The 57,671-nt window shown below is 72.4% G+C and carries 46 protein-coding genes (1 of these 46 running past the window's edge); 13 read left to right on the forward strand and 33 right to left on the reverse strand.

The annotated features are described in order from the left end of the window. Positions 1-164: 164 nt before the first annotated feature. The 6 genes from ACYVGN_RS05540 to recQ form a co-directional block, all read right to left on the reverse strand. A complete protein-coding gene (locus ACYVGN_RS05540; RefSeq protein WP_460789340.1) occupies positions 165-2,567 on the reverse strand; it encodes a transglutaminase-like domain-containing protein in 2,403 nt (800 codons plus the stop codon). Beyond that, entirely contained in the window at positions 2,564-3,871 is a 1,308-nt protein-coding gene (locus ACYVGN_RS05545) for a DUF58 domain-containing protein (RefSeq protein WP_460789342.1), read from the reverse strand. Before ACYVGN_RS05545 ends, ACYVGN_RS05540 begins: the two co-directional genes overlap by 4 nt. 29 nt (positions 3,872-3,900) lie before the next feature. Next, positions 3,901-4,875 (reverse strand): AAA family ATPase, encoded by a 975-nt coding sequence (locus ACYVGN_RS05550; protein WP_460789343.1) that lies wholly within the window; start codon positions 4,873-4,875, stop codon positions 3,901-3,903. 21 nt (positions 4,876-4,896) lie between these two features. Continuing rightward, entirely contained in the window at positions 4,897-11,052 is a 6,156-nt protein-coding gene (locus ACYVGN_RS05555; protein WP_460789345.1) for an Ig-like domain-containing protein, read from the reverse strand. Positions 11,053-11,193: 141 nt separating this feature from the next. Then, positions 11,194-13,284: an acyl-CoA dehydrogenase family protein gene (locus ACYVGN_RS05560; protein WP_460789347.1), complete on the reverse strand. Its 2,091-nt coding sequence runs from the start codon at positions 13,282-13,284 to the stop codon at positions 11,194-11,196. Positions 13,285-13,510: 226 nt separating this feature from the next. Continuing rightward, positions 13,511-15,487, reverse strand: coding sequence for a DNA helicase RecQ (gene recQ / locus ACYVGN_RS05565; protein WP_460789498.1), 1,977 nt, complete (start codon positions 15,485-15,487; stop codon positions 13,511-13,513). A gap of 240 nt (positions 15,488-15,727) precedes the next feature. Here recQ and ACYVGN_RS05570 point away from each other — a divergent pair, with 240 nt between their 5' ends. After that, the gene (locus ACYVGN_RS05570; RefSeq protein WP_460789348.1) at positions 15,728-16,075 is read left to right on the forward strand and encodes a GNAT family N-acetyltransferase; all 348 of its coding nucleotides are present in this window, start codon (positions 15,728-15,730) and stop codon (positions 16,073-16,075) included. After that, positions 16,072-17,061: a pirin family protein gene (locus ACYVGN_RS05575; protein WP_460789350.1), complete on the forward strand. Its 990-nt coding sequence runs from the start codon at positions 16,072-16,074 to the stop codon at positions 17,059-17,061. Before ACYVGN_RS05570 ends, ACYVGN_RS05575 begins: the two co-directional genes overlap by 4 nt. A 1-nt stretch (position 17,062) precedes the next feature. Here ACYVGN_RS05575 and ACYVGN_RS05580 read toward each other — a convergent pair whose 3' ends face one another. Then, positions 17,063-17,794, reverse strand: a complete 732-nt coding sequence (locus ACYVGN_RS05580) for a sensor domain-containing protein (protein ID WP_134745290.1) — start codon at positions 17,792-17,794, stop codon at positions 17,063-17,065. Between the two features lie 106 nt (positions 17,795-17,900). Here ACYVGN_RS05580 and ACYVGN_RS05585 point away from each other — a divergent pair, with 106 nt between their 5' ends. After that, a complete protein-coding gene (locus tag ACYVGN_RS05585) occupies positions 17,901-20,036 on the forward strand; it encodes an intein-containing Rv2578c family radical SAM protein (RefSeq protein ID WP_460789352.1) in 2,136 nt (711 codons plus the stop codon). Between the two features lie 4 nt (positions 20,037-20,040). Here ACYVGN_RS05585 and ACYVGN_RS05590 read toward each other — a convergent pair whose 3' ends face one another. Together ACYVGN_RS05590 and ACYVGN_RS05595 are read right to left on the reverse strand one after the other, a co-directional pair. Further along, positions 20,041-20,982 (reverse strand): M15 family metallopeptidase, encoded by a 942-nt coding sequence (locus ACYVGN_RS05590; RefSeq protein ID WP_460789353.1) that lies wholly within the window; start codon positions 20,980-20,982, stop codon positions 20,041-20,043. A gap of 32 nt (positions 20,983-21,014) precedes the next feature. After that, complete coding sequence (locus tag ACYVGN_RS05595; RefSeq protein ID WP_460789355.1) at positions 21,015-22,481, reverse strand: hypothetical protein; 1,467 nt, start codon at positions 22,479-22,481, stop codon at positions 21,015-21,017. A gap of 226 nt (positions 22,482-22,707) precedes the next feature. On the opposite strand from ACYVGN_RS05595, the gene ACYVGN_RS05600 reads away from it, so the two are divergent. Further along, complete coding sequence (locus tag ACYVGN_RS05600; protein WP_460789356.1) at positions 22,708-23,112, forward strand: hypothetical protein; 405 nt, start codon at positions 22,708-22,710, stop codon at positions 23,110-23,112. Positions 23,113-23,179: 67 nt separating this feature from the next. On the opposite strand, the gene ACYVGN_RS05605 is transcribed toward ACYVGN_RS05600, so the two are convergent. Continuing rightward, on the reverse strand, positions 23,180-24,106 hold the full coding sequence (locus tag ACYVGN_RS05605; RefSeq protein ID WP_230667576.1) for an aldose 1-epimerase family protein: 927 nt from the start codon (positions 24,104-24,106) through the stop codon (positions 23,180-23,182). A 79-nt stretch (positions 24,107-24,185) separates the two neighbouring features. On the opposite strand from ACYVGN_RS05605, the gene ACYVGN_RS05610 reads away from it, so the two are divergent. Beyond that, the gene (locus tag ACYVGN_RS05610) at positions 24,186-25,430 is read left to right on the forward strand and encodes a cytochrome P450 (RefSeq protein ID WP_460789358.1); all 1,245 of its coding nucleotides are present in this window, start codon (positions 24,186-24,188) and stop codon (positions 25,428-25,430) included. Between the two features lie 72 nt (positions 25,431-25,502). On the opposite strand, the gene ACYVGN_RS05615 is transcribed toward ACYVGN_RS05610, so the two are convergent. The 6 genes from ACYVGN_RS05615 to ACYVGN_RS05640 all read right to left on the reverse strand — a co-directional run bounded on the left by ACYVGN_RS05615 (position 25,503) and on the right by ACYVGN_RS05640 (position 33,673). Then, positions 25,503-27,596: a DEAD/DEAH box helicase gene (locus ACYVGN_RS05615; protein ID WP_460789359.1), complete on the reverse strand. Its 2,094-nt coding sequence runs from the start codon at positions 27,594-27,596 to the stop codon at positions 25,503-25,505. Positions 27,597-27,741: 145 nt separating this feature from the next. After that, positions 27,742-28,566 (reverse strand): glycosyltransferase family 2 protein, encoded by an 825-nt coding sequence (locus tag ACYVGN_RS05620; RefSeq protein ID WP_460789361.1) that lies wholly within the window; start codon positions 28,564-28,566, stop codon positions 27,742-27,744. A 44-nt stretch (positions 28,567-28,610) separates the two neighbouring features. Beyond that, positions 28,611-31,874 (reverse strand): efflux RND transporter permease subunit, encoded by a 3,264-nt coding sequence (locus ACYVGN_RS05625; RefSeq protein WP_460789363.1) that lies wholly within the window; start codon positions 31,872-31,874, stop codon positions 28,611-28,613. Positions 31,875-32,014: 140 nt separating this feature from the next. After that, complete coding sequence (locus ACYVGN_RS05630; RefSeq protein ID WP_230667587.1) at positions 32,015-32,386, reverse strand: fluoride efflux transporter FluC; 372 nt, start codon at positions 32,384-32,386, stop codon at positions 32,015-32,017. After that, positions 32,383-32,790: a fluoride efflux transporter FluC gene (locus ACYVGN_RS05635; RefSeq protein WP_460789365.1), complete on the reverse strand. Its 408-nt coding sequence runs from the start codon at positions 32,788-32,790 to the stop codon at positions 32,383-32,385. The genes ACYVGN_RS05630 and ACYVGN_RS05635 overlap by 4 nt, the downstream gene beginning before the upstream one ends. Before the next feature lie 64 nt (positions 32,791-32,854). After that, positions 32,855-33,673, reverse strand: coding sequence for a MerR family transcriptional regulator (locus tag ACYVGN_RS05640; RefSeq protein WP_460789366.1), 819 nt, complete (start codon positions 33,671-33,673; stop codon positions 32,855-32,857). Positions 33,674-33,843: 170 nt separating this feature from the next. Between ACYVGN_RS05640 and ACYVGN_RS05645 the strand changes: the two genes are divergently transcribed. After that, positions 33,844-34,695 (forward strand): DUF4097 family beta strand repeat-containing protein, encoded by an 852-nt coding sequence (locus ACYVGN_RS05645; protein WP_460789368.1) that lies wholly within the window; start codon positions 33,844-33,846, stop codon positions 34,693-34,695. Further along, positions 34,695-35,303 carry a PadR family transcriptional regulator gene (locus tag ACYVGN_RS05650; RefSeq protein ID WP_460789500.1) on the forward strand — a complete coding sequence of 203 codons (609 nt, stop codon included), beginning with the start codon at positions 34,695-34,697 and terminating at the stop codon, positions 35,301-35,303. The genes ACYVGN_RS05645 and ACYVGN_RS05650 overlap by 1 nt, the downstream gene beginning before the upstream one ends. A gap of 68 nt (positions 35,304-35,371) precedes the next feature. Here ACYVGN_RS05650 and ACYVGN_RS05655 read toward each other — a convergent pair whose 3' ends face one another. Then, positions 35,372-35,929, reverse strand: a complete 558-nt coding sequence (locus ACYVGN_RS05655) for a universal stress protein (protein ID WP_460789369.1) — start codon at positions 35,927-35,929, stop codon at positions 35,372-35,374. 146 nt (positions 35,930-36,075) lie between these two features. Between ACYVGN_RS05655 and ACYVGN_RS05660 the strand changes: the two genes are divergently transcribed. Continuing rightward, positions 36,076-36,264: a DUF3073 domain-containing protein gene (locus tag ACYVGN_RS05660; RefSeq protein WP_055988086.1), complete on the forward strand. Its 189-nt coding sequence runs from the start codon at positions 36,076-36,078 to the stop codon at positions 36,262-36,264. A gap of 82 nt (positions 36,265-36,346) precedes the next feature. Here ACYVGN_RS05660 and purF read toward each other — a convergent pair whose 3' ends face one another. Then, on the reverse strand, positions 36,347-37,819 hold the full coding sequence (gene purF / locus ACYVGN_RS05665) for an amidophosphoribosyltransferase (protein ID WP_460789371.1): 1,473 nt from the start codon (positions 37,817-37,819) through the stop codon (positions 36,347-36,349). Positions 37,820-37,846: 27 nt separating this feature from the next. Next, on the reverse strand, positions 37,847-38,893 hold the full coding sequence (gene purM / locus ACYVGN_RS05670) for a phosphoribosylformylglycinamidine cyclo-ligase (protein ID WP_460789502.1): 1,047 nt from the start codon (positions 38,891-38,893) through the stop codon (positions 37,847-37,849). A gap of 181 nt (positions 38,894-39,074) precedes the next feature. On the opposite strand from purM, the gene ACYVGN_RS05675 reads away from it, so the two are divergent. Beyond that, positions 39,075-39,644: a zinc-binding alcohol dehydrogenase gene (locus tag ACYVGN_RS05675; RefSeq protein WP_308067727.1), complete on the forward strand. Its 570-nt coding sequence runs from the start codon at positions 39,075-39,077 to the stop codon at positions 39,642-39,644. A 12-nt stretch (positions 39,645-39,656) separates the two neighbouring features. Here the strand turns inward: ACYVGN_RS05675 and ACYVGN_RS05680 are convergent, their stop codons facing one another. The 4 genes from ACYVGN_RS05680 to ACYVGN_RS05695 all read right to left on the reverse strand — a co-directional run bounded on the left by ACYVGN_RS05680 (position 39,657) and on the right by ACYVGN_RS05695 (position 41,942). Beyond that, positions 39,657-39,986: a hypothetical protein gene (locus ACYVGN_RS05680; protein ID WP_055988079.1), complete on the reverse strand. Its 330-nt coding sequence runs from the start codon at positions 39,984-39,986 to the stop codon at positions 39,657-39,659. A gap of 85 nt (positions 39,987-40,071) precedes the next feature. After that, complete coding sequence (locus tag ACYVGN_RS05685) at positions 40,072-40,443, reverse strand: sterol carrier family protein (RefSeq protein ID WP_460789373.1); 372 nt, start codon at positions 40,441-40,443, stop codon at positions 40,072-40,074. 9 nt (positions 40,444-40,452) lie between these two features. Continuing rightward, positions 40,453-41,451: a cation transporter gene (locus tag ACYVGN_RS05690; RefSeq protein WP_460789375.1), complete on the reverse strand. Its 999-nt coding sequence runs from the start codon at positions 41,449-41,451 to the stop codon at positions 40,453-40,455. Further along, a complete protein-coding gene (locus ACYVGN_RS05695; protein WP_460789377.1) occupies positions 41,448-41,942 on the reverse strand; it encodes a hypothetical protein in 495 nt (164 codons plus the stop codon). The genes ACYVGN_RS05690 and ACYVGN_RS05695 overlap by 4 nt, the downstream gene beginning before the upstream one ends. Before the next feature lie 99 nt (positions 41,943-42,041). Between ACYVGN_RS05695 and purD the strand changes: the two genes are divergently transcribed. After that, positions 42,042-43,310: a phosphoribosylamine--glycine ligase gene (purD, locus tag ACYVGN_RS05700; RefSeq protein WP_460789379.1), complete on the forward strand. Its 1,269-nt coding sequence runs from the start codon at positions 42,042-42,044 to the stop codon at positions 43,308-43,310. A gap of 20 nt (positions 43,311-43,330) precedes the next feature. Here purD and ACYVGN_RS05705 read toward each other — a convergent pair whose 3' ends face one another. Genes ACYVGN_RS05705 through ACYVGN_RS05715 form a run of 3 tightly spaced genes read right to left on the reverse strand, consistent with a single transcriptional unit; the run spans position 43,331 to position 46,419 of the window. Further along, a complete protein-coding gene (locus ACYVGN_RS05705) occupies positions 43,331-44,389 on the reverse strand; it encodes a DUF998 domain-containing protein (RefSeq protein ID WP_460789380.1) in 1,059 nt (352 codons plus the stop codon). Positions 44,390-44,441: 52 nt separating this feature from the next. After that, positions 44,442-45,140, reverse strand: a complete 699-nt coding sequence (locus ACYVGN_RS05710) for a response regulator (protein ID WP_055988070.1) — start codon at positions 45,138-45,140, stop codon at positions 44,442-44,444. Between the two features lie 31 nt (positions 45,141-45,171). Further along, complete coding sequence (locus tag ACYVGN_RS05715; protein ID WP_460789382.1) at positions 45,172-46,419, reverse strand: sensor histidine kinase; 1,248 nt, start codon at positions 46,417-46,419, stop codon at positions 45,172-45,174. Positions 46,420-46,697: 278 nt separating this feature from the next. Between ACYVGN_RS05715 and ACYVGN_RS05720 the strand changes: the two genes are divergently transcribed. After that, positions 46,698-47,396, forward strand: coding sequence for a DUF4352 domain-containing protein (locus tag ACYVGN_RS05720; RefSeq protein WP_460789384.1), 699 nt, complete (start codon positions 46,698-46,700; stop codon positions 47,394-47,396). Between the two features lie 128 nt (positions 47,397-47,524). Then, positions 47,525-48,400: a phosphoribosylaminoimidazolesuccinocarboxamide synthase gene (locus ACYVGN_RS05725; RefSeq protein WP_460789386.1), complete on the forward strand. Its 876-nt coding sequence runs from the start codon at positions 47,525-47,527 to the stop codon at positions 48,398-48,400. 69 nt (positions 48,401-48,469) lie between these two features. Here ACYVGN_RS05725 and ACYVGN_RS05730 read toward each other — a convergent pair whose 3' ends face one another. Both ACYVGN_RS05730 and ACYVGN_RS05735 read right to left on the reverse strand, forming a co-directional pair. Continuing rightward, a complete protein-coding gene (locus ACYVGN_RS05730) occupies positions 48,470-50,437 on the reverse strand; it encodes a BCCT family transporter (RefSeq protein ID WP_055988063.1) in 1,968 nt (655 codons plus the stop codon). A gap of 206 nt (positions 50,438-50,643) precedes the next feature. Then, positions 50,644-51,132, reverse strand: a complete 489-nt coding sequence (locus ACYVGN_RS05735; RefSeq protein WP_460789387.1) for a tannase/feruloyl esterase family alpha/beta hydrolase — start codon at positions 51,130-51,132, stop codon at positions 50,644-50,646. Between the two features lie 302 nt (positions 51,133-51,434). Between ACYVGN_RS05735 and ACYVGN_RS05740 the strand changes: the two genes are divergently transcribed. Beyond that, positions 51,435-52,757 carry a uracil-xanthine permease family protein gene (locus tag ACYVGN_RS05740; RefSeq protein WP_460789388.1) on the forward strand — a complete coding sequence of 441 codons (1,323 nt, stop codon included), beginning with the start codon at positions 51,435-51,437 and terminating at the stop codon, positions 52,755-52,757. A 126-nt stretch (positions 52,758-52,883) separates the two neighbouring features. On the opposite strand, the gene ACYVGN_RS05745 is transcribed toward ACYVGN_RS05740, so the two are convergent. The 5 genes in view from ACYVGN_RS05745 to ACYVGN_RS05765 are tightly spaced (at most 10 nt apart) and all read right to left on the reverse strand, a layout consistent with a single transcriptional unit that may run on beyond the window. Continuing rightward, positions 52,884-53,918 (reverse strand): LacI family DNA-binding transcriptional regulator, encoded by a 1,035-nt coding sequence (locus ACYVGN_RS05745; protein WP_460789390.1) that lies wholly within the window; start codon positions 53,916-53,918, stop codon positions 52,884-52,886. A gap of 10 nt (positions 53,919-53,928) precedes the next feature. Further along, positions 53,929-55,362: a GH1 family beta-glucosidase gene (locus ACYVGN_RS05750; RefSeq protein ID WP_460789392.1), complete on the reverse strand. Its 1,434-nt coding sequence runs from the start codon at positions 55,360-55,362 to the stop codon at positions 53,929-53,931. Between the two features lie 7 nt (positions 55,363-55,369). Then, entirely contained in the window at positions 55,370-56,281 is a 912-nt protein-coding gene (locus ACYVGN_RS05755; RefSeq protein WP_460789393.1) for a carbohydrate ABC transporter permease, read from the reverse strand. Further along, a complete protein-coding gene (locus ACYVGN_RS05760) occupies positions 56,278-57,375 on the reverse strand; it encodes a carbohydrate ABC transporter permease (protein ID WP_460789395.1) in 1,098 nt (365 codons plus the stop codon). Before ACYVGN_RS05760 ends, ACYVGN_RS05755 begins: the two co-directional genes overlap by 4 nt. Positions 57,376-57,379: 4 nt before the next feature. Further along, on the reverse strand, positions 57,380-57,671 hold the end of the coding sequence (locus ACYVGN_RS05765) for an ABC transporter substrate-binding protein (protein ID WP_460789396.1). 980 nt of this gene lie beyond the right edge of the window; 292 of the gene's 1,272 nt are visible here — the last part of the coding sequence; the start codon falls outside the window, past its right edge; the stop codon is at positions 57,380-57,382.

The raw sequence follows: 57,671 nt of genomic DNA on the forward strand, positions 1-57,671 counted from the left end.
CCGCACGCGCGGCGGGGTGCTGCGGCGCGGCGGGCCACGCCGGCTGCGGCCATCCGGACCCCGCGCCCTGCGGCGGCGCGGGCGGCGCCGGGTGCGACGGGTACGCCGGCGGGCCCGGCACAGAGCCGGGGGCGGGGGGTCCATACGGGTTGGGCGTGGTCATGTCAGCCTTCCTTCTGCCGAGCGGAGACCGTCTCGCGCAGAGACCGCACGCGCGTCGCGAGCGACGAGCCCTTGGCCAGCGACCGCACGTTCAGCCGCGCTTTCAGCCTCGTCCAGAACGAGGCCTTCCTGTTCATCCCCCCGACGACGTCGTCCACCTCGGCCCAGAACGCCTCGATCTCCGTCGGCGTGGGCTCCCCCGGGCCGAACACGCTCGCGTCCGCGCGGAGGGCGAGCGTCGTGACGCGCGGCTCCTCCAGCACGGGCGTGAGGTGCGCCGACTGCTCGTACCGCGTGGCGCCGACCGGCACCGTCCGCCCGAAGTCGGCGGCGCGGTCCGTGAGCTCCTCCCAGCCGCCGCTGATGCGGTCGGCGGGGACGGGCGCCTCGCGCCGCCTGCGGCGCCGCGCGGCCTTCAGCCCGCCGATGATGACGAACGGCGCGAGCAGGAGCGCGATGGTGCCGAGGCTGATGCCGCCGATCGCGAGGATCAGTCCGAGGTATCCCGGCAGCGGGTCGGCCTCGTCCTCGGACTCGCGGTCCTCGGGCACGAGCGGCGGCTCGTCCGCCTCCTCCTTGGGCGGGGGCGGCGGCTGCAGCGGCATCGGCTGCGGGTCGGTCTTCGGCTGGGTGGTCTGGTCCTTGGGCTCCTTGTCCTCGTCCGGGGTCGGATCGAACGCGACCCATCCGGACTCGGCGAAGGCCACCTCGACCCACGCGTGCAGGTTGTCGCCGTTCGCGACGAGCTCGCCGCGCGCGTCCTCGCCGGCGTGGAAGCCCATCACGACGCGCGCCGGGATCCCGACCTCGTTCGCCATCAGGGCCATCAGCGTCGCGTACTGCTCGTCGTCGCCCACCAGCTGATCGGCGCTGACCATGCTCGCCAGGCGCGCGGATCCGTGACCCGAGGGCGAGTACTCGCCCTCCTCGATGCCGTGGGTGAAGTACCCCGACTCGAACAGGAACGTCTCGAGGGCCTTGACCTTCTCGATCGGCGTGCGCGCCTCGGCCTCCGAGATCGCGTCGGATGCGAGCTCGCCGAGCTTCTCCGGCACGGCGTTCGGCCGCGGGATCTCGACGTCGGCGAAGCGGTCCTCGGCGAGCTCGGACTCGCTGGGCTCGTCCGGGATGACCGCCGTGACCGTGTACGCGTCGCCCTCGCTGAGCCCGGTCGTCACGATTCCGGTGCCGGTCGACGGGTTGAAGTAGGTCGCCCGGCGGAGGTCCTCGGCGTCGGCGCCCTCGAACCGCACCGCGTCGACGTGACCGGCGTCGGGCAGCCACACGTCCGAGTACGCGCCGATCTCGACCCGCAGCTCGGCCGTCCGCCCCTCGGCGTCCCCGGCCATGTTGGAGCGCAGCGGCGTGAACGCGCTCGACGATTCGGCGACGTTGTAGACCACGCCCGAGTAGGCGTCCATGGTGCCCAGGCGCACGCGCGCGCCGGCGGGCAGCCCCGTGACCGTGAACAGCGGCGTGTCGGCGAACTTGTCGACGTAGATGCGGAAGTCCTGCAGCGGGCTCGGGAACTGGCGGATGTCGAACGGCGGGATGATCACGTCGCGGATGACGTACCGCACCTCGTTCGGCGGGGCGAGCACCGTGGATGCGCCTCCCGCCGCGCACGCCACGGCGAGCACGCCCGCCGCGGCGCCCACGCGGCGCAGCACGTGGCGGCGGTCCTCCGTTCGCTCGTCCTCGGACGACAGCGAGATCGCACTGCGGGTCGGAGCCCACGCCTCGCGCAGAGCCAGCCACACGATCGCCACGACCGCGAGCGTCACGCCCTGGATGATCGGCGCGGCTGGCTCCGAGGTGCCGAGCGCGATCTGCAGGGCCAGGCACGCGCCCGCCGGCAGCAGCGCCCAGGCGGGCGGCCGGACCCGCAGGGCCAGGCTCGCGGCCAGGACGGTGAAGATCAGGATCAGAAGGAACGGCACGATGAGGTGGCCGTCCTCGTACGACACGGGCGCGACCGTGGTGAGCAGCGACTTCCAGGACGTCACGACGCCCACCGCCAGCAGGCGCAGGGTCTCCAGCGTCGGGATGACGCCGAGCAGCGCGGTGTGCGGCAGCGCGAACGCGGCTCCGAAGACGAAGTACGCGACCACGACGGCGGCGGCCAGCAGGAGCACGCCCCAGCGGCGCAGCGTGCCGACGACGGCGATCCCGAGGCCCAGGGCGAGGGCGCCGAGCCCGGCGAGCAGCACCACGGGGCCGCCGAACGTCGGCCAGAAGCCGATCACCGGCACGAGCAGCAGCAGCGCGACGGCCCCGAGATCGAGGGCCCACCGGCGGGCGGGGAGCCGGACCGGGGCGGTGCGCGCCGCGCGACGCGTCGACTGCGGAGGAGCCGGGGGCGCGGGCGGAGCCTCGGTCGGGGGCGGCAGCAGGGTCGACCTCACGCCAGCACCCTCCGCAGCGAGGGGGCGAGCTGGTCGAGGTCGCCGACAGTGATCACGTCGGCCTCGCCGATGCGACGCCGGCCCGGCTCCTGCCCGAGCGCCGCGACCACGGCCAGGACGCGCGAGCCGAGCGGCAGACGCGAGATCGCGGCCTGCAGCTCGGCGGCGGTGACGCGGCTGCCGCAGGCCAGCACGACCACGCTCGCCGCGGGGGCGGCGGCGGCGATGGATCCGGCGAGCGCGGTCGTGCCGCCCGCCTTCGGACGCGAGGGCTCGACTCCCGAGAGCGAATCGAGCAGGTGCTTCTGCGACTCGGTGCGCAGGCGCCCGGACTGGGTGCGCACATCCACCTTGTAGGAGTCCCGCAGCGCGCGCAGGCCCAGGGAGCCGGCCGCCGAGACGGCGAGCTCCAGTTCGTCCTCGTCCGCGTACTCGGCCGGGTTGGTCGACAGGCCGATCACGAAGTGCGAGCGCCGGGTCTGCTCGTAGGTGCGGACCATGATCGTGCCCGTGCGGGCGGTCGAGCGCCAGTGCACGTGCCGCAGATCGTCGCCCGGCTGGTACTCCGACAGGGCGTGGAAGGCGATGTCGTCGCGCGCCAGCTCCCGCGAGACCATGCCCTCGAGGTCGCGCACGAAGCCCAGCGACTGGCCCTCGAAACGCACCGTTCGCGGGTGGACGTAGAGGTCGACCGGCTCGTCGCGGCTGTCGACGCGCTCGAACAGGCCGAGCGGATCGCCGCGCACGATGCTGACGGGGCCGACGGGGAGCACGGCGCGCTTGACCGTGGGGATCGCGAAGAGCTCCTCGACCTCCTCGCCGGGGGCCAGGTGCTTGACCCCGAACACGCCGCGCCCGGCGCCGACCGGCAGCACCACGCGCGACGGCAGGATGGCCCGGCCGCCCGAGTTGGCCAGCGTCAGGGCGCCGACCGCGCGCTCCCCCACGACCACGCGGGTGCGCGTCAGGTCCAGCGTGACGTCGTAGGTCGTGCGCCCGATCAGGAACAGCAGGCACAGCCCGAGCACCACGGTCACCACCACGGCGGCGACCGTCACCTCGCGCCAGCCCATCCAGGGCCCCACGGTCCACAGCACGACTGCGACCGCGATCAGGACCCAGCCGATGGGCCGCACGACCCCGGCGGCTCGCCGCAGCGCGTGGCCGGCGCGCTCCAGCAGGTACAGCCCGACCTCGCGCCAGCTCGCCTGGGCGGGCTCCGCCGCCGTCGACGCGCGCTCGCCCGACGCCGCGCGGTCGTCCGGAGGGACGGGCGCGGTCGCGGGCTCGGCTGCGGTGGTCATCCGGTCGGGTTGGATCCGTCTCGGCGCGGTCAGACGCTCGCGGCGCGGGCCTGCGGCGCCGCCACCTTCTCGAGCACTCGGGCGATCACGGACTCGGGCGTGGTCCCCACGAACTCCGCCTCGGGGTCCATCACCAGGCGGTGGGCCCAGACGGGCTGGGCCAGCGACTTCACGTCGTCCGGGATCACGTAGTGGCGTCCCTGCGCGGCGGCCCACACCTTGGCCAGGCGCACGATCGCGATCGCGCCGCGCACCGAGACGCCCAGGCGCGTGTCCCTGTCCTCGCGCGTCGCCTCGGCGAGCTCCGCGGCGTAGCGCAGCACGGCGGGCTCGACGTGCGCGGTCGAGGCCAGGTCGGCCATGTCGGACACCGCGCTGGTCGTGATGATCGCGCTCAGGTGGGCCGACGGGTTGCGCTCGGCGGATCCCGCCAGGATGCGCTCGGTCACGTCGAGGGTGGGGTAGCCGATCGAGGTCTTGATCAGGAAGCGGTCGAGCTGCGCCTCGGGCAGCTTGTAGGTGCCCGCCTGCTCGATCGGGTTCTGCGTCGCGATCACCAGGAACGGGCGCCCCACCTCATGCGGGGTGCCGTCGACCGTGACGCGCGACTCCTCCATGACCTCGAGGAGCGCCGACTGCGTCTTGGGCGACGCGCGGTTGATCTCGTCGGCGAGCACGATCGAGGCGAACACGGGGCCGCGGTGGAACTCGAACGTGTGCGACTGCTGGTCGTAGATCGTCACGCCGGTCACGTCGCTCGGCAGCAGGTCGGGCGTGAACTGGATGCGGCTCGACGTGCCCTGCACGGTGGCGGCGAGCGCCTTGGCGAGGCTGGTCTTGCCCGTCCCGGGCGCGTCCTCGAGCAGCACGTGACCCTCGGCGAGCATCGCCGCAAGCACGAGGCCCACGACCTCGCGCTTGCCCATCAGCGCCTTGTCGACGTTGTCGACCAGGCGGCCGAACGTGCCCTGGAACCAGGCCGCCTGTTCGGGGGTCATCGTCATGTCGTCATCCTTCGTCGTCTGCTATCGCCACGTGATCGAGGGCGTCTTGGCGCTGTACGGGCCTTCCACCTTCAGGTGCACCTGGGTGCCCGTGAAGCCGTAGTAGCACCCCATGTTCTTGCTGCCCGTGCCGGACAGGTGGCCCCGCCATGTCGCGTAGTACTGGCCGCTGTTGCCGCTGTAGCACTGCACGGTGTAGTTGCCGGACGGGAGATTCTCGTATCCCAGCCACATCCACTCGCAGTTGCCCGAGTCGCAGTTCGGCTCGTCGCCCGCGTCACCCTGCTGGAAGACGCGCACGGACGGCTGCGGGCGCGGCGCCGTCGTCGCGGCGTCGAAGGAGATGTCGCTCCAGCCCCACACTGTCTGCACGCGTCCCTCGATCGTGTGGCGCTGGTCGTAGTCGTACTGCTCGAAGAAGGACCCGCTCAGCGGGCGGTCCTGCCAGCGCCCGCCGTCGATGCGGATCTGCAGCGCCGTGACCGAACGGCCGTTCGAGCTGCTCGGGCTGCTCCACTCGTACCAGATCCCGCGGCCGAGGTCTCCGCCGCGAGTGGCCTTGACGTGCGGGGCCGTCGGCTGGCCGTACGGCACGGCGGGGTCGGACTCCGGCGAGGGAGCCCCGGGCTCGGAGGTCGCGCCGTTGGCGACCGCGTAGGCGCGTACCGCGACGCGATAGGTCGAGCCGTTGTTCAGGCCGGTGATCGTCGCCGACGTCGCGGTGCCGGCAGGCTGCCATCCGCCGCCGTTGACGCTGTACTCGTAGTGGATCTCGTTCCCGCTGGCGCCCTCAGCGGTCGCGGGCGCCCACGACGCGTCGATCCGCCCGTCGCCCTCGCGCACGGTGGGCTTGCCCGGTGCGGTCGGCGACGTGAACTGGCGCAGCGGTGCGCTGTGCGCGCTCGTGCCGCCCCACCCGGCCTTGTTCTTGGCCCGCACCGTGAACGTGTAGTCCGAGTTGCTGGCGGGCAGGGAGAACACCGCACGGGTGCCGCCCACGGTCTGCGCCGAGCCGTACGGGCTGCCGCCCTGGTACGCCTGCACCTGGTACGCGTCGACGGCGTCGCCGCCCGCCTCCGGGCCCGTCACCGCGTTCCACGACACCTCGATGCCCCCAGGCGTCGGGCCGATGCTGCTCTGGCGCTGCGCGACCGGGGCGGGCGGAGCGGCCGGCGGCTTCGCGGGGATGTTCGTGGGCGACTGCGGACTCCACTCCGACGGGTCCGGCGCGCTGTTGTGCGCGCGCACCCGCACGGAGTACGCGGTGCCGTTCTGCAGGCCGTCCCACCAGAGCTGGGTGGTGCCGGCCGGCACGGTCTTGACGTTGATGCCGCTCGGCGGGGCAGGCGTGATCTCGAGCTCATACTTCGTGATGGGAGAGCCCTCGGTGCGGGGCGCCTTCCACGTCACGAGCAGTCCGCTGTCGCGGAACTCGGGGATCTGCGGCGCGAGCGGGCGCTCGGGGCGCACGTCCGGCCGCGCGTCCTGGCTGACGGGCGAGGCGTCGGACTCCCCCACGCTGTTGATCGCCGTCACCGTGAACGCGTACGTCACGTTGTTCGTGAGGCCCGTGAGCGTGCAGGTCGTCTCGGGGCAGTCGGCCTCGTACTCGCCGCCCTTGACCGCGGTCACCTTGTAGCCCGTGATGTTCGCGCCGTTGTCGGCGGGCGGCAGCCACGTCATGGTGACCTGACGGCTCTGGACGTTGGTCACGCGCGGCTTGCCGGGAGCGTCCGGCCGCCCCTGCACCGTCACGTTGACGCGCGCCTCGGCCGTGCGGTCGGGGTCGCCCGTGGCGTCCTGCACCGTGTAGCGGGCGACGAAACGCCCCTGGTAGTCCTCCGCGGGGGTGACCGTCACGCTGCTGCCGTCGAACTGGACCGTGCCCTCGCCCGTCTCGAGCGAAGCGTCGATCACCTCGAGCGGAGCCTCGCCCTCGAAGGGGTTGAAGTCGTTGGCGAGCACGTCGACCGAGCGCGTCTCGCCCTGGTTCCACGTGTCGAACGTGTCGTCGCTGGCCGTGGGCAGCTCGCGCGTGGACGCCGTGACGGTGACCTCGATCTCGGAGGTGACGGGCTCGGGGCTCGTCGGATTGTCCTGGCCGTCGTCGACGGTCACGGGGATCGACGCGACCGTGCCCTTCTGGTCGGCGTCGGCCCGGACCTCCAGCGTGGATCCTCCGGCGATGGTCGCCTGGAGACCGGCCGGCACCTCGCCCAGCGAGAACGACAGCGGGTCCTCGTCGACGTCGGTCGCGAGGCCGGAGAGCTCGAGCGTGCCGGGCTGCGAGTCGCCCGCGCCGACCGTGACGGCGCCGCCGAGCATCTCGGGCGGCAGGTTGTCGGGCGGCGTGACCGTGATCGGGATGGACAGCGTCGACACGCGCCCGTTCGGGTCGTCGGGTCCGTCGCCGTCCGTCACCTCGAACGTGATCGCGTCCTTGCCCGCGTACCGGTCGGCCGACCGGTAGGTGAGCGTCCGCTCGTCGATCACGAGCGACGAGCCGTCGCTGCGGCCGGCCGAGACCTTCTCGGCCTCCGTGATGCGCACATCCCCGCCGTCCGCCGAGCGGACGTACTCCGCGAGCGGGAGGTCGATGCGCTCGCCGCTCTTGACCTCCACAGGCTCGGTCGAGATCAGGCTCGGACGCAGATCCTCCTGGCCGGGGACGTGGATGAACGCGTGCGCGACCTGGTCGTCCTGGTCCGTGATCGTGTACTTGATCAGGCGGCGCCGCTCCTCGAGCCGGACGCTCACGATCCCGTCCGCGAGCAGCTGGGCCGAGTCGTCGGGCGCGAGCTGGATCCCGAGCGTCTCGGCGGTCGCCGTGCCGTCGGGGTCCTCGTCGTTCAGCAGCAGGTCGATCTGCGCGGTCTGCTCCTCGAGATCGATGTCCTCGAGCAGCACGCGGTCGTCGCGCGCGATCGGCGCCTGCAGCGGCACGTCCTCGTCGACCGTGACCTGCAGCACGCCCTTCGCCTGCGCGCCGTGCTCGTCCTCGATCGTGTACTGCAGCGAGGTCTCGAGCTCGTGGTCCGGCGCCGTCACGACCACGCGCTCGCCGACCGCCTCCGCCTCGACCTGCGGGTTCTCGCCGAGCACGAGCCCGTCCGTCCCCTGCACGATGCCGATGGTGTCGCCGTCGGGGTCGGAGTCGTTCTCCTTGACCGCGGCCGCCACCACGCGACCGGGCCGCATCGCGAGGCTGTCGCGCACCGCGAACGGAGCCTGGTTCTGCGCGGCGGCGGGCGCGACGCCCACCCGGATCGTGGCCGTCGACTCGGCGCCGAGGCTGTCGCGCACGCGGTACGTGAACGTGTCCACTCCGGTCGAGCCGCGCGAGGCCTCGTAGTCGAGGTAGTTCGCTCCCCTCTCGAGGATCGTGCCGAGCTTCGGGCCCGAGTCGATGCCGACCAGCTCGACCGAGTCGCCGTCGGGGTCGATGCCGTCGAGCGGGATCGTGATCCTCGTCGTGCTGCCGTCCAGCGCGCGCGACTCGACGTCCTCGGGCCGCGGGGCGTTGTTGTTCTCCTCGCCGAGCGGGAGCACCTGGATCGCGACCGGAGCGGTCGCCCGCTGTCCCGTGCTGTCCACGGCCGTGTAGGTCACGTACGCCGTGCCGGGCTCGTCGCCCGCGTGGAAGCGCACGTCGTCCTCGGCCGCGAAGGCCTCGCCGGCGCCCTCCGTGTCGAGCCGGACCGACTCCGGATCGAGGTGGAACTCGTCGTCGTTCGGGTGGTAGTCGTTGTCGAGCACCGGGATCGTCACGACGTCGCCGACGCGCACGACGGCGGTGTCCTCGTTGACGATCGGCGCACGCAGCTTGGCCGGCGCGGGCATGGCGATCACGACGACCTCGCCCTGGACCGACGGCGCGACGCCGTTCGAGATCGTGTAGCGGATGGTGACCTGACCGCCCTCGCCGGTCATGCCGCGGTCCGTGACGCGCAGCGTCTCATGGCCGATCACCGAGACCGCGAGGCCTGCATCGTCGGGCACGTCCACGGACTGCACCACGAGCACGCCGCCCGCCGGGTCGGAGTCGTTGGCCAGGACGTTCACCAGTGCGTCGCCGCCGACCGGGAGCAGCGCGACGTCGCGCACCGCGACGGGCGGCTCCTCGCTCTCGACGGGCTCGATGACGTCCACCCGCACGAGGCCCGGCACCGGCGTGGTCCCCGACGTCGTCACGAGGTAGTCGACGTAGTAGGTGCCCACCGTGTCCGACTCGAAGGTGAACGTGTCCGATGCGAAGTCGGGGACGATCGTCGCGCCCTGCACCTCGCTCACCTGGGTGAGCTCGAGCGGCTCGTCGCTGGCGCTCAGGTCGTTGGCCAGGGGCGAAACCGTGCCCTGCTGCCCCGCGCGCACGACCAGGTGGTCGGCGGTCGCGAGCGGCGGCGTGGACCCGGGAGCGCGCACGTCGAGCTTCAGCAGCCCCGCCATGCTCGAGCGGCCGTCCGAGACGACGATGTTGACGTCGACCAGGCCCTGGTCGCCCGAGATGGCGCGGTAGGTGATGCGGCCGTCCGCCGTGAACTCCGCCTCGTCGCCCTCGGCGGGCGTGACCGACTCGAGGTAGAGGTTGTCGCCGTCGGGGTCGACCCAGTCCGGCAGCACGTTGTAGGTGACGGAGCTGCCCGACTCGACGGGGATGGCGATCTGCCGCAGCTGCTTCGGCGGCGTGTTCTCGTCCTCGCCTCGGACCTCGACGCGCACCTGCGCCTGAGCCGTGCCGCCGGGGCGGCCGTCGTTCACCTCGTACGTGAAGGAGTCGACGCTCGACACCCCGTCCGGCACGGTGATCTGCAGCGACGTGCCGTCGTTGATCGGCGTCACCGTGACGCCGTCGGGCGCGCCGTCCGGCAGCGTGACGGTGAGCACGTCGCCGTCCGGATCGCTGTCGTTGTCGAGCACGGGCAGGATCGTCGCGGCGTCGGCGCGCACGCCGAACGTGTCGGGGTTGGCGACCGGGGGCGTGTTGTCCTCGCCACGGTCGGGTGGGCTGGGATCCGGCACCTGGACCGTGGTCGGGTCGGGGTTCTCGACGCCGTCGCCCTTCGGGGGCGTCAGGTCGTCCCAGTTGTCGACCTTCTGCAGCTGGTCGCTCGCGAGCCAGGCCGCCCCGCTCAGCACGTTGTTGAGCATCACGACGTCGCGGTTCACGCGGAAGCGCAGCTCGCCCTCGGCCTTGTACTCCGGGATCGGCATCGCGAGGTCGTGCTGCTCGCCGACGCAGTCGCGCACGAACCGTCCCGACTCCATCCACGCGCCGTAAGCGCAGCCGTTGAGCCACACGGGCTCGGCGGGGGTGCCCGTCAGGGCTCCGGCGGGAGCGGCCTCGGGCTCGGAGCCGTCGAGCGGGATGCTCAGCAGCTCGGTGCGCGTCGCGACGACGACCGCGTCCCCGTCGGCCGCGTCCAGCGCGAGGCGCGCGTCCTCGGGCTCCTCGAGCGCGACCGTCGGCCCGTCCGGGATGATGACGGACCCGGTCGTCTCGTCGAGGATCACCGCGCGGCCGGCCACCAAGGTCACGGACAGCTGCGACGACTCGTCGACGCCCTCGAGCGCCCGCTCGGACGGCTTCTCGGCCTCGCCCTCCTCCGTCACGGGGACCGTGTACAGCGTCGCCTCGGACGGCGAGGCGACGTACACGGTGCCGTCACGGCCGACCGTGACGGCCGCGTTCTCCCCCAGCTTCTCGAGCACAGGATCGGCGTCGGCCACGGCGAAGGACGCGAGACCGTCGTAGGGGATGACGAAGAGCTCGCCCTCGGCGGTGTCGAGGACCGCGATCGTGCGGGCGGCGTAGTCGATCTCGGCTCCGCCGGGCAGCTGCACCCGGTCACCCAGGGACACCCCCACGTTGTCGACGGGGCCGAGCGTCCCGTCGCCCAGGTCCTGCATGAGGATCCGGTCGCCGTCCTGCAGGACGTCGAAGTCGGCGGACGGCGTGACGAGGCGCCCGTCCAGGACCTGTGACTCGCTGTTGAAGTGGCCGACCCACTGCTCATCGGCCTTGGTGATCCAGACTGATCCGTCGTGGAGGTCGAGCTCGGTGGTCGGGTTGCCCTCGTACGCGACGGCCATGGTCGTGACGCCGAGCGCGGCGACCGTGACGATTGAGGCGCCCGCGAGCGTGCGCGGACGCACCCGTGCCCAGGACACAGTCTTCATCGCGCACCCCCTCGCCGACTCCTGACCGGTATCCTAATCGGCCCGCTCAGCGCCTCCCCGGCCCCGACCAGGGCACCTCTCCCCCGCACGGACGCGCACGCGGGCCCGGGAACTCCCCGGACCCGCGTGCGCGATGGAAGATCAGCGTCGAGCGGGCTTCTTCTCGCGCGGCGGCTTCTTCTCGCGCGCGGGCGCCTGCCCGGTCGCGACCAGCTCGGCGTAGTGCGCGGCGGCCTCATCCTGGCGGCTCTGCTCGGCACCCGACGCGATGGGGGCCCGCACGTGCTCGGGCGCGAACCCGAACGCGTCGACGAGGTCCTGCGAGTGCGGGCGCAGGCGGCGGCAGAGGCGGTCGATGTAGCGCTGCACGGCCATCGCGCGCTGGTTGGAGAGGCGGCCGTGCATGAGGTACCAGGCGAGGTGCTTCTCGATCAGCGTCAGACCGAAGAGGTCACGGAGCCAGATCATCACCTGGCGGGTGTCCTCGTCGGGGATCGAGGCCACGGCGTCGGTGAACGCCTCCCACTGCAGGAGCTCGCCGTGGGCGCGGGCCGCCTCGAGCAGCTCGACCTGGTTCTCGTTGAACAAGTCGGCGGCCGCGACCGGGTCGAGCTTGGACGCGGGACGCAGGCGCGCCGCGAGCTCGCCGACCATGCTCTGCACGCGGTCGGCGAGCAGCTCGTGCTGGTCCTTGGCGCGCAGGCCGAGCTCCACGGATCGCGCCGTGGATCCGAAGTCCGCGACCGCCTGCCCGAGCTGCCGCAGGCCCGCCCCGTGGAACACCTTGCCGGCGGTCTGGCCGACCACGAAGGCGGCGATCTCCTTGGGGTCCTTGCTGCGCAGCTGCTTGGCGTAGTCCGCGAGCAGGCGCTTGCCGACGAGCTGCAGCAGCACGTTGTTGTCGCCCTCGAAGGTGACGTACACGTCGAGGTCCTGACGCAGGGTCACGAGGCGGTTCTCGGCGAGGTAGCCCGCGCCGCCGCAGGCCTCGCGGGCCTCCTGGATGGCGTCCAGCGCGTGCCAGGTCGACAGCGGCTTGAGCGCGGCCGCGAGGGTCTCGAGGTCCTCGCGGTTCTCCTCGGTGTCGGTCTCGCCGCCGAACACGCCGTGGAACTTCTGCAGCAGCTCGTCGTGCGCGAACGCCTGCGCGTACGTGATCGCGAGCCGCGGCAGGAGGCGACGCTGGTGCTTCGCGTAGTCCATCAGGACCGTCTCGGCGCCGGTCGCGCCGGCGAACTGGCGGCGCTGGTTGCCGTAGGTGATCGCGATGTTCAGCGCCAGCGCCGCCGCCGTGGTGGCCGACCCGTCGAGCGAGACGCGGCCCTGCACGAGCGCGCCGAGCATCGTGAAGAAGCGGCGGCCCGGGCTGGCGATCGGGCTCGAGTACGTGCCGTCCGGCGCGACGTCGCCATAGCGGTTGAGCAGGTTCTCGCGCGGCACGCGCACGTGGTCGAAGTGCAGACGGCCGTTGTCGATGCCGTTGAGGCCGCCCTTGACGCCGTCGTCCTCGCCGCCGACGCCCGGCAGGAACTGCCCGTCCTCGTCGCGAAGGGGCACGAAGAAACAGTGCACGCCGTAGTTCACGCCGCCGCTGATGAGCTGCGCGAACACGGTCGCCGCCCGGCCGTCGACCGCGGCGTTGCCGAGGTAGTCCTTCCAGGCGCCGCGGAACGGCGTGTGGATCACGAACTCCTCGGTCGCCGCGTCGTAGGTCGCGGTGGTCCCGATCGCGGCGACGTCCGAGCCGTGGCCGGTCTCGGTCATGGCGAACGCGCCGGGGATCTTCAGCTCGAACACGTCGCGGAGCCACTTGTCGTGGTGCTTCTTCGTGCCGAGCTGGTAGATCGCGGAGCCGAACAGGCCCCACTGCACGCCGGCCTTGATCTGGAGGCTCGGGTCGGCGAGGAGAAGCTCTTCGAAGCTCGCGAGGTTGCCGCCGTTGTTGTTCTCGCCGCCGTACTCGACCGGGAGCGCGCGCGAGATCGACCTGTGCTCGACGAGCTTGCCGAGCTGCTCGTACACGCGCGCGCGGTGCTCGTGGTGGGTGAGCCCGTCGACGCGCCAGAACGCGGAGTCCTTCAGCATCTCGCGCGACGCGCGGCGGACGTCCGCCCACGTGCCGAGCAGCCGATCGGTGACCAGCGGGATGTCGATGCGCGGCGCGACCTCGGGCCCGGCCTTGTGGGCGGGCGTCTGGTCAGCGGTCTGGGGGCGAACAGCGGTGTCTGCCATGTCTGCCTCTCACGGGGATCGTGGAATGGGCCGGGCCCGCCTCGACGGGGACGGAGGGGGCGATGTGATCACCGTAGGTCTGCGACAAGCCGGGCGCGAGGGGCTTGTGCGTCGTCTACAGCCTCGCGCGCCGACCGTCGGCGGCGCGATTGTGCGGGCGCCACAGGGAGCGCGCGGCGGCGGGTGCTCGGATCCTGCCACGGGTCCGGTCGGGCGCAGCCCGCGCTCAGTGCGCGGCGATGACGGCGAGCACGGCGGCGCCGTACGCCTCGCGCTTGCGCTCGCCGATGCCGCTGATGCCGGATAGTGCCTCGAGGGAGGCGGGGCGGTGCTCGGCGAGCGCGCGCAGAGTGGCGTCGCCGAAGACGATGTAGGCGGGGACGCCCTGCTCGCGCGCCTGGTCCGCGCGCCACGCGCGCAGCGCCTCGAAGAGATCGCGGTGCTCGGGCGCGAGCTGGTCGGCGGCGGACGCCTTGCGAGCGCCGCCGCCCGAGCGGGAGGCCCGCCCGATCACATCGCGGCGCAGCGGCACGGGCGTCTCGCCGCGCAGCACGCCGCCGCTCGCCTCGCTCAGCGCGAGGGTGCCGTACTCGCCCTGCGCGACCAGGAGGCCGCGCGCGAGGAGCTGGCGGATGACGCTGCGCCAGTCCTGCTCGGACAGGTCGGCGCCGATGCCGTACGTGGCGAGCGAGTCGTGGCCCAGCTTGCGCACCCGGTCGGTCGACGCGCCTCGCAGGATGTCGATGAGGTGGCCGGCGCCGAACGCCTGGTTGCGTTCGCGCTTGAGCCGGACGACGGTCGACAGCAGCTTCTGCGCGGGCACGAGCCCGTCCCAGGTCTCGGGCGGCGTGAGGCACGTGTCGCAGTTGCCGCAGGGCTCGGACCGCTGCCCGAAGTAACCCAGCAGGTTCTGGCGCCGGCATCCGACCGTCTCGCACAGCGCGAGCATCGCGTCGAGGTGCTGCCCCTGCCGCTGCTGGATCGCGCGGTCGCCGTCGGACTGCTGGATCATCCGCCGCTGCTGCACGACGTCGCCCAGGCCGTAGGCCATCCAGGCCTGCGCGGGCAGGCCGTCGCGGCCCGCGCGCCCGGTCTCCTGGTAGTAGCCCTCGACCGACTTGGGCAGGTCGATGTGTGCGACGAAGCGCACATCAGGCTTGTCGATGCCCATCCCGAACGCGATCGTCGCCACCACGACGACGCCGTCCTCGCGGAGGAAGCGGGACTGGTGCCGCGCCCGCGTCGCCGCATCGAGCCCCGCGTGGTACGGGATGGCGTCGATGCCCTGACCGGCGAGGTAGGTCGCGGTCTGCTCCACCGAGTTGCGGCTCAGCGCGTAGACGATCCCGGCCGCGCCCTCGGGCTGCGAGCGGATGAAGTCCAGCAGCTGCCGGCGCGGCTCGGTCTTCGCGTCGATCCGGTAGCGGATGTTGGGCCGGTCGAAGCTCGCCACGAAGTGGCGGGCGGAGGGCAGCCGCAGGCGCTCCGTGATCTCACGGTGCGTCTCGGGCGTGGCGGTCGCCGTGAGGGCGAGGCGCGGGACGCCCGGGAACCGCTCGCCGAGGCCGCCGAGCGCGAGGTAGTCGGGACGGAAGTCGTGGCCCCACTGCGACACGCAGTGGGCCTCGTCGATCGCGATCACGCTCAGCGTGCCGCGCTCCAGCAGGCACAGCGTCTGCTCGCCGTTGAGGCGCTCGGGGGCGACGTACAGCAGGTCGAGCTCGCCGGCGACGTACGCGCGCTCGACGCGCGCCCGCTCGTCCGGCGCCTGGGTCGAGTTGAGGTACGCGGCGCGCACGCCGTTCGCGACGAGCGCGTCGACCTGGTCGTGCATGAGCGCGATGAGCGGCGAGACCACGAGGCCCGTGCCCTCGCGGACGAGCGCGGGCACCTGGTAGCAGACGCTCTTGCCGCCGCCCGTGGGCATCAGCACGACGGCGTCGCCGCCCGAGACCACGTGCTCGACGATCTGCCGCTGATCGCCGCGGAAGGCGTCGTAGCCGTAGACGGTCTTGAGCGCCTCGAGGGGCGTCGCGTAGACCGACGGGCGCACACCGCTCGCGACGCCCGGCGCCGCGACGCGGGCCGAGCGGCGGGCCGGGCCCGAGGCATCCGCAGCGGGCGGCGCCCAGTCGTCGGGCGGCGGCGCGTCGAGATACGGGTCGAAGGGCGGCTCGTCGTAGGGCGGCGGCTCGTACGGCATCCAGTCGCCGGGGCCGCCCTGGTCGTCGGGATCCGTCGGCGCCCAGGACCCCCAGCCGGCCGCGCCCGCGCGGGCGCTGCTCGGTTCGGGGGTGCTCGGGGTCACGCGCTCGAGTCTAGGCGCGGGCTCCGACACGCCCCCTGGGCGTCGCCGGCGACCCGGCGCCCTCCGGCCCTGGGGACGAGCCTTCCCCGCGTCGGCGCCACGCCGTAGCGTGGGAGCCCGACGGAAGGAGCCCGCATGGCAGACCTGAAGGTGACCCGCAACGACGACGCGAGCCGGTACGAGCTGCACCTGTCGGACGCGACCCACGAGGACACGGTCGCCGGCTTCATCCGGTTCGAGCAGGGCCAGGGCCGGATCCGGATGATCGCGACCGAGATCGATCCCGCCTTCCGCGGGCAGGGGCTCGGCGACGCGCTCGCCTCCGAGGCGCTCGCGGACGTCGCGCGCCGCGGAGACACGATCATCCCCCTGTGCCCGTTCGTGGCGGCGTATCTGCAGAAGAACGAGGTGGCCGGCGCGGTCGTGGAGTGGCCGGGCGGCACCCCGCTCGACGCGGCGACGCAGGGCGAGTCCCCGGCATGACGCGCCTCGACGCCGCGACCGACGAGTGGGACCTCACCGCCGACGCGTGCGACGGCCCTCGTGAGCTGCTGCTCGAGCCCCGCGAGGTGCCGCTCGGCGGCGTCAGGGCCATGGCGGTTCACCGCTCGCTGCCGCAGCGCGACCTGCCGACCGTGGGCGCATGGTGCTTCTTCGACCGCTTCGGGCCGCAGGAGGCGCTGATGCGGGTGGAGCCCCACCCGCACATCGGACTGCAGACCGTGACGTGGCCGCTGGTGGGCGAGGTCCGCCACCGCGACAGCATCGACAGCGACGTCACGATCAGCCGCGGCGTGCTGAACATCATGACGTCGGGCCGGGGCATCTCCCACTCGGAGTACTCGGTCGGCGACGATCCCATCCCGCTCGACGCGCTGCAGCTGTGGATCGCCCTCCCGGAGAGCCGCCGCCACGGCGGTCCGGACTTCGAGCGCCATGCCGACCTGCCGACGCTGAGGCTCCCGGCCCTCGAGGGCGCCGACGCGGACGCCACGGTGGTCGTCGGCGAGCTCGGAGACGTCGTGTCCCCCGCCACCGTCTACACGCCGATCGTGGGCGCGGAGGTCGTGCTGGCGCCGGGATCGCGCGTGCGCATCCCGTTCCGCCGCGACTGGGAGTACGCGATCGCGGGGGTGGAGGGCGACCTCGTCGCGCACGCGGGGCGAGCGGGGGAGCCGACCGCGCTCGGCGCCCTGGACCTGCTCTACCTCGGCGTGAACCGCGACGGCATCGAGGTCTCGACGATCGGCGGCGCGATGTTCTTCCTCCTGGGCGGGGAGCCGTTCGCGGACGACCTCGTGATGTGGTGGAACTTCGTGGGCCGGGACCACGACGAGATCGTCGAGGCCCGCGAGGAGTGGGAGGCCGGGTCCGAGCGGTTCGGCCACGTCGTCACGCACGGCGACGAGCGCATCCCCGCCCCGCCCATGCCCCAGGTGCGGCTCACGCCGCGGCGCCGCAAGGTGTAGGTCAGCCCGCCGCGATCGCGTCCACGAGCCGCTGGGCGACGTCCTCTGCGCCCGATGCCGCCTCCGCACCGCCGATCGCGCTGCCGGTCACGACGAGCGAGTCGACCAGCGCCGTGACGGTCACGGAGCTCATCGCGCCGGTGCCCTCGATCACCGAGTCGGTCTGCACCCCGTACGCCGAGTCGGCGCCGTCGATCGACACCGGGACCTCGCTGATGGTGCTCGTCACCGACGTCCCGTCGGCCATGGTGATCGTGATCTCGCCGCAGCCGTCGATGTTCGACAGGCCCGACTCCACGGCGCCGTCGGCGATCGACGCCTCCGCGAAGCTCACCACTCCGCCCGACTGGCCGGTCGCCTCGTCGACGCCCACGGCCATGCTGCTCTCGCTCGTCTCCGCGATGGCGAGCCCGCTCTCGACCGCGGCCGCGCACTCGGCGGGCTCGATCTCCGCATCCGCGAAGAGGCCGCTGAGCCCCTCGACCCCACCCATGGCCTCGATGTCGATCGGCTCGAGCCCCGCGGCCACGACGTACCCCTCGAGCACGGCCTCATCGACCACCTCGCCCGACGGCGCCTCGTCCGCGGGCGTCTCCGCGGGCGCGGAGGACTCCGCGGGCGGGGTCGCCCCCTCGGGCGCCTCCTCCTCGCCGCCGGCCGAGCAGCCGGCGATCAGCAGCGATCCGGCCAGGACGATCGGAGCCAGGGTTCGGAGGGCGAGTCGCGCGGTCATGCCCGCAGTCTCGCACGCGCGCACCCGCGCCACCAGGGCCGGATCGCTTCGCACATGTGTTCTGATCTCGCTTGACTTGGCGATAGAACGGGTGTTCGATGAATCCATGCGATGGCAGGGACAGGAGCTCGGCGTCTCGGACCCCGACGCGCTGCCCGGAATGGAGCAGCTCGACGGACTCGTCCGCTCGGTGACGACGCCCGAATTCGCGGGCGTGACGTTCCACGAGGTCGCCGCCAAGTCGGCCCTCAACCATGTGCCGCGCTCGAGCAGCACGCCGTTCGACTGGACGATCAACCCGTATCGCGGATGCACCCATGCCTGCGTGTACTGCCTCAGCCCAGACACCCTGATCCTGCGGGCCGACGGCCGCCAGGTTCCGCTTCGCGAGATCCGCGTCGGCGACGAGGTCGTCGGCACCGAGCGGCACGGTGTCTACCGACGCTACGTGCGCACGACGGTCCGCGCGAAGTGGCCGTCGAGAAAGCGCGCGTATCGCGTCACGCTGGCCGACGGCACCGAGATCACGGCGAGCGGCGACCATCGGTTCCTGACCGACAGGGGCTGGAAGCATGTCCACGGCGCCACCACGGGCCCCGAGCAGCGCCCCCACCTCACCGCCCTCAACCGCTTGATGGGATTCGGCATCGGCGGGCCGCCGCCCGACTCCGCATCGCCGACGCCGCACTACCGACGCGGCTACCTCGCCGGCATGATCCGGGGCGACGGGATGATCTTCCATCGCTCGTATCGGAGCGCGGATCGCATCCGCGACATCCACATGTTCCGCTTGGCGCTCACGGAGACCGACCGCGCCGCCCTGGACCGATCGCGGGACTTCCTCGATCGTTCCGGCGTTCCCACGCGAACGCGAACCTTCAGCGCCGCGGAGGGCGCACGCAAGCAGATGATCGCGATCCACACCGCACGCGTGGAAGACGTCGCGGCGATCGAGCATCTGATCACGATCCCGCGAACGCGGTCCCGCGAATGGCGGGCTGGTTTCCTCGCCGGAATCTTCGATGCGGAGGGGAGCTGCTCGCGAGGCGTCCTGCGGATCAGCAACAAGGATGAAGAACTGCTCTCCCTGACCGCTGAGTCCCTGGAGGCCGTCGGCATCCCGTGCGTCATCGAACCACCCCGGCCCAACGGCGTGCGGTCCGTGCGAGTGACAGGAGGGCTGCCGATGCGGCAGCGGTTCTTCGACGCCACCCGGCCGGCGCTCAGCCGGAAGCAGCAGCTCATCGGCGACGCTGTGAAGACCGCCGCCGATCTGCATGTCGTGTCCGTGGACGACCTCGGGCACGACATCGACATGGTGGACATCACCACCGGGACGGGGGACTTCGTCGCGAACGGCGTGATCAGCCACAACTGCTTCGCCCGGGGGACGCACGAGTATCTCGACCTGGATGCCGGGCGCGACTTCGACTCGCAGATCGTCGTGAAGGTGAACGTCGACGAGGTGCTGCGGCGGGAGCTCGCGCGCTCGTCGTGGCGCCGTGAGCCGGTCGCCCTCGGCACGAACACCGATCCGTACCAGCGGGCCGAGGGTCGCTACAAGCTCATGCCGGGCATCACGACCGCTCTGGCGGAGTCGGGCACGCCCTTCTCGATCCTGACCAAGGGCTCGCTGCTGCGGCGCGACCTGCCGCTGCTGACGCGGCTGAAGCAGGATGTGCCGATCCAGCTCGCCTTCTCCATCGCGGTCTACGACGACGAGCTGCAGCAGGCGATCGAGCCGGGGACACCGACGGCGCAGGCCCGCCTCGACACGGTGCGCGCCGCGGCCGACGCGGGCTTCGCGGTGTCAGTGTTCCTGATGCCGATCCTCCCCCACCTCTCCGACTCCCCCGAGGCGCTCGACGCCGCACTCGCTCGGGTGAAGGCCGCGGGCGCGGCCAGGGTCGTGCACGGCGCGCTGCACCTGCGCCCCGGCGTGAAGCCGTGGTTCATGCGCTGGCTCGCGCGCGAGCATCCGGAGCTCCTGCCCGCCTACCGCGGCCTGTATCCGGGCGCCTCCGTCAACGCGCCGCAGGCGTACCGGACGATGCTGTCGCAGCGCATCCGACCGCTCATCCGGGCGCACCGGCTCGACGGCCGCTCCGACGGGGATCCGTGGCGCCGGCCCGCGCCGGCGGCCGCCACGGCGTCGCGGGTCGTGACGACCTCGCGCGGGCGGGCCGCGGCGACGAGGGCGACCGAGCGACGCGCGATCCCGGAGGCCGCGACGCTGTTCTGAGCGCTCAGTCGTAGTCCGGCGCGGCAGGCAGGCCGAAGAACTCCTCGAGCGTGTGGAAGCCGCCCGCCTGGTACGCCTCGGCGATGCCCCGGCCCACGTAGCGCAGGTGCCAGGGCTCGGCGTCGTAGCCGGTCGTCTCACTGCGCCCGGCCTCGTAGCGGACGATCCATCCGTAGCGCCACGCGTTCTCGGCGAGCCAGCGCCCCTGCGCGGTCCCGCCCACCTCATAGATGTCGCCGCACCCCCACGCGCCGCACGCCACGACGTCGGCGGCCAGCCCCAGCTGATGCTCGCTGTGACCGGGACGGGCGGACAGGGCGTCCGCCCCGCCGCCGCGCGCGCCCACCTGCGCCGCATAGGTCGAGACCTGGGTGTCGTAGGAGCGGTACCCGCTGTACAGCGCGATCCTCCCGGCACCCTCGGCCGCGGCGTCGGCGAGCCGCTCGAAGGCGGCCAGGGCGTCGGCACGAAGACCGACGTCGGCGACGCGCGCCGCGGGCCGGCGCACCTCCCGCGGCGCATAGTCGATCGGATCGAGCGGACGCAGCTTGTTGACGACCACCCACGGCATCGCCGGATCGTCCAGGCGCACGCAGGGCGCCGCGCCGTCGAGCACCGCCTGCCGCAGCGACTCCCCGCCACCGAACGCGGCCACGAGAGCGTCCGCATCGGAGTCGCGGAGCGCGGCGACGACCTCCGGCGCCTCGCAGGGCGCCTCCGATGCCTCGACCTGCTCCACGCGCGGGGCCGGGAGCGCGGCCGCCACCGGCGGCTGGTCGACGAGGGAAGGCACCGCGCTCGCCTTCTCGGCGCCCGCGAGCAGCGGCGAGAGGACGGCGAACGCCCCCATCCCGAGCGCGACGGCGAGGATCCGCAGCGCGACGGCGCGCACTCTGCGCCGCGCGCGCAGCCGACGCCGCGCGGCAGCCCTCCCGGCGTGGCTCATGGTCTCCATTGTCGCCCACCGGGTCCGCCGCATCACCCCGGCGGCGACTGAGGGTTCTGCCCTCCGACCAGGCATATCGATATGCAGGTTTCGGATCTTTCGAACCGCTCGACGGGTGTTGACATGCCGCCCGAGCACTCCCTAGTCTCAGGCAATCGCACGTCGCGGTCGACAGCGTCGAGCACGTCGCGATCACGTCGCCCGCCGTGCAGCCCACGGGAGAGGTCGAGCTGAAGTGGACGTTCGCGGTGCTCTCCGGCACCCCGGCCTCGTACGACATCCACCGCTCGACCGAGGCCGGCTTCGAGCCGTCCGCCGACACGCTCGTGCGCTCCGTGCCCGCGACCACGATGGCCGAGGACGCCACCACGCAGCCGGGCACGACCTACCACTACCGCGTGGTCGCGAAGGATGCCGCCGGCGCCGTCCTGGCCACGACCGACGCCGCGGCAGCCGCGACGCCCGCGACGTTCGTCGACCGCCAGCTCAAGGACGTCCTCACGGCGACGGCCGAGGCCGACGGCGTGCGCGTCGCGTGGCGCGTCGCCGCGGGCACGGCCGAGACCTACACGCTGTACTCCGGCCCCGCGACCCTGGCGAGCGGATCGCTGAAGTCGGCCAAGCGGATCGGGCCCGCGACGGTCGAGGCGGGCGCGACCGGCCTCAGCGGCGCCGTCACCCTTCCGGGATCGGCGCCCGCGGCCTACGCGCTTGTGAACGCCGCGGGCGAGGTCGTCGCCTCGGCCAAGGTCGCCGACCTCGCGCACCCGCGCCTGTGGATCGACGACGACAAGCTCGCCAAGGTGCGCGAGCAGATCGCCGTGCCGGGTGAGCCGCAGGAGATCTGGAACGGCATCCTGGCACGCGTCGTCGGGGGCCTGACCGCCACCCCCAACCCGTACGGCCAGGGCTTCGGCGAGGGTGAGGGCCGCTACGCGGCCGAGGCCGCGCTGGCCTACCAGGTCACGGGCGACGCGTCCTACGCGCAGAAGGCGTACGACGGCATCGTCGCGGCCGAGGCCAAGCTGCCGCTCGGCACCAAGCAGCCCCTGGAGGACGCGAACCCCGCCCCCGTCCTCGCCCAGGCGTACGACTGGGCCTACAACGGCTGGACCGACGAGCAGCGCGCGAACGCGAACCGCATCCTCGGCCGCCTGGCCGCGGCCATGGAGGTCGCGCACCACTTCAACATGGACGACGAGACGCGCGCCTCGAACTGGACCGGCGTCACGCGCGGCGGCGAGCTCGCCCTGCGCCTCGCGACGCGCGGCGACGGCTGGTTCGACGCGGGCGAGACGCGCATCCCGATGCTCGTCAACGAGGTCGGGCTGCACCTCGACGCGGCCTACACCGACACGGGCTGGATGCAGGAGGGCCTGGAGTACATCAACTACACGCTCCAGATCGCGCTGCCCGGCATCTACGCCGCGCAGGACGCCGGCATCACGGCGCTCGACGCCTCGATCGAGCGGCCGCAGTTCACGAACCTGTACCTGCACAGCCTCGCGAACACCCCCAACCACAAGCGCCTGCAGTGGGGCGCGACGTCGATGCAGGGCCGCTTCCCGACCGCGGGCATGATCGCCCGGCTGGTCCCCCAGGATCAGCGCGACGCCTGGGTGTGGCACTGCGAGCGCTCGGTCGGGTCGCTCGGCTCGAAGGAGCACGCCGGGTCCCTCGGCCCGTTCCCGCGGCTGGGAGGGTCTGGAGACCTTCGCGCTGTCGATGACGAGCAGCAACGTGACGTGGGCGCGGCAGCACGCCAAGGCGTACACCGACCTGGCGCAGTACTCGAAGCCGCTGATCGACGGACGGCCCGAGAACGTGCCGCTCGGCCAGTCGCAGCAGTCGCCGGGCAAGGGCGAGACGCTCGTGTCGAAGGCGTTCGCGGGCCAGGGCGGCGGCTACGTCAAGCTGGACGGCTCCGCCAACTTCGGCGTCGACTCGGCGATCCGCGACGCGGCCGTGGACATGGCGGGCGGCGAGGGCGTCGACACGGTCGTGGCGATCCACGACGCGTTCGCCGACGACGGCACCGGCGAGGTTCCCGCCGGCGAGGTCGTGGACGACTCGACCCTCGCGGTCGGAGGCGAGACCTACGACGTGCTCGCCCTCGACGGCCTGAAGTAGTCCCTCGCACACGAGAGGCCCCCGGGAGCTCGCGCTCCGGGGGCCTCTCCGCGTGCCGGCCGCGGGATCAGCCGGAGTACGTCACGCCCCAGCGCGCCGTCCAGGACTCGCCCGGAGCCAGGCGGCGCACGTCGCGGCCCGAGTTGAAGGCGTCGGTCGGCGCCGTCATCGGCTCGATCGCGATCGCGAGCGGGTGGCCGGGGTACGCGTCGGTCGTGAAGACCTGGATGTACCCCCAGTTCTCGTCCTGCCACATCGTGACGGACCGGCCGTCAGGCGCCGTGAGCGTCGAGCGGGCGATGCCGTCCGCGCCGCGCGCCAGCGATCCGAAGCCGGTGTCGAGCTGGACGTCGCCCACGCGGACGCCGCCGCGCAGATCGACCTCGCCCGACACGGGCGCCTCGCCCGTGGGCAGCAGCCGGTCGTCGACCTCGAAGACCGATTCGGCGGGGACGGTGACGACGAGGTCGGCGGTCGGGACGCCGCCGATGCAGAAGAACGGATGCGTGCCGAGCGCGACGGCGGCGTCGCCCTCGCCCACGTTGACCACCTCGTGCGTCACCTCGACGCCGTCGTCGACGAGGGCGTAGGTGACGCTCGTGCGCAGCGTGTACGGGTAGCCGTGCTGCGGGTAGACGATCGCCGTGAGCGTCGCGCGGTCCTCGCTCGTGTCGACGGCGTAGGGCGCGTAGCGCAGCAGCCCGTGGATGGCGTTGTCGCGCGCGGGCTCCGTGATGTCGAGCTGACGCTCGGCGCCGCCGTCGTTCCAGCGGCCGTCGCGGATGCGGTTGGGCCACGGCGCGAGCACGATGCCGCTCCCGAACGGGGTCGGCGCGCCCTCGGGGTACCTCGGCACGAGGTCCACGCCGCCGACCGAGAGGCCGCGCAGCGAGGCTCCCACCTGGGCGATGTGCGCCGTGACCTCGCCGGCGCCGCCCTCGCGGCGGAGGTGGACCTGGTCACCCGTGGGGTCGATGCGGTTCTGTGCGTTCACGGCACGAGCCTATTCGAGCCCGGCCGCCCGCTTGTCAAGCGCCTACCCGCCGGGTGCCCGGCGTGGTGCTGTCGGGAGCATGACGCAGATCGTGCCCTACCCCTCCCGCGTGACCGGCGTGCCCGACCTGCCCGGATGGGATGCCACGTGGCGGCTCGCCCGCGACGGCTACGTCTTCGGGCAGCGGGGCTTCCGCGACGTGGGCGCCGACGCGTTCCGCACCCGGCTGCTGGCCCGGCCCGTCGTGGTCGCGCGCAGCGTCGAGGCGGCGCACGTGTTCGGCGAGCCGGATGCCTTCGAGAGGCGAGGCGCCATCCCGCGCTCGGTCGTCCACCTCCTGCAGGACGAGGGCAGCGTGCAGCAGCTGGAGGGACCGCGGCACGGCGAGCGGAAGGCCCTGATGCTGGCGCTCGCGCAGGAGGAGCGCGCGGGCCTCGTCGAGGCGTTCCGGGCGGCATGGCCGGAGACCGCCGCGGAGCACGCGCATCGCGCGGTCCCGGCGGCGGACGTCGCCGCGCGGGCCCTCACCCGGGCGGCGCTGCGCTGGACCGGGATCGGCACCGACAGCGGCCGCGAGGCCGAGCTGTGCGGCGAGCTGACCGAGATGATCGCACGTGCCGGCAGCGTCGGCCCGCTCAACTGGAAGGCGCGCGTCCGCCGCCGGCGCACCGAGGCCTGGGCCCGGGAGGCCGTGCGCGAGCGCCGTGCCGCCGGCGACCGCGAGACCATCGCGGGGCGCCTCGCGCACTACACCGAGGGCGGTCGCCCGCTGGACGAGGACGTCGCCGCCGTCGAGATGCTCAACCTGCTGCGGCCCACGGTCGCCGTCGCCCGCTTCGTGGCCTTCGCCGCCCACGCGCTGCACCGGCATCCGGACTGGGCGTCGCAGATCCGCGGCGGCGACGCGGCGGCCACGCGCTGGACGGCCGACGAGATCCGCCGGTTCTACCCGTTCTTCCCCATGGTCGGCGGCATCGCGACCGAGCCGTTCGAGCTGCACGGCGAGTGGTTCGAGGAGGGCCAGTGGATGATGCTCGACCTCTACGGCACCGACCACTCCCCCGAGCTCTGGGAGCGGCCCGACGTGTTCAACCCCGGACGGTTCGCGACCGCCTCGCCCCACGCGGTGGTGGCCCAGGGCGTGGGCGAGCATCTCGCCTCCCACCGGTGCCCCGGCGAGCTCGTGACGGTGGACCTGCTCGTCGAGGCGCTGCAGCAGCTCACGCAGGGTCCGGCCTACACCGTGCCGGAGCAGGATCTCCGCATCAGCCTGCGCCGCATCCCCGCCGAGCCCGAGGACGGCATGATCCTGCAGTTCGCGTGATGCCGCGCCCGCAGACGACGGATGCCGCCCTCGTCATGCGAGGGCGGCATCCGGTCGTGCGTGCGGGACGGGTCAGGCCGTGAGCTCGGCCACGGTCGGGCCGCCGGCCAGCTCGTCGAGCAGGTCGTCGCCGGGGCGCACCTCGTCGAACGGGGCGGCGATCTCGGCCCGCTCCAGCATCTCGGTCATGCGGCGGCGACGCTGACGCGGGATCAGCGTGACCACGCGACCCGTGCGGCCCGCGCGACCGGTCCGGCCGGCGCGGTGCAGGTACGTCTTGTACTCGTCCGGCGCGTCGGCCTGGATGACCAGGTCGATGTCGTCGACGTGGATGCCTCGCGCGGCGACGTCGGTGGCGACGAGCACGCGGGCGCGGCCCTTCGAGAAGCGCTCGATGTTGCGCGTGCGCTTGGCCTGGTTCAGGTCGCCGTGCAGCGCGATCGCGTCGACGCCGGCGTCCTCGAACTGCTCGGCGAGCATCTCGGCGTAGGCGCGCGTGCGGGTGAAGACCAGCGTCTTGCCCTCGCGGTCGACCAGGGAGTCGAGGATCTCGGCCTTCGAGCGGTGCTCGATCACGAGCACGCGGTGGTCGATCGTGCCGGTCTCCTGGGTCTCGCCCGCGACCTCGTACACCTGCGGGTCGACGAGGAACTCGTCCACGAGCGCGGCGACCTCGCGGTCGAGCGTCGCCGAGAAGAGCAGCTTCTGGCCCCCCTCGGCGGTCAGGCGCAGGATCTCCTGCACGGGCTCGAGGAAGCCGAGCTCGCACATGTGGTCGGCCTCGTCGAGCACCGAGATCTGGATCTGCGAGAGGTCCAGCTTGCCCTGGCGCTGCAGGTCGCCGATGCGGCCCGGGGTGCCGATGATGATGTCGACGCCCTTCTTGAGCGCACCCACCTGGCGCGCCTGGGGCACGCCGCCGTAGATCTGCGTCGTGAACAGGCCCACGCTGCGCGCGATCGGCTGGATGGTGCGGTCGATCTGGAGCGCGAGCTCGCGGGTCGGGGCCATGATGAGCGCGACGGGCGCACGGCCGAACTCGCGCTTGACGCCCGCCTTGCTGCGCAGCACGCGCTCCACGAGCGGAGCGCCGAAGGCGATGGTCTTGCCCGAGCCGGTGCGGCCGCGGGCGAGGACGTCGCGGCCCTCGATGATCGACGGGGCGGTCGACGCCTGGATCGGGAAGGGCCGCTCGGCGCCCAGCGCGGCGAGCGCGCGGACGATGTTGTCGCCGAAGCCGAGGTCGGCGAAGGTCGTCTCCGTCACCTCGTCGGCCACGACGGCCTGCGCCTCGAGGCGCTCGTGCACGACGTCGATGCGCTGCTCCTGCGCCTGGGTGCGCGCGGGGCGCTCCTCGCGGCGCTCCTGCCAGGCCTGCTCGCCGCGCGGGCGGTCGGAGAAGTCGCGGCGAGGGCGGTCCTCGTCGAACGAACGACGGGGGCGCTCGTCGCGCGCGAAGCGCGGACGCTCCTCGCGCGGCGCGAAGTCGCGACGCTCGCCGCGGTCCTGGCGGTCGAAACGGCGCTCGCCGTCACGGGCCGGACGCGCGTCGCGGTCGAAGCGGCGCTCGCCGTCGCGCGCCGGGCGCGCGTCACGGTCGAAGCGCGGGCGGTCCGAGCGCTCGAAGCGGGGTCGGTCCTCGCGCGGGGCGAAGTCGCGACGCTCGCCACGGTCCTGACGGTCGTAGCGCGGACGGTCGCCCTCACGCGCCGGACGGGCATCCCGGTCGAAGCGGCGCTCGCCCTCACGCGCAGGGCGCGCATCGCGGTCGAAGCGCGGACGCTCCGAACGCTCGAAACGAGGACGCTCGCCGTCGCGCGCCGGGCGGGCGTCGCGGTCGAAGCGGCGCTCGCCGTCGCGCGCGGGACGCGCATCGCGGTCGAAGCGCGGACGCTCGGCCCGGTCGTAGCGGGGACGCTCTTCGCCACGGCCGTAGGCCGGGCGCGCATCGCGACGCTCGCCGTCGCGCGCAGGGCGCGCATCGCGGTCGAAGCGCGGACGCTCGGCGCGCTCGTAGCGCGGGCGGTCGCCGGCGCTGTCGTCGCGGCGCGGCCCGCGCGATCCGCCGTCGATGCCGCGGAACGGGCCGCCGGTCTTCTTCTTGGCGTAGCGCGGATCGAAGTTCTGGGCGGGACGGCCGCCGGCCGGCTTCTTGTTCTTGGGCATGCGAAAAGGAACCTCTCGATAGGTGTCATGCGGCCTGTAAGGACCACACACACCCGCGCACTCTTCGCGCGGCATCCCAAGCCGACCCTTCAGAGTAGCGGGGCCCGCTGGGAGAACGCCTGGCCGGGCGCCGTCCGCGCCCCGCTCAGCGGGTGAGCGCCGTCGTCCCGCGGCGCTTGACGGACCAGCGCACGCCCTTGAGCAGCGGGTAGATCACCGAGAAGACCCACATGGGGGCGCGCAGCTTGGCGTCGCGGATGCCGTGCGCGTCGTACGTCCGCTCCCAGCGCATCACGTAGCTGTAGTAGTCGCGCGGGGCGTCGTCGAGGCGGCGGGCGGACATCCCGGCCACCATCGCCGACCGGTACACGGCGCGATGGCCGCGCTCGTGCAGGTGGATCGAGATGTCGATGTCCTCGTGCATCTCGTCGGCCGCGTCGCGGCACACGTGCGGCCGGATGTCCCGCCACGCCTCGGCCCGCAGGGCCATGTTGCTGCCGAAGATGTAGTGGAAGTCGCGGGCCAGGCGGTGCACGGCGCGACGCAGCGCGTCGTCGGCTCGATGGCCCCAGCGACGCAGGGGCATGTCGTAGTAGATCATCGGCCCGGTCGCGGCCGCCACGGTCTCGTCCCGGAAGATGCGGCGCACCTGCTCGACCCAGTCGGGCTCGAGGACGGTGTCGGCGTCGATCCGGCCGAGCACCTGGCCGCTCGCGTAGTCCAGCCCCAGGTTGCGGGTCGGGATCAGGCCCTGCGCCTCGTCCTGCGAGAGCAGCACCAGCGGCACGTGCGGATGCTCGCGCTGCAGCGCCCGCACGATGTCGCGCGTCGCGTCGGTCGAGCGGTTGTCGACGACGATGATCTCGTCGGCCGGATCCGTCTGGTCGATCGCCGCGAGCACGCAGGCGCGGATGGTGCTCTGCTCGTTGAAGGCCGGGATCACGATCGAGACCGTCGGACCGGCGTTCATGTCCAGAAGCCTATCGACTTCGTCCGGGCCCGCCATGCCCTCCGTCACGGGGCGTCTCCCTCCCGATCGCGCCGGCGCAGCTGCACGCGCGAGGCGGCGGGCAGGGCGGACGTCGCCGGGACCGTGATCACGCCGGCCGGCGCCGTCGCGGTGACGGACGCGGGAACGACCGGCTCGACCGGCGTCTCCGGCACGGCGGTCGCGTCGGACCCCGCCCGCCGCGCGGCCCGGCGCTCGCGCGCTCCCTCGACGAGGTTGTAGAGAGTCGGCAGCACGATCAGCGTGAGCACGGTGGACGACAGCAGTCCGCCGATGACGACGATCGCCAGCGGCTGCGAGATGAAGCCGCCGTGGCCCGTGATGCCGAGGCCCATCGGGGTGAGCGCGAAGATCGTCGCGAGCGCGGTCATCAGGATCGGACGAAGGCGGTTGGAGGCCCCGGCGATGGTGGCGTCGTGCGCCGTGAGGCCGCGCTCGCGGTACTGGTTCACGAGGTCGACGAGCACGATCGCGTTGGTCACCACGATGCCGATCAGCATCAGCACGCCGATCAGCGACGCGACCCCGAGCGGCACGCCCGTGACGATCTGCAGCAGGATGGCCCCGGTCGCCGCGAACGGGACCGATACGAGCAGCAGCAGCGGCTGCCGCAGCGACTTGAAGGTCGCGACCATGACCACGTACACGATCAGGATGGCCGCGAGCAACGCGAGGCCGAGCTGCTGGAACGACTCGGTCTGCTCCTCCGCGACTCCGCCCACCTCCGCGTCGGCGCCCGCGGGGAGATCGACCTCGGCGAGCACGTCGGCGACGGCGGAGGTCGCGACGTTCAGGTCGTCGGTCGCGGGCGGCACCGTGATCGTGGCCGTGCGGCGGCCCTGCTCGGTCGTGATGGACGTGGGGCTCTCGCGCTCCTCGATCGTCGCGAGGTCGGCGAGCGCGACCATGCCCGCGGCGGTCGGGATGCGCAGATCGCGCAGCTCGTCCACGGTCGCGGGCGGGTCCTGGGGCGCGATGTACACGGTGAGGGACGTGCCGTCGATCTCGACCGTGCCGACCTCGCGGGGCTGCATGGTGCTCGAGACCAGCGATCCCACGGCCACCTCGGACAGACCCCGCTCGGCCGCGGCCGCCCGGTCCACCTCGACCGCGATGTACGGAAGCGACGCGGCGAGGTCGTCCGTCACCCGGCCGATGCCGTCGCGACCGTCGAGCTCCTCGACCAGGAGGCGCGTCGCCTCCTCGAGCTCGTCCTCGCCCAGCGCGGTGACGGTGATGGCGATGTCGGTCGATCCGAGCCCCGCGGCCGCCGCGACCGCGATCTCGCCGACGTCCTCCAGGTCGGCGACGGCCTCCTGCACGTCCTCGCGCAGCCGCTCCTGGTCGGCATCCGGATCCGTGACGATCGAGTAGGTCACGCTGCCGCCGCCCGTGAACGCGTCGCGCAGCGGCGATCCGGTCGATCCAACCGACACCTGCATGGTCTCGATTCCGTCGACGCGCTCGAGCGCCTCCTCGACCCGCTGAGCCGCCTCGTCCTTGGTCTCCAGGCTCGCGGTCGGGTCCAGCGTCTGGGAGACGGTGAGCGTGTTCTGCCCGCTGTCGCCGAGGAAGTTCACCTTCATGAGCGGCGCCGCCGCGATCGTGCCGACCAGCACCGCGATCGCCGCGAGCACCGTGATCCACGAGTGCCTCAGCGTCCAGCGCAGGATCGGCAGGTACGCCTTCTGCAGGCGGGACGGGGGCGCATCCGGATGCTCGGGATCGATGCGCTCGCCGTCGGCGTCCAGGCGCGGCCTGCCGGGACGAAGGAACCAGTACGCCAGCACCGGCACGATCGTGAGCGAGACCAGCAGCGAGGCGACCATCGCGATCGTGACGGTCATGGCGAACGGGCGGAACAGCTCGCCGACCATGTCGCCAACGAACACGATCGGCAGGAAGACGGCCACGGTCGTGATGGTCGACGCCGTGACGGCCATGGCGACTTCGCGGACCGCGAGGCGGATGGCGTCGCCTTTGTCGGCGCCCTGCACGTAGTGGCGCTTGATGTTCTCGATCACGACGATCGAGTCGTCCACGACGCGGCCGATCGCGATCGTCAGCGCGCCGAGGGTGAGCATGTTGAGCGAGTACCCGAACGCCTGGAGACCGATGAAGGTGACCAGCACGCTGGTCGGGATCGAGATGGCCGTGACGATCGTGGACCGCAGCGACACCAGGAACACCAGGATCACCACGACCGCGAACGCGAGCCCGAGCATGCCCTCGGTGGCGAGCGTCTCGATCGACTGCACGATGAACGGCGCCTGATCGAAGACCACCGTGAACTCCGCGCCGGGGAACGCGTCGCGCAGCTGCGGCAGCAGGGCCTGGACGGCGTCGGAGACCTCGACCGTGTTGGCCGCGGGCACCTTGGTGATCGACAGGGAGATCGCGGGCTCGCCGTTCACGCGCGAGATGGACGTGATCGGGTCGTTCGTCTGCTCGACCTCGGCGACGTCGCCGATGGTCGTGACCTGGGGCGCGATCGGCCGGCCCGTGGTCGGATCCACCGCCGGCGCGGACGACCCGACGAGCGGCAGCGCGCGGATGTCGTCGACCGACGAGACCTTGACGCCGGTCTGGACCGTCAGGGTCTCGCCGTCCTCGGTGATGTCACCGCCCGGGAAGAGCACGCCGTTCTGCTCGAGCGCGTCGGCGATCGCCTGCTGCGTGTGACCGCGCTGGGCCAGCGCGGCGGGGTCGGGGGTGATCGTGATCCGCTGGCCGATGCCGCCGACGATCGCGGCGGACGCGACGCCGTCGATGTCCTCCAGGTCGGGGATGGCGACGTTCTCGAGCTCGGCCTGCGCGGACTCCGCGTCGTCGAACCCGGTGACCGCGACCTGGATCACCGGGAGGTCGTCGAAGCTGACGGCGAGCACCTGGGTGTCGGCGCTCTCGGGGAGCTGCGCCGAGATCCGGTTGATGGCCTGCTGCAGCTTCTGCTCGGCGGTCGCGAGATTCGTGCCGTAGCGGAACGCGGCCTGCACGATCGAGGCGTTCGTGGTGCTCGTGGCCGACGTGGTCTCGAGGTCGGCCACGCCCTGGATCGCGGTCTCGATGGGCGTGGACACGTCGTTCTCGACGACCTCGGGCGAGGCGCCGGGATAGGTCGTCATGATCATCAGCTGCGGCAGCTCGATCGCGGGGATGAGCTCCTGCTTCAGGCTGTTCAGCGCCAGCCCGCCGAACACCGCGGCGCAGATCGTGATGAGCGCGATGAGCGCGCGGTTCTTGAGACTCAGGATGGCAAGCTTCGACACGGCTGTCTCTCGTTGGCGGGAGTCGGGACGGACGCGAACGGATGGCGGAGACCCGCCGATACAGTTCTGTATCCCGGCTTCATTCTGGCATGCGGCCTCGCGGCCCCCGGGGCGGGACCCTATGGCTCTGCCGTGAATCGTCAGGCGGCGAGCGGGGCGCCGAGCGCGAGCCCGGCGAGCGCGGCGACGGCCGAGAGCGCGAGCGTCCCGACGGCGTTCATCGCGGCGGCCATCGGGCGGCCCTCGGTCCGGAGGATCTCGGCGTCGACCGCCACCGTGCTGAAGGTCGTGAAGCCTCCGAGGAGCCCAGTGCCGAGCAGGGCCATCCATGCGGTGTCGAGCGAGGCGCCGGTGACCGCGCCGAGCGCCAAGGACCCCGTCACGTTGACCGCCAGGATGGGCCAGGGGAAGCCCACGGGAAGCACTCGGGAGAGCAGCACGTCGGCGAGCCAGCGCAGGCCCGCCCCGACGCCCCCGGCGAGCGCGACGCCGGCGAACAGCAGCGGCGTCACGCGGCGTCCGCCTTCCGCGCGAGCGCGACCCCGGCCGCCAGGCCCGCCCACGCCGCCGCGGAGGCGACGAGCAGCGCCGCGATCGCGAACGCCACGACGTGCCCGACGAGCTGCGCCTGAAGCAGCTGCGCCTCGGCGACCGCGAACCCGCTGTAGGTCGTGAAGCCGCCGAGCACGCCTGTGCCGAGGAACGCGCGCCGCCGCGGTCCGGTCGAGCCGACGCGGCCGACCACGAACCCGAGGAGTCCGGATCCGACGGCGTTGACGGCGATGGTGGCGACCAGCACGGTGAACGAGAACCCGCCCTCGAAGGGCAGCAGAAGCGCCTGGCGCAGCGCGACGCCGAGCGCCCCGCCGGCCACGACGAGCGGCAGCAGCCCCCACCGGATCGGCGCCCTGGTCACCCGCCCAGCCTAGGGCGAGCGACGCGACGCCGCCGTCGCCGACCCGCCCGCCCGCGCTCAGCGGCTACAGGTTCGCCTCGGCGTAGATGCGGAGGGCGTCGCGCACGAAGGCCGCGCCGTCCGCGCCACCGTAGTTGCGCGCGAAGCGCTCGTCGGCGACGTACATCTCGCCGAGCCCGATCACATAGCCCTTCACGTCCCCGCCGGGATGGGCGGCGGGCGTCCCCGGGATGCCCGTGAGCCACTCGACGTGGCGGCGCGCGAGATCCTGGGCCTCGTCCGCGGCCGGGTCCACGCCGGACTCCGCGGCGGCGATCCAGTCGGCGCCGAGCCGGGCGGCCCGCTCCTTCCAGGCGGCGCGCTCGGCCTCGGACATCCCGCGCCACCACCGGTCGCCCTGGGCGTACGCGTCATCGCCCCACTTCGCCTCGACCTCGTCCTTGTACTGCGTGTGGTCGAAGCCGTCGAACATCTTCTCTGCCACGAGGGCCTCCTCTCCTTCGAGTCCGCGGATGGTGCCGGTCACGGCGTCGATCTGGCGCGCGATGCGATCCCGCTCGCTGCGCAGCCACTCCAGGTGGGCCTCGAGCGCGCGACGCTCGTCGGTCTCCCGCTCGAGGATCTCCCCGATCTGCGGCAGCCCGAGTCCGAGCCCCCGCAGGAGCAGGATGCGCTGCAGCCGCACGAGCGACTGTCCGTCGTAATAGCGGTAACCGTTCGCGCCCACGCGCGATGGCGGCAGCAGGCCCAGCTCGCCGTAGTGCCGCAGGGTGCGGCTCGTGGTGCCGGCGAGCTTGGCGATCTGCTGGATCGACCAGTCTCCCCGGCAGCTACTCCAGCCGTCGCATTCGCGACGCCCGGAGCCTCCGCTGCGTGGGCCCATCCGTCGTCTCCTTCTCCTGATGCTTCGACCGTAGATCTTGACGTTTGCGTCAAGGTCAAGCACCCCGTTCCCGAGGATTCCCTGACAGGCCTGGACAACTCGAGATATATCTCGTTTCCTGGGCCTATCGAGATATATCTCGAGTTCCGTTGGGAAAGGACGGCAGAGCCATGACTCTGGAGAAGTGGATCGTGCACCCGGGCGAGACGCGGGTCATCGACGTCGAGGGCATCCGCCGCCTGAAGGTGGGACTCGTCGGCGGCCAGGTCGACATCATCGGGCACGACGAGCCAGGCACCCGCGTGGAGGTGCACGGCGTGACCGTGAAGGACCTCCGGATCGAGGTCACGGGCGACGAGCTCGAGATCGACCACCCGCAGCTGCGGTGGGACAACTTCCTGGAGGTGTTCCGCAACTTCGGTCCCGGCGGCCCGCGCGCCGAGATCAGCATCGCCGTGCCGCGAAGCGTCGCGCTGACGCTCGGGGTCGTCAGCGCCGGGGCGCTCGTCGCCGGCCTCGCGGCCGAGGCCCGCGTGAACACGGTCTCGGGCGATGTCCTGGTGGACGGCCTCACCGGCGACCTCAGCGCCAACGCGGTCTCGGGCGACGTGCAGGCGCGCGGGCTGACCGGTGCCTTCACCGCCAACACCGTGTCGGGCGATGTCACGGTCGCCGGCGAGATCCGGCGCGCGTCGGTGGACTCCGTCTCCGGTGCCACCATGATCGACGCGCAGGGCCCGATCGGCGCCGCATCCGTCAACACGGTCAGCGGCTCCGCCACCCTGCGCCTGGACGAGGGCCTCCCCGCCGACTACGTGGTCCGCTCCGCGAGCGGGCGCATCGTGATCGACGGAGTCGTGCGCTCGTCCGGCGGCCCGTCGAACGTCACCGCATCGGCCGGCGAGCTGTCCGGGTCGTTCGTCGACGTCCGCGTCAACACCGTCTCGGGCGACATCACGGTGCTCCGGCGGCCGGTCGCCGCCGAGCCGGCCCCCGACCGCCCCGTCACCGAGGAGGCATGATGGCCCCCGTCTTCTCCCATGGCGACCTGCGCCTGTACCTGCTGAACCTGCTCGCGGAGGCTCCGCGCCACGGCTACGACATCATGCAGTCGCTGGCCGAGCGCACGGGCGGCACCTACACGCCGAGCGCGGGCACGATCTACCCGCGCCTCGCGCGGCTCGAGGAGGAGGGGCTCGTGACCAAGACGACGGACGGCCGTAAGACCGTCTACGAGATCACCGACGCGGGACGCGCCGAGGTGCAGGCGCGGGCCGACCAGATCACCGGCATCGAGGCGGGGCTGGCGGATTCCGTCCGGCTGATCGCCGACGAGGTGCGCACCAGTGTCCGCGAGGCCATGCGCAGCCTGCGCGCGGATCTCGCGGCGGCCGCCACCGAGGCGCCCCGAGCGGCGCCGCAGTCCCCGCCCGCCGACGACGTGCGCGTCGCATCGCGCGAGCAGCTGCAGCGCGCCGAGGCGGCGATCGCCGACTTCCGCGGCCGTGTGCGCGCGGAGCTGCGCTCCCACGTCGCGCGGGGCGGAGAGCTGACCGCGGGCACGGTCGACGCGCTCCAGTCGGCGCTCGACGCGGCCGCCGCGACCCTGTCGGAGTCGCTGCGCCGCTGACGCCGCCCCCGGAAGCCGGACGGATCGCTCCGTCCGGCTTCCGGCGCGTCAGAGGGAGGTGCGGGCGCTCAGCCCTCGACCTCGGGGAACGCCTCGTCGTCGCGCAGCGGCTCCTCCTGCGGGATGACCAGGATGGGCCGGTGCTGGCGGTGCGACAGGCGCGCGGCGACGGATCCGGTGAAGAACTCCCGGATCGACTCGCCGAAGCCGCGCTTGCGCGTGCCGACCACGATCAGCTTCGCGTCGATCTTCTCCGCGAGGTGCTTGATCGCGAGCGCGGGGTCGCCGACCAGCTGGCGCACCTCCCATGTGATGCCCGCGTTCGCGAGGTGCGTCTCGGCCGCGTTCCTGACGGCCTCGAGCTCGCCCTCGCCGGCCTGCACGTTGATGTCGACGGGCGCGGAATGCACGTAGCCCTCCGGGTCCTCGTACGTCACGAACCGCGTGACGTCGACGTGCGTCACCACCAGCGGCGCGCCGAGCAGCGCCGCGTAATGCGCGGCCTCCTTGATGACGCGTGGCGACTGATCCGGGATCACTCCCGCGATCACGGCACCGCGCATGGCCGCATCGATCGGCGCCTCCCGGCGCACGGCGTCGGAATCGTCCATCGGCTGATCGGTCATTGTCGACCCCTTCCCGGTGCCGCGGCCGGCCGAGGCGCCAGGGCCGCGTGGTATCCTGAATCCTACTCTTCACCGGCTCCCCTGCCGGGTTCAGACAAGCGCGCCGGGCACGTTCCCGGGCAGCTATACGTGAGGGGGTCTCGCGCATGGGGCGTGGCCGTCAGAAGGCGAAGCACACCAAGCTCGCCCGCGAGCTGAAGTCGTTCAGCCCGAGTGTCGACTATGCGGCACTGGAGCGTGAGCTCGGACATCCGAGCGACGATCAGTATGTCGACAAGTGGGCAGACATGTACGACGACGAAGACGAGGACGAGTTCCAGGCGCAGCAGGCCTGACACTCCCTCGACGTCTCGCAGACGACAAGACGGCCCGGTCGGATGACCGGGCCGTCTTCGTGTGCGATGGGCGAGCGCGGGCTCAGGAGCTCTGCACGCTCTCGACCCACGCGAGGTACTCGTCGCTGACCGTGCCGGTCACGTAGCGTCCGTCGAAGCAGCTCATGTCGAGGTCCGCGAAGGTCGCCTCGCCCGTGGCGCTCTCGATGATCGCGTCGCGCAGGTCCTCGACCTCCTGGTACACGAGGTAGTCGCAGCCGAGGTACTCGGCGACCTCGGGGATCGTGCGGCCGTGGGCCACGAGCTCCTTGCGCGACGGCATGTTGATGCCGTACACGTGCGGGTGCCGCACGGGGGGCGCCGCCGACGCGAACGTCACGGTCTTCGCCCCGGCGTCGTAGGCCATCTGCACGATCTGCTTGCTGGTGGTGCCGCGCACGATCGAGTCGTCGATCAGGAGCACGTTCTTGCCCTTGAACTCGCTCGACATGGCGTTGAGCTTCTGGCGCACGCTCTTCTTGCGCACGGCCTGGCCGGGCATGATGAACGTCCGGCCGACGTAGCGGTTCTTGTAGAAGCCCTCGCGGTACTCGATGCCGAGCACGCGCGCGACCTCCATCGCGGCGGGGCGCGACGAGTCCGGGATCGGCATGACCACGTCGATGAGCCCCTCGGGCACGTGCTTGGCGATCGTCGCGGCGAGCTTCTCGCCCATCCGCAGGCGCGACTCGTAGACCGAGACGCCGTTCATGATGGAGTCCGGGCGGGCCAGGTACACGTACTCGAACGAGCACGGCAGCAGGGTGGCCTCGTCGGCGCACTGCTTCGAGAACAGCTCGCCGTCGCTCGTGATGAACACGGCCTCGCCGGGCGCGACGTCGCGCACGATCTCGTAGTCCGCGTTCTCGAGCACGAGCGACTCGCTCGTGACGACCCACTCGTCCCTGCCGTCCTCGCCCGCCCGGCGGCCCAGGATCAGGGGCCGGATGCCGAACGGGTCGCGGAAGGCGAGCAGGCCGTAGCCGGCGATGATCGAGATCACGGCGTACGCGCCCTCGATCCGCCGGTGCGTGCGCGAGACCGCCTCGAAGATGCGGTCGGGGTCGAGGTCGACCGGGCTGGTCGTCGCCTGCAGCTCGTTCGCGAGCACGTTGAGCAGCAGCTCAGTGTCGCTCGACGAGTTGAGGTGCCGCCGGTCGCGCTGGCCCATGTCGGTGGTCAGCTCGCGCGTGTTCGTGAGGTTGCCGTTGTGGATCAGGATGATCCCGTACGGCGAGTTGACGTAGAAGGGCTGCATCTCCTCCTCGCTGGAGGCGGTGCCCTTCGTGGCGTAGCGCACGTGGCCGAGGCCGACGTTGCCGAGCAGCGAGCGCATGTCGCGGGTGCGGAACGCCTCGCGCACCATGCCCTGCGCCTTGTGGGTGTGCATCACGCCGTTGGGTTCGGCGGTGGCGATGCCCGTCGCGTCCTGACCCCGGTGCTGGAGGAGGAGGAGAGCGTCGTAGATGTCCTGGTTGACCGGGGCGCGCCCGACCATTCCGACGATGCCGCACATGGGGTGGTTACTTCATCCGATCTGTCGTCAATGACCGCGGGTGCTGTCCGCGTAGGCGCCCACGAGCCGGACGGCGCCGCCGTCGACGCCCTTGGCGCCCTGTTCGAAGTCTCCGTCCGGGAGGGCGTCGTCGCGCACCTCGCCGACCTGCCAGGCCGGGATGCCCGCGGCCTGGATCTGCGCGATCGCGGCGGCGGCCTTCTCGGGAGCCACGACCGCGAGGAACCCGATGCCGAGGTTCCAGGTGCCCTCGCTGGACTCGAGCGTGGTCCCGGCGATGTCGCTGAGCACGCGGAACACGGGCGACGGCGACCACGTCGAGCGGTCGACGTCGACCCACGTTCCGCGCGGCAGCACCCGCGCGAGGTTCGCCGCGATGCCGCCGCCCGTGACGTGGCTGAGGGAGTGGACACCGTCGCCGAGGCTCGCGATGAGCTCGAGCAGCGGCTTCGTGTACAGGCGGGTCGGCTCGAGCAGGGCCTCGCCCCAGGTCGTGCCGAAGTCGGCCGCCTGGTCGCCGTACGAGATGCCGGCGCGCGTGACGATGTGACGCACGAGCGAGAAGCCGTTCGAGTGGATGCCGCTCGAGGCCAGCGCGATGACCGCGTCGCCCGCGCGCACGCGCTCGGCTCCGAGCACCCGGTCGGCCTCCACGACGCCGGTCGCGGCCCCCGCCACGTCGTAGTCGTTCGGGCCCAGCAGGCCGGGGTGCTCGGCGGTCTCGCCGCCGACCAGCGCGGTGCCGGTCAGCGCGCACGCCTCGGCGATGCCGCGCACGATGTCGGCGATCCGCTGCGGGAACACCTTGCCCGTGGCGATGTAGTCGGTCATGAACAGCGGCTTGGCGCCGACGACGACGATGTCGTCCACGACCATGCCGACCAGATCGTGGCCGATCGTGTCGTGCTTGTCGATCGCCTGGGCGATCGCGACCTTGGTGCCGACGCCGTCGGTGCTCGTCGCGAGCAGCGGCTTGGCGTAGCCGAGCAGCGCCGAGGCGTCGAACAGGCCGGCGAAGCCGCCGACGCCGCCGAGGACCTCGGGGCCGTGCGTCGCCTTGACCGACGACTTCATCAGCTCGACGGCGAGGTCGCCGGCGGCCGTGTCGACACCGGCCTCGGCGTACGTCGAGGAGGGGCGGGGGGTATGGGTTTCGGTGGGTTCGGGGACCACACGCCCAGCCTACCGGCCGGAACCTGGGCGAAAGGCCGCGCGAGGCGGCGCCGATCCCGCGCAGCGGGCGATAATGAGCCATATGACCGACCCCGGCTGGCACGTCCGCGAGGACTGCAGTCCGTCGGTGCTCGTGGCGCTGTATCTGCGCCAGGCGCTCGGGGTCCGGCATCCGGACGAGCTGCCGCACCTGCGCGGCGTCGAGCGCGTGGGCGAGGCCGACGACGCAGTCGAGCGGCTGTGGCGCCGCTACTGGGACATGACGGTCGAGCCGGAGGCGAACCCCTCCCCCGTGCCGCTCGAGCTGCTGGACGGCTTCGGGACGCACGTCGCGCTGCCCGCCTACGCCGACGCCCTCCGCGACGCGGCGGCGCCCCACGGCGCGGAGGCGCTCGCGTACGCGCAGGACGCCGCCGTCCGATACGACCGCATGCGTCGCTCCTACCGCGGGTACGCGGGCGCCGTGGTCGAGTTCGAGCGGCGGGCGGGACGCCGCGCGCACGACTTCCGGCTCGACGTGCAGGTGCTGCCGCTCTCGCAGCGCGGCATCTGGTGGATCGGCTCCCTCACGGTCGCGGTCTCGGACAGCCTGCGCGGCGACGTCGCGGCATTCGACTCGGCGATGCAGCCGATCCTGCGCGAGATCGCCTGAGGCGCCCCGACGTCAGTCGGCGACGGTCTCGTGGACGACCGAGACGCGGCGGGTGCGGCGGCCGAGCGTGCGCTCCAGGATGAGCGCCACGATCATCGCCAGCAGGATGCCCGCGGGCACGCACCACAGCAGGATGAATCCGAAGGCCTGCGACGGCGAGTACACGACCTCGGTGAACGGGCTCGGCTGGCTCGTGCCGTCGAACGCGGTCGACAGGATCATCGCGACCACGACCCCCAGCCCCGCACCCAGAGCCGCGAACACGCCGTACCGCGGCGAGCGTCGCACCGAGACCTGCTCGGCGACGACCGGATCTTGGGGGGAATCGGGGCGCGAGGGCATGACCTCGATTGTTCCACCGGTTCCTGAATACGGGTCGTGCGTCCGCCCCGCGAACGCTCCACTCCGGGCGTCCGGAGCGCGCCCGTCAGGGGCGCAGCGGCAGCAGGGGCGAGAGGTCGGCGCGGACACCCGAGGCGTGCACCCGCCCCGCCGCGACGGCGTCCGCCCAGCCCAGGCTCCCGGTCGCCAGCCCGATCCAGGTCTGCGGATCCATCTCGACGACGTTCGGCGGGGTGCCGCGCGTGTGCCGCGGCCCCTGCACCACCTGCGCCGCCCCGAACGGCGGCACCCGCACCTCGACGCTGTTGCCGGGCGCCTTCTCCGCGAGGAGCTGCAGCAGGTAGCGGACCGCCGTGGCGTGGGCGGTGCGCGGCGGCCGCTCCCCCGCCGCGACGGCGGCCGCGACCGCGGCGAGCGCGTCGCGCCCGTCGCCGGTGTCGATCCTGCGGAGGGCCATCCCCTCAGCCTACGAGCCCGCGTCCGGCGGACGGGTGGTCGCCTCCTCGGGGAGGCGCTCGACCGGGATCACGACGACGTCCTGCATCTTCCAGTCCAGCGCGATGATCCGCCGCTGAAGCCGCCCGAGCGCCGCGAGATCGATCCGTCCGGCGCCGAGGAAGCCCCGGCGGGGCACCACGAACGCCTCCACGTGGAGCACCTGGCCGAGATCCCTCACCCGCACGCCCGCGTCCTCGACCCAGCGCGTGGAGCGCAGCACGCGCAGCACGCCGCCCACGAGCGGATGGACCGCGCGGTCGTCGTACGTCGTGACCCGCTTGTCGATCAGGTCCTCGACCGCGGTGACGGTGTTCCGCCAGCCGTCCCACAGGATCCCGAGGGAGATGAAGAGGGCCGCGGCGTAGTCGAGCCACCAGATGCCGAGCCCCACGCCGCCCACTCCGACGATCGAGGCGGCGTTGGTCTGCCAGTCGGCCTTCGCCATGTCGGCGTCGGCGTGCAGGAGCTTGTTGTGCAGGGGCCGCGCGAGCTTCGCCTTGTAGCGGCCGTAGAACGGCGGCGCGATCACGATCAGCGCCATCACGCCGATCATCAGCCACCCCTGCCAGACCGTGGTGCCGAACAGGTTCACGGTGCCGATCGTCGGATGCTCGGACCGCGCGAACCCCAGGACCGCCTCGACCGCCAGGTTCGCGCCGACGATCAGCAGCGCGATCCCCGCGACCAGGTGGCCGACGCCCATCGCCCGGTGCAGCCCGAATGGGAACGACCGGGACGGACCGCGCCGGGTGAAGATGAGCGCCGTGAGGAACGCGATCTGCGGCAGCAGCGACAGCATGTCCTCGATCCACGCCGTGCGCATGGCCTGCGAGCTGCCGACGACCAGGGCGATCAGCACGATCGTGACCGTGGTGTAGCAGATCGTGAAGACCTCGATCCCGACGGCCTTGCGCAGCGCCTCGGACTGCTCGCGCGGCAGGTCCGTGCGGCCGAAGCGGGGCTTCATCCTGCGCTCCGCTCGTCCAGGAAGCGCTCGAGCTCGCCGATGAAGCGGTTCTCGCCCAGCGGGGCGAGCATCACGACCGGGTGCTCGCGCTCGACGCCGGGCAGCTCGGCGAAGCCGCGCGTGACGCCGACGCGGTCCGCCCACGGCGTCTGGTCGGTCATGCCCCCGATCGCGAGGTCGAGGCTCCCCTCCTCGATCGCGACGACGAGGCTCTCCTCGCTGCCGACCGTCCAGGTCACGTCGGCGTCGATGCTCTCGGCGAAGTCCTCGACGAGATCCACGAGGACGCCGTCGACCCTCTCCGCGCCGGACGTCGCGCCCTCGACGGTGACGAGCTCGCCGTCGGGCGACGCGCCGACGCGCAGCTCGCCGCCCGAGACCCGGTCGTACGTGCCGTCCGGATCCACGGGGATGTCCGCCGCGCAGCCTCCGACCGCGCCGGCGAGCGCGATCGCGGCCAGCGCGGCGAGGACCCGCCGCGTGCCGTCCACGCTCCGACCGTACGGCGGCGACGCCGCGCGCGTCAGGTGGCTTGCCGGGGTGTCGCCCGGCCGGTATGGCGCGGGATCGGCGGTCGATAGGCTGGACGGGTGAGAATCCTCGTCCTCGGTTCCGGCGCGCGCGAGCACGCCATCGTCCTCGCCCTCCGCTCGGAGGAGGCCGGCCACGAGCTGCTCGCGGCGCCCGGCAACGCCGGCATCGCGCGCGACGCCACGCTGGTCGGGGTGGACATGCTCGACCCCGGCGCGGTCGCCGCGTTCGCGATCGACCACGCGGTGGACCTCGTGGTCGTGGGCCCCGAGGCTCCGCTGATCGCCGGCGTCGCCGACGAGCTGCGCGAGCGCGGCATCCCGGTCTTCGGCCCGGGCCGCGCGGCCGCCCAGATGGAGGGGTCGAAGGCGTTCGCCAAGCGGATCATGGCCGCGGCCGGCGTGCCGACGGGCCGGGCCGCGCACGCGCGCACGGTGGACGAGGTCGCCGCCGCGCTGGACGAGTTCGGCGCGCCGTACGTCGTCAAGGCCGACGGTCTCGCCGCCGGCAAGGGCGTCATCGTGACGGAGGACCGTGCCGCGGCGATCGAGCACGCGGAGACCTATCTGCCCGGCGGGCCCGTGCTGATCGAGGAGTTCCTCTCGGGACCCGAGGTCTCGCTCTTCTTCCTGAGCGACGGCGACACCGTGCGGGCGCTCAGCCCCGCGCAGGACTTCAAGCGCGCCCTCGACGGGGACGCCGGCCCGAACACCGGCGGCATGGGGGCGTACTCGCCCCTGCCGTGGCTCGCGGAGCGCTTCGGCGGCGAGGCCGAGTTCGTGGCGCACGTCACCGAGACCGTGGCACTCCCGGTCATCCGGCGCCTGGACGAGGAGGGCACGCCCTTCATCGGCCTGCTGTACGCGGGCCTCATCCTGACCGACGCCGGCGTGCGCGTGATCGAGTTCAACGCGCGCTTCGGCGACCCCGAGACGCAGGTCGTGCTGCCGCGCCTCGTGACGCCGCTCTCGCGCCTGCTGCTCGCGGCCGCGACCGGCACGCTCGAGGACGAGCCGCAGCCGGTGTTCTCCGACGACGTCGCCGTGACGGTGGTGCTCGCGAGCGAGGGATACCCCGAGAAGCCCGTGACGGGCCGGCCGCTCACCGGGCTCGACGAGGCGGAGGCCGTCGAGGGCGTCCACATCGCCCACGCCGCGACCGCCGAGGCCGACGGCGGCCTGGTCGCCACCGGCGGACGGGTGCTCAACGTCGTGGCGACCGCGCCGGACTTCCGCACGGCCCGCGAGCGGGCGTACGAGGCGCTGTCGCACATCGGCCTCGAGGGCGGCCACCACCGCACCGACATCGCCGCCCGCGTCGCGGAGTAGCGGCCGCGGGGCGCGTGCTGTCAGCGCGCGGCGCGGAGCCGAGGGCGCGCGGACGGACGCGGCTCGTCGGGGGCGAGGGCCGCGAGCGTGCGCATGAGCGTCGTGAGCCAGACGAAGCCGAGCCCGACGGCGACCGCCTCGAGCGCGGTGGCCGAGTAGATCCCGAGCGGCCGCCACAGCAGCACCGCGAGGACGAGCGCCACGGCGACGCCGATGGTCGTGAGGGTCAGCATCGGCGGCGGGCCCGGCATGACCAGGGCCGTCACCACGGCCGCGGCGCCGAGCAGCGCGAGCGCGGCGAACGCCGCCACGAAGTGCGCGACGGGCGCTCGGTGCACCGGCAGCAGGCCCACGGCGGCCAGAGCCGCGCCGGTCGCGGCGAACAGGACGACCACGACGCCGATCCGGAACAGCGCCGCGTCGCCGAGGATGCGATGCAGGTCGCGGCCGACGTACGCCCCGACCGTCGCGAGCAGCAGCCCGCCGACGACGAGCGTGCCGTTGAACGCCCAGCCGCCGTCGCCGATCCCGAGCTGCGAGAAGTTCCGCTCCCACCACCGCGGATCGGTCGCGGTCAGCATCGCGAACAGCGTCCCGGTGATGAGGAACGCGAACAGCAGCGTGACGAGGTCGTCCGTGCGCAGGCGCGCGCCCAGCCCGAACGCCGATCCCGCCGCCGCGGCCGACGCGACGCCGGTCAGGAGTCCGCCGCCGAGCGGCGGCACGTCGAGGCCGTGCAGGCCGATCGCGAGGACCTCGCCCGCGCAGAGCACCGCCAGCCCGCACACCCCTCCGAGGGCGAGCGCGACCGCCGCGTCCGAGATCCGCGAGACCGCCGCCTGCCACGGCGGCATCCCGGCCGTGTCGGCGGCGCGGTGCATCCGGGTGCCGGCGGCGAAGGCGGCCACCGCGACGGCCGCGGTCACGGCGGCGGCGGGCATGCCGATCGACCCCTCCCCCGCGAGCGGCCGCGCGACGCCCCACAGCAGCCCCGCCCCCAGCACCGAGCCCGCCGCGAAGCCGAGCCAGGCAGCCCAGATCGCGTGGGCGTCCTGCCGCATCCGCTCGGGTGACCTCACGCGTCCATGCAACCACGGGCGGCCGATCCGGGCGGCGCGGCCGCCGGGCGAGTCAGACGCCCGCGGGCGTCTCGCCCGCGCGCTCGACGAGAACGGCCACCTGGGTGCGGTTCCGGGCGCCGAGCTTGATCCGGGCCTGCTGGACGTGGGTCTTCACGGTCGAGACGCCCAGGTGCATCGCTCGGGCGATCTCGTCGTCGCTCGCGCCGGTCGCGATCAGCCGGGCGGCTTCGCGCTCGCGCTCGGTGAGCGCGGAGAAGAGGGCCGCGGCCTCGCGGCGGGCCTCCGCCCCGGAGTCGGCGGCGAGCTGCACCACGATCTGGCGCGTGTGCTGCGGCGCCAGGAACGCGTCGCCGCGGGCGACCGTCAGCACGGCCCGCGCCATGTCGCCGGGATCCGTGTCCTTCAGGATGTAGCCGTACGCCCCGGCCTCGAACATGCGCCTCACCGTCCCGAGGTCCGCGATGCTCGTCATGGCGGCGACGTTGGCGTCGACCTGCGCGAGCAGCGCGCGCGTGGCCTCGATCCCGTCCATGCCCGGCATCTGGATGTCCATCAGCACGACGTCGGGGCGATGCGCACGCGCGAACTCGACCGCGGCGGCACCGCCGTCGACCGCACCGATCACATCGATCTCCGGATAGGGCCCGAGGATCGCCGGGATCGCGTTGCGCGGGAACGCCTCGTCGTCGACGATCAGCACGCGCACGGGCGGTCGGGGCTCGGGGTCCGCGGCGTCGGCGAGGGGCACGTCGCCACCCTACCGACGGGCGCGGACACCCTCAGGCGCGGTCGACCCAGGGCAGGTCGACGTCGACGATGAACCTGCCCTCGTGAGCTCCGATCCACGCGGTCCCGCCCTCGGACTCCGCGCGCTCGCGGATCCCGATGATCCCGTGGCCTCCGCCGGGCACGCCGGCGCCGCCGACCGTGAGCGGGTTCTCGACCCGGATGCGCACGCCGCGCTCGGGCGATGCATCCAACGTCACGGAGACGGGCGCTCCGGGCGCGTGCTTGATGGCGTTGGTGAGGCTCTCCTGGAGGATCCGGTAGGCGGCCGCATCCAGGGTCGTCCCGACCCGGTCCGAGCCCTCCACCATCACGAACGCATCGATGCGATGCCCGGCCGCGCGCAGCTCGCCCAGCAGTCGTCCGACCAGGCGCAGCGACGCGGGCGCCGGAGACCGGCCCTCGGAGCGGAGGCCGCCCACGACACCGCGCACGTCGTCGAGGGCGGCCCGGGTCTGCTCGCGCACGGCACGGGCCCACTCCCCGAGCGAGGGATCGATCGAGGGGTTCGCGGAGACCTGCGCCTCGAAGGCGCTCGCCGAGAGCGCGGCGGACGCGAGCCGGTGCCCGAGGCCGTCGTGCAGGTCGCGCGCGATCCGCTCGCGCTCGGCCTGCCGTGCGAGCTGCTCGTCGAGCGTCTCCGCGCGTCGGTGCTCGCGTTCGGCGCGGGCGCGATGCGCATCGGCCGTCCGGCGGCTGCGCTGCAGCGCCACGAGACCCGCGAGGGCCGCGAGCGAGACCAGGGCGAGGAGCCACGGTGCGACGGTCCAGCCCACCGCGCCCGGGTCCGAGGTCCTCGCGCCGAACAGCCACGGGAGCGCCGCGCCCCAGTCGGTGAGGACCTCGCGCAGAACGAACGCCGCGACGCCGGCGACGGTGACCCCGGCGATCCATCCGGTTCGCTTCGGCCAGCGCATCAGCGCGTGGAACACGCCCACGAGGGCGAGCAGGTAGGAGACGCCGATCGCCATGAGGACCGCGCCCGCGATCAGCACGACCTGCGGCGCCCGTGCGCGCACGTACACCGTCGTCCAGGCCAGCAGCGCGGCGAGCGCGAGCAGGGTCCCCACGTCGGTGATGCTCGCCACGCGCTCCGCGTCGGCGCGGAAGACGGCCGCCCCCGGCACGTTCATCACGCACAGGACGTCCCACAGCGCGCCGAGCACGAACAGCCCGGTCGACCAGCCGCCGTCGAGCAGCCGCGCGATCCGGCCCGGTCGAGGGCGCACGGCGGTGGTCATGCTCCGAGCGTATGGGCGGCCACGGACGCGGGCCTCCTCCCTCCGCCCGACGATGTCCGGCCGATCGGCCGGGCGGCTCCGACCGGATGGAGGAGGTGCGCGAGGTCCCCTGCGACGGACGCTGTCCCTGTCGCCGCCACGGCGGCGACCGCGAGCCCCGCCGGGGTCGCCACGGGCCAGCGCGGCCCCGGCGGCCCGGCGACCGGGCCCGCTCCCGCGACGGCGGCCCGCCGTCGCGGTCATCGCCGATGGCATCGGCATGCACCGAGGAGTCTCACATGTCCTTCGACAGCCCCCAGCCGCCCGTCCCGCCGCACGCCCCGGCCGGCACCACCGCCGCTCCCGCGCCGCAGCCCGAGAAGCCGAAGAAGCCGCTGCTGAAGCGCTGGTGGTTCTGGGCGATCGCGATCGTGGTCGCCATCGCGATCTTCGCTCCCAAGGGCGGCGGGGACACCACCGCCTCGGAGCAGCCCGCGGCCGAGGTGCCCGCCGCGGACACCGCCTCGGAGGCACCGGCTGAGGAGGAGCCGGCGACGGAAGAGCCCGCGGAGGAGGCTCCCGCCCTGGCCCCCATCGGGACCGCCGCGCAGACCGGGAACCTGGCCATCACGGTCACGAAGGTCGAGCCGGGCGTGGCGCAGGTCGGCGAGGAGGTCGCCGGCACTCTGTTCGGGGAGAAGGCTCAGGGTCAGTTCGTGCTGGTCCATGTGTCGGTGGAGAACGTGGGGACCGAAGCCGAGTCCTTCTCGGACATGAACGCCAAGGTGTACGACGCGGAGGGCCGCGAGTTCGAGGCCAACAGCGCAGCCGGCATCTACATCGATGGCAACGACTCGCTCTTCGGCGAGATCAACCCGGGCAACACGCTCCAGGGCGTGCTGGTGTTCGACCTTCCGGCCGACGCCACGGCGGAGCGCCTGGAGTACAAGGGGATGCTCGACTTCCTGGCCGACCCCGCGGTCTTCGCCCTGACCTGACGCCCGATCCACCCAGAGGTATGAGAGACGCACCTTCCGCCCCGCGGGACGGTGCGTCTCTCATACCTTTGCCGCCGCAGGGTGCACGCGCGCGCGGGACCGCACCGCGGCACTGGGATGATGGACGCATGACGCTCGAGATCCCCGGATGGAAGCACGTGTACTCCGGCAAGGTGCGCGACCTGTATGCGCCCGCCGACGGCGACGGCTCGCGGATGCTGGTCGTCGCGAGCGACCGCGTGAGCGCGTTCGACCACGTGCTCTCCCCCGGCATCCCGGGCAAGGGCGAGCTGCTCACGACCCTCAGCCTGTGGTGGTTCGACCAGCTGTCGGGCGCGGACGGAGGCGAGGCCATCCCGAACCACCTGACGGGCGAGCCGGTGCCGGATGTGGTCGCGGGGCGCGCGATGATCGTGCGCGCGCTGGACATGCTGCCCGTCGAGTGCGTCGTGCGGGGCTACCTCACGGGCTCGGGCTGGGTCGAGTACCAGGAGAGCGGCACGGTGTGCGGCATCCCGCTGCCGGGCGGCCTGCAGGACGGCGACCGCCTGCCCGAGCCGATCTACACCCCCGCCTGGAAGGCGCCGATGGGCGAGCACGACGAGAACATCTCGTACGAGCGCACCGTCGAGCTGGTCGGCGCCGAGCGCGCGGCGGAGCTCCGCGATCGCTCGCTCGAGATCTACCGCCGCGCAGCCGCGACGGCCGAGGCCCACGGGCTGATCCTGGCCGACACGAAGTTCGAGTTCGGCACGGATGAGGACGGCGTGCTCCGCCTCGCGGACGAGGTGCTCACGAGCGACTCCTCACGCTACTGGGACGCGGCCGCGTGGCAGAACGGCGCGTCACCCAAGGAGCGGATGGCGAGCTTCGACAAGCAGATCGTGCGCGACTGGCTCGCGGCGAACTGGGACAAGCAGGGCACCCCGCCCGAGCTCCCGGCCGAGATCGTCGAGCGCACGGTCGCGCGCTACCGCGAGCTGCTCGACCTGCTCACGGCCTGACCGCACGGCCTCCAGAAGCCACAGGGGCGGGGATCCGATCCGGATCCCCGCCCCTGTCGCGTACGCGGGTCAGTCGCTGCCCACCGTCGGCTTGTCGGCCTCGCGCGCGGCGCGGCGCCCCTCGCCGACCACGAGCGACGCGTCGCCCGAGGCGGTGTGCTCCGGGTGATCCGGCCCCTTGTGCTGGATGTGCCCGGGCTCGAGCGTGCGGGCGATGTCGGCGGCCGAGACGATCTCCAGCTGCTCGGTGGCGGTCTCGTACCACTCGGTCAGTGCGGGGTCGTCCGTGTCGATCGCGGCGCCCGCCCCCTGATCGGGGGCCACCTCGGTCGCGCCGAACACGAAGTCGTCGCCGTGCTCCTCGATGCCGAGGCGCACGCCCTGCGCGATCGCGGCGCGTGCGAACCGCCGGCGCAGGATGTACGGGTCGGTCGCGAGCTCGCGCGCCCAGGCCACCATGATCCCGACCACGATCACGGCGAACGGCAGGGCCGTCACCACCATGATCGACTGCAGACCCGACAGCGCGGTCTCGCCGCCGGCGAGCAGCAGCGCGAGCGCCGCGGCGCCGAGCAGCACGCCCCAGGCGATCGTGACCCAGCTCGAGGGCTCAGGCTTGCCGCGCTGGCTCATCGAGCCCATGACGATCGCGGCCGAGTCGGCCGACGTCACGAAGAACAGCACGATCGAGATCATCGCGAGCACCGACAGGACGGCGCCGAAGGGCAGCTCGCCGAGCACCGCGAACAGGATGGCCTCCGGCCCGCCCGCCTCGCTGATGCCGCGGCCGTCCTCCTCGAACAGCATCGTGGTGCCGCCCATGATGCCGAACCACACGATGCAGACCGCCGCGGGGACGATGATCACGACCGTGACGAACTCGCGCAGCGTGCGGCCCCGCGAGATCTTCGCGATGAACATGCCGACGAAGGGCGTCCACGAGATCCACCACGCCCAGTAGTAGTTGGTCCACGACGACACGAAGGTCGCGGCGTCCTCGCCCTGGGCGGGATTGCGCATCAGCATCGTCCACAGCTCCGCGAGGAAGGCCGACACCGACGACGGGATGATGTTCAGCAGGAACAGCGTCGGGCCGGCGACGAAGATGATGACGCCGATGACCAGCGCGATCACCATGTTGATGTTCGACAGCGCGCGGATGCCGCGCTTGATGCCGGACACGGCCGACACGACGAAGGCCGCCGTGAGGATCGTGATGATCGCGATCAGGCCGACGTTGCCGACGGGCCCGATCCCGGCGACGTGCTCGACGCCGCTCGCGATCTGCAGTGCGCCCATGCCGAGCGTCACGGCCGTGCCGAACAGCGTCACGATGATCGCGAACACGTCGATGATCGCGCCCGCCCACCCCTCGGTGCGCTCCTTGAAGATCGGGGCGAAGATCGCCGAGATCAGCGGCGGCCGGCCGCGGCGGTACGCGGCGTACGCGATCGCGCCGCCCACGAGCGCGTAGAAGGCCCAGGCCATCGGACCCCAGTGCAGGATCGACTGCGCGAGCGCCATGTGCATCGCGTCGCGCGTGCCGGGCTCCGCGTCGAAGCCGTAGGGGACGTCGAGGAAGTACCCGAGCGGCTCGGCCGGGCCCCAGAACAGCAGGCCGATGCCCATGCCCGCCGAGAACAGCATGGCGATCCACGAGACGGTCGAGAACTCGGGCTCCTCGTCATCCGCTCCGAGGCGGACGCCGCCCGTGCGGCCGTAGCCCAGCACGAGCATGAACGCGATCGTGACGATCGCCAGCAGCGAGAACAGCCATCCGAAGTTCTCCATGACCCAGCCCAGCGATGCCGACCCGGCCTCGCTGATGCTCTGCGGGGCCGCGAAGCCCCAGATCACGACGGCGAGCACGAGTGCTCCCGCGATGCCGAACACCAGCCAGTTGGTGGAGAAGGTGCGCCCCGTGTCCTCGACGCCGATGCCTGGGATGAGCGCCGGATGGGTCACCTCCTTCACCAGTTTGGTGACGGGCTTCTTCCGTTCGATCCCCGGCTCCGCCGGGGTCGTCTTATCGCTCATGACACTCTTCTCGTCGAACTCGAGGTGCGTTACGTATGCGGACTCGTCCTCCCAGGCTATGCATAGGCTGCGTTCGAATGCCATTCGATACGAGCGCATACACGCGATTCACACGTGCGGATCAGGGCCGGTCCGGGCACGAAAAGGCCCCGCGGGGAGGAGTTCGACACGCCTCCCCGCGGGGCCCTGAGGGCGGTGTCAGCCGGTCACGCAGACGAACGACTCCGCGTCGTCGATCGACCCCTCGCCGGTGTGCTGCGGCCACGCCGGGTACTCGCACATCGGTCGCGTGCGGTCGGCGCCTTGAAGCGCTCCTGCTGCCGCTCGTAGTACCGCACGGTGTTGTGCGGCGTGATGAAGTCGTCGATCGTGCCGTGCGTCAGGATGACCTTGCCGCCGTGCGCCTGGAACCGGGTGAGATCGACGTCGGTGACGCCCATGATCTCGCCGAGCTCCTGGATCCGGTCGACGTGCTGCAGCGGATCGAACGTGTACGTGCCGGCGGGCTGCGCGGTGTAGTTCCCGGTGGCCGTCACGAGCGACCCGTCGAACCCGCCGCCGCCGAACTGCAGCGCCCGGCCGTTCCATTCGGCCGGCAGGTTCACCCGGAACTGCATGTCCTGCGGTGCGGTGACCGCGCGGATCCATCCGGTGACGGCGCAGTACCCGCTCTGCCAGGTCGCGGTCTCGACCACGGCGCCGCGGGTCGGCAGCTCGATCTGCTTCTCGGGGATCTCGTAGCCGACGAGCGCGGCGCACGACTCGGCGGTGAGGGCGCCGGCCTCCGCCGGCGCTGATCACCGCGACACCCGGACGCGGCGCCGGCCAGGCGGCCGACGCGGCACATGGTAGCCACGCGCCGCACGGGGGTCGACGCGGACTTCGCATCAACGGAAATAGTCGGGCGAGATCCGATCGCGGTCGCTCACGGGGGCGAAACGCGGCGGGCAGTATCGTGGATCGATTGCCTTCCCGCCCCTCCACCCGAAGGAGCCCCATGCCCCTGTGGACTGTCCACGGCGACGGCCGCACGGTCGCCCCCGGACGCGTCGTCGCCCCCGGCGAGCGCCTCAGCTGGCCCGCCACGATCGCGATGGGCGTCCAGCACGTCGTCGCGATGTTCGGCGCCACGTTCCTCGTCCCGACCATCACCGGCTTCCCCGTCTCGACCACGCTGCTGTTCAGCGGGCTCGGCACGCTGCTGTTCCTCCTGATCACGAAGAACCGCCTGCCCAGCTACCTGGGCTCGTCGTTCGCGTTCATCGCGCCCGTGACGGCCGCGACCGCGTCGGCCGGGATGGGCTCCGCGCTCGCGGGCATCGTCGCGGTCGGCGTGCTGCTCGCCGCGGTGGGACTCGTGGTCCAGTTCGCGGGCCTGGGCTGGGTCGACAAGCTGATGCCGCCCGTGGTGGCGGGCGCGATCGTCGCGCTGATCGGCTTCAACCTCGCGCCCGTCGCGTGGGGCAGCTACCAGAGCGCCCCGCTCACGGCGACCGTGACGCTGGCCGCGGTCATCCTGTTCGCGGTGCTGTTCCGCGGCTTCCTCGGTCGCATCTCGATCTTCCTCGGCGTGATCGTCGGCTACGTGTTCGCTGCGATCACGGGCGAGCTCGACTTCAGCGCGGTGGGCGACGCGGCGTGGTTCGGCGCCCCCCAGTTCCACTTCCCCGACTTCGCGTCGGCGGGCACGTGGTCGGCCATCGCGATGTTCCTGCCGGTGGTGCTGGTGCTCGTCGCCGAGAACGTCGGCCACGTGCGCGGCGTCGCCACGATGACGGACGCTTCGGTGAACGAGCACACGGGCCGCGCGCTGATCGCGGACGGCGCGGCGACGACCCTCGCAGGCCTCGCGGGCGGGTCGGGCACCACGACCTACGGCGAGAACATCGGCGTCATGGCGGCGACCCGCGTGTACTCGACCGCGGTGTACTGGATCGCCGGCCTGGTCGCGATCCTGCTCGCGTTCTCGCCGAAGATCGGCGCCGTGTTCAACTCGATCCCGGCCGGCGTGCTCGGCGGCGTCACCACTGCGCTGTACGGCCTCATCGGCATCATCGGCATCAAGATCTGGGTCGACAACCGCGTGGACTTCTCGCGTCCGGTCAACCAGTACACGGCCGCCGTGGCGCTCGTGATCGGCATCGCGGGCTTCACCATGCAGTGGGACGGCTTCGAGCTCGGCGGCATCGTGCTCGGCACGGTCGCGGCGCTCGCGATCTACCACGTGGGAAACCTGATCGCCCGCGCGCGCCGCACCGGCGCAGACGACGGCGGCCCCATCCCCGCGGTCGGCCAGCTCGGCGGCGACCCGCAGGACTGATCCGCTCAGTCGTCGGATCGACCGCCCGGTCGACGGACGCAAGGGGCTGGTGTGCACGGCGACGTGCGCGCCGGCCCCTTCTGCATCACGGATCCGACGACCGCGCAGCGGATCCGACGACCGGCCCTACGCGGTCTCGCGGATGACGAGCTCGCTCTTCAGGATCGTGGCGTGCGGCGGGTCGCCGCCGGCGAGGCGCGCGAGCAGCACGTCGGCCATGGCCTCGCCCTGGAGGCGCGACGGCTGGCGCACGGTGGTCAGGTGCGGCGGCATGTTGACCGCCACGGGCGAGTCGTCGAAGCCGACGATCGCGACGTCCTCGGGCACCCGCAGGCCGCGCGCATGGAGCACCCCGATCGCGCCGCGCGCCATCAGGTCGCTGGCCACGAACAGCGCGTCGGGGGGATCCCCGGCCGCGAGGATGCGCCGCATCGCCTCGGCCCCGCCGTCGGTCGTGAAGTCGCCGTCCTCCGCGGGCCCGGGCTCCAGTCCCGCCTCCTCGAGCACCTCGCGGAAGCCCTGCAGGCGGTCCACGCCGGCCGGCATGTCGAGCGGGCCGGTGATGGTGCCGATGCGGCGGTGGCCGCGCTCGACCAGGTGACGCGTGCCGATCCGGCCGCCCTCGACGTTGTCGACGTCCACGAAGTAGTCGTCCGCGCGGGTGCGCACAGGACGGCCACCGAACACCACGGGCACGGCCTGGTTGATCCGCTCCACATAGGTGTCGCTCGTGTGGTGCGAGACCACGAGCGCGCCGCCCACGTTGCCGCCGGTCAGATACGACGTCGCCTTGTCGCCCGGGTCGTCCGACGCGATGATCAGGTTCAGCACGTGCTCGGATCGGGACAGCCGCGCGTTGATGCCGGACACGATCGCGGCGAAGAACGGGTCGCCGAAGAACCGCGTGGTGTCCTCCGGCACGACCAGCGCGATCGCGTGCGTCTGCCGGCTGGCGAGCGACCGCGCCGCCCGATTGGGCACGTAGTTGAGCTCCGCGATCGCCTGCCGGACGGCGGTCAGCGCCTCGGGGCTGACCCGGGCGCCGCCGCCCAGCACGCGCGAGACGGTCGAGCGGGACACGCCGGCCCGCGCCGCGACCTCCTCGATCGTGGCCGTGCCGCGAGCACCCCGTGCCGGGCCGTCCCCGATCCGCTGATCCATCCGTCTCCTGTCAGACCCCCGCCGGCTCCACCGCACGGGACGCGATGATGCGAGCGTACTCGCGACCGCTGTCCTTGACCGTGCGCTGCTGGGTGTCGTAGTCGACGCGGACGATGCCGAACCGCTTCTCGTACCCCCAGGCCCACTCGTAGTTGTCGAGCAGGGACCAGTAGAAGTAGCCGCGCACGTCGACGCCGGCCTCGATCGCCTCGAGGACCGCCGCGACGTGACCGCGCACGAACGCGACGCGCTCGGCGTCGTGCACCTCGCCGTCGACGACCTCGTCGTCGTACGCCGCGCCGTTCTCCGTCACGTAGAGCGGCACCCCGGCCGGGGCGGCGTACTGCTCCGAGACGCGCACGAGCAGGTTGCGCAGGCCGGCGAAGTCGACCTCCCAGCCCATCGTCGTGCGCTCGAAGCCGCGGTCCACCCAGTGCACGCCCTCCATCGCGGGGAACGGCGAGCGCTTCGGGCGGTCGCTCGGCGCCTCGCCGACCGGAGCGGGCCGGTCGGTCTCATGCCCCGACACGAACTCGCCGTGGTAGTAGTTCACGCCGAGGAACTCGATGGGCGTCGACACGACGGCGAGGTCGCCGTCCTGCACGGCGGACTCGAACGCGGCCACCGCCTCGGGATCGACCGCGCGGATGTCCTCCACGACGTCCGCCGGGTACTGCCCGCGGAAGATCGGGTCGAGGAACCAGCGGTTGAACTGGCCGTCGATGCGGCGCGCGGCGTCCTGGTCGGCCGGGTCGGACGGATCCGCCGGCTCGCCGTTGGTGAGGTTGAGCGTGATGCCGAAGTCGAGCGCCGCGTCACGGGCGCGCAGCTCCTGGATGGCCCGGCCGTGCGACAGGAGCAGGTGGTGCGACGCGAGCAGGCCGTCGCGGACGCTCTGGCGGCCGGGCGCGTGCTCACCGCCCGTGTACGACAGGAACGACGAGCACCACGGCTCGTTGTGGGTCGTCCACTTCGTCACACGGTCGCCGAGGGCGTCGTGCACCGACAGGGCGTACTCGACGAAGCGGTCGACCGTGTCGCGCGAGGTCCAGCCGCCCTTCTCCTCGATCGCCTGCGGCATGTCCCAGTGGTGCAGCGTCAGCCAGGGCAGGATGCCCGCCTCCAGCAGCTCGTCGACGAGCCGGCTGTAGAAGTCGATGCCCTTCGCGTTGACGGGACCGCCGTCGGGCCGCACGCGCGACCACGACGTCGAGAACCGGTACGCCTGCAGGCCGAGCTCCTTCATGAGCGCGACGTCGTCCGCGTAGCGGTGGTAGTGGTCGCACGCCACGTCGCCGGTGTCGCCGTTGATGACGGCCCCGGGGATGCGGGCGAAGTGATCCCATATGGAGGCCGTGCGGCCGTCCTCGAAGGCGGCGCCCTCGATCTGGTAGGCGGCGGTCGCCGCGCCGAACAGGAACTCGGAGGGGAACGAGCGGGTCATAGGGTCATCATCCCTTCACGGCGCCGGCCATGATACCGCTGACCAGCTGCTTGCCCGCGAAGACGAACAGCAGCAGGAGCGGCAGCGTGGCGAGCACCACACCGGCGAGCACGATCGAATAGTCGACGAAGTAGTTGGACTGCAGCAGCGCCAGCGCGACGGGCAGCGTCGGGTTCTGCCGGTCGAGCACGATGAACGGCCAGAAGAAGTTGTTCCAGGCGGTCACGAACGTGAACAGGAACAGCATCGCGGCCGCGGGCCGGGCCGCGGTGACGCCCACGGTCCAGAACGTGCGGATCATGGACGCGCCGTCCACACGGGCGGCCTCGATGAGCTCGTCCGGCACCGTCTGGCGCAGGTACTGGGTCATCCAGAACACGCCGAACGCGCTCGTCAGGCCCGGGATGATGATCGCGCCGATCTGGCCCGTCCATCCGATCTCGGCGAACAGCACGTACAGCGGCACGACCGCGAGCTGCTGCGGCACCGCCATGGTGGCGACCACGAAGGCCAGCAGTGCGGGCCCGCCGCGGAAGCGGAGCTTGGCGAACGCCCATCCGGCCAGCGTCGAGAACACGACCACGCTGACCGCGATCACGGTCGAGCTCCAGATGCTGTTCCACAGGGCGGGCCAGAAGTTGACGGCCGGCTGGCTCATCACGGCGGTCGCGTTCTGGATGAAGTTGCCGCCGGGGATCCATGACTTGTCCGGATCGCGCAGCGTGCTGGCGTCGCCCGAGCCGATCAGGAACGAGAAGTACAGCGGGAACAGGCTCGCGAACAGCACGACCGCGAGGCCCGCGTACACCCAGAACCCCGGACGGGTTCCCCGGATGCGTACGGCGCGGCGGCCGGTGCGACCGGTCACGAGGGTCGCCGTGGCGGTGCCCACGGCCTCGTCGGGACGGACGGCGGTCATCGCGCCACCTCCTTCTTCTGGGCGCGCAGCGCGGCGCGGCGCTCGGCGCGCGAGGGGCGCATCACCCTGGCGCCCTCGTCGCGCACGAGCGAGCGCGTCACGATCAGGTTGACCAGGCCGATCGCCAGGATGATCAGGAACAGGATCCACGCCATCGCCGCGGCGCGACCGAAGTTCCACTCGCCCCAGCCGATGTCGTACAGGTAGAGCGTGATCGTGAGCCACTGCTGCCCCGCGCCACCCCGGCCGAACTGGTCGAACATGCGCGGCTCGTCGAAGATCTGCAGGCCGCCGATCGTCGAGGTGATGATCACGAAGATCAGCGTCGGCTTGAGCGAGGGCAGCGTGATGCTCCAGAACTGGCGCCACGTGCCGGCGCCGTCGACCGTCGCCGCCTCGTAGTAGTCGCGCGGGATGGCCTGCATGGCAGCCAGCAGGATGAGCGCGTTGTAGCCGGTCCAGCGGTAGTTGACCATGGACGCGATCGCGACGTGGCTCCAGAACGGCTCGACGTGCCACGGGATCGGGCCGATGCCGAAGAACCCGAGCCAGCCGTTCACGACGCCCGACTGGTCCGCGAACATCGCGTTGAAGATCAGGCCGACCGCGACGGGCGCCACCACGTACGGCAGCAGCGCGCTCATGCGCCAGAAGGTCTTGGCCCGGATGTGCTTGTCGAGCATGACGGCGATGAACATCGCCAGGATCAGCTGCGGCACGCTCGAGAGCAGGAAGATGCTGAAGGTGTTGCGCAGCGCGATCCAGAACTTGGGCTGCGTCAGGATCCAGACGTACTGGTCGAATCCGATGAACTCGCCCGAGCGGCGGATCTGGTCCCAGTCCATGAACGAGATCACGGCCGTGTACGCGATCGGGAACAGCCCGACGATCGCGAACAGGATGAAGAACGGTGAGATGTAGAGGTAGGGCGAGAGCCTCAGGTCCCAGCGGCTGAGCCGCTGCGAGAACGAGAGCACCCGGACGGGGCGGGGGGCCGGTGCCCCGGAGGGCGACGCGCTGGGCGCCGCCTGGGGGCCCGAGGGAGGGGCGCTGGAGCGCCCCTCCCCGTGGGTCGTGGCGTCAGTGGCGGTCATGGCTTCAGAACGCCGACACCTCGGTGACCCACGCGTCCCACGACTCCTCCGGCGACTGCAGGCCGTCGTGCACGCGGGTGACGGCCTGGTTCAGGGCCTCGTGGAACTGGAAGTACTTCGGGCCCTTGACCGGCGAGACCGTGACGGCCTCGGAGCGGTTGGCGTTGATCTGGCCGACCGGCGCGTTGTTGAAGTACTCGTTGGTCGCCTCGGTGACCTCCGGCATCTCGTACGCCTCGGGCTGGCTCGGGAACGCGCCGACGTTGGCGAAGGCCTTGGCCTGCACCTCGGGCGAG

The organism is Microbacterium lacusdiani (assembly GCF_054779895.1).

What these genes read in the sequence shown, in the direction of transcription:
- ACYVGN_RS05545 (WP_460789342.1), bottom strand. Translation starts at nt 3,871, where the DNA reads ATGACCACCGCAGCCGAGCCCGCGACCGCGCCCGTCCCTCCGGACGAC.
- ACYVGN_RS05550 (WP_460789343.1), bottom strand. Translation starts at nt 4,875, where the DNA reads ATGACGATGACCCCCGAACAGGCGGCCTGGTTCCAGGGCACGTTCGGC.
- ACYVGN_RS05555 (WP_460789345.1), bottom strand. Translation starts at nt 11,052, where the DNA reads ATGAAGACTGTGTCCTGGGCACGGGTGCGTCCGCGCACGCTCGCGGGC.
- ACYVGN_RS05560 (WP_460789347.1), bottom strand. Translation starts at nt 13,284, where the DNA reads ATGGCAGACACCGCTGTTCGCCCCCAGACCGCTGACCAGACGCCCGCC.
- recQ (WP_460789498.1), bottom strand. Translation starts at nt 15,487, where the DNA reads ATGCCGTACGAGCCGCCGCCCTACGACGAGCCGCCCTTCGACCCGTAT.
- ACYVGN_RS05570 (WP_460789348.1), top strand. Translation starts at nt 15,728, where the DNA reads ATGGCAGACCTGAAGGTGACCCGCAACGACGACGCGAGCCGGTACGAG.
- ACYVGN_RS05575 (WP_460789350.1), top strand. Translation starts at nt 16,072, where the DNA reads ATGACGCGCCTCGACGCCGCGACCGACGAGTGGGACCTCACCGCCGAC.
- ACYVGN_RS05580 (WP_134745290.1), bottom strand. Translation starts at nt 17,794, where the DNA reads ATGACCGCGCGACTCGCCCTCCGAACCCTGGCTCCGATCGTCCTGGCC.
- ACYVGN_RS05585 (WP_460789352.1), top strand. Translation starts at nt 17,901, where the DNA reads ATGCGATGGCAGGGACAGGAGCTCGGCGTCTCGGACCCCGACGCGCTG.
- ACYVGN_RS05590 (WP_460789353.1), bottom strand. Translation starts at nt 20,982, where the DNA reads ATGAGCCACGCCGGGAGGGCTGCCGCGCGGCGTCGGCTGCGCGCGCGG.
- ACYVGN_RS05600 (WP_460789356.1), top strand. Translation starts at nt 22,708, where the DNA reads ATGACGAGCAGCAACGTGACGTGGGCGCGGCAGCACGCCAAGGCGTAC.
- ACYVGN_RS05610 (WP_460789358.1), top strand. Translation starts at nt 24,186, where the DNA reads ATGACGCAGATCGTGCCCTACCCCTCCCGCGTGACCGGCGTGCCCGAC.
- ACYVGN_RS05615 (WP_460789359.1), bottom strand. Translation starts at nt 27,596, where the DNA reads ATGCCCAAGAACAAGAAGCCGGCCGGCGGCCGTCCCGCCCAGAACTTC.
- ACYVGN_RS05620 (WP_460789361.1), bottom strand. Translation starts at nt 28,566, where the DNA reads ATGAACGCCGGTCCGACGGTCTCGATCGTGATCCCGGCCTTCAACGAG.
- ACYVGN_RS05640 (WP_460789366.1), bottom strand. Translation starts at nt 33,673, where the DNA reads ATGGGCCCACGCAGCGGAGGCTCCGGGCGTCGCGAATGCGACGGCTGG.
- ACYVGN_RS05645 (WP_460789368.1), top strand. Translation starts at nt 33,844, where the DNA reads ATGACTCTGGAGAAGTGGATCGTGCACCCGGGCGAGACGCGGGTCATC.
- ACYVGN_RS05650 (WP_460789500.1), top strand. Translation starts at nt 34,695, where the DNA reads ATGGCCCCCGTCTTCTCCCATGGCGACCTGCGCCTGTACCTGCTGAAC.
- ACYVGN_RS05655 (WP_460789369.1), bottom strand. Translation starts at nt 35,929, where the DNA reads ATGACCGATCAGCCGATGGACGATTCCGACGCCGTGCGCCGGGAGGCG.
- ACYVGN_RS05660 (WP_055988086.1), top strand. Translation starts at nt 36,076, where the DNA reads ATGGGGCGTGGCCGTCAGAAGGCGAAGCACACCAAGCTCGCCCGCGAG.
- purF (WP_460789371.1), bottom strand. Translation starts at nt 37,819, where the DNA reads ATGTGCGGCATCGTCGGAATGGTCGGGCGCGCCCCGGTCAACCAGGAC.
- purM (WP_460789502.1), bottom strand. Translation starts at nt 38,893, where the DNA reads ATGAAGTCGTCGGTCAAGGCGACGCACGGCCCCGAGGTCCTCGGCGGC.
- ACYVGN_RS05675 (WP_308067727.1), top strand. Translation starts at nt 39,075, where the DNA reads ATGACCGACCCCGGCTGGCACGTCCGCGAGGACTGCAGTCCGTCGGTG.
- ACYVGN_RS05680 (WP_055988079.1), bottom strand. Translation starts at nt 39,986, where the DNA reads ATGCCCTCGCGCCCCGATTCCCCCCAAGATCCGGTCGTCGCCGAGCAG.
- ACYVGN_RS05685 (WP_460789373.1), bottom strand. Translation starts at nt 40,443, where the DNA reads ATGGCCCTCCGCAGGATCGACACCGGCGACGGGCGCGACGCGCTCGCC.
- ACYVGN_RS05690 (WP_460789375.1), bottom strand. Translation starts at nt 41,451, where the DNA reads ATGAAGCCCCGCTTCGGCCGCACGGACCTGCCGCGCGAGCAGTCCGAG.
- ACYVGN_RS05715 (WP_460789382.1), bottom strand. Translation starts at nt 46,419, where the DNA reads ATGACCACCGCCGTGCGCCCTCGACCGGGCCGGATCGCGCGGCTGCTC.
- ACYVGN_RS05720 (WP_460789384.1), top strand. Translation starts at nt 46,698, where the DNA reads ATGTCCTTCGACAGCCCCCAGCCGCCCGTCCCGCCGCACGCCCCGGCC.
- ACYVGN_RS05725 (WP_460789386.1), top strand. Translation starts at nt 47,525, where the DNA reads ATGACGCTCGAGATCCCCGGATGGAAGCACGTGTACTCCGGCAAGGTG.
- ACYVGN_RS05730 (WP_055988063.1), bottom strand. Translation starts at nt 50,437, where the DNA reads ATGAGCGATAAGACGACCCCGGCGGAGCCGGGGATCGAACGGAAGAAG.
- ACYVGN_RS05740 (WP_460789388.1), top strand. Translation starts at nt 51,435, where the DNA reads ATGCCCCTGTGGACTGTCCACGGCGACGGCCGCACGGTCGCCCCCGGA.
- ACYVGN_RS05745 (WP_460789390.1), bottom strand. Translation starts at nt 53,918, where the DNA reads ATGGATCAGCGGATCGGGGACGGCCCGGCACGGGGTGCTCGCGGCACG.
- ACYVGN_RS05750 (WP_460789392.1), bottom strand. Translation starts at nt 55,362, where the DNA reads ATGACCCGCTCGTTCCCCTCCGAGTTCCTGTTCGGCGCGGCGACCGCC.
- ACYVGN_RS05755 (WP_460789393.1), bottom strand. Translation starts at nt 56,281, where the DNA reads ATGACCGCCGTCCGTCCCGACGAGGCCGTGGGCACCGCCACGGCGACC.
- ACYVGN_RS05760 (WP_460789395.1), bottom strand. Translation starts at nt 57,375, where the DNA reads ATGACCGCCACTGACGCCACGACCCACGGGGAGGGGCGCTCCAGCGCC.